The organism is Nonomuraea purpurea (assembly GCF_042650645.1).
Taxonomy (GTDB): Bacteria; Actinomycetota; Actinomycetes; order Streptosporangiales; family Streptosporangiaceae; genus Nonomuraea; species Nonomuraea purpurea.
The window spans coordinates 57,672-115,342 of the sequence record NZ_JBHSBI010000007.1; the positions used below are offsets into that span (position 1 = coordinate 57,672).

The 57,671-nt window shown below is 71.2% G+C and carries 46 protein-coding genes (2 of these 46 cut by a window edge); 20 read left to right on the forward strand and 26 right to left on the reverse strand.

Translation table 11 applies throughout. From position 1 onward, the window contains the following. The 8 genes from ACFOY2_RS15650 to murQ all read right to left on the reverse strand — a co-directional run. Positions 1 to 2,366, reverse strand: partial view of a non-ribosomal peptide synthetase gene (locus ACFOY2_RS15650; RefSeq protein WP_379528736.1) — the 5' portion only. Its footprint begins 1,282 nt before the window's first position; 2,366 of the gene's 3,648 nt are visible here — the first part of the coding sequence; it begins with the start codon at positions 2,364 to 2,366; its stop codon lies off the left edge, out of view. Next, positions 2,363 to 7,060, reverse strand: a complete 4,698-nt coding sequence (locus ACFOY2_RS15655) for an amino acid adenylation domain-containing protein (protein ID WP_379528737.1) — start codon at positions 7,058 to 7,060, stop codon at positions 2,363 to 2,365. The genes ACFOY2_RS15650 and ACFOY2_RS15655 overlap by 4 nt, the downstream gene beginning before the upstream one ends. Continuing rightward, positions 7,057 to 8,145: a MupA/Atu3671 family FMN-dependent luciferase-like monooxygenase gene (locus ACFOY2_RS15660; protein ID WP_379528738.1), complete on the reverse strand. Its 1,089-nt coding sequence runs from the start codon at positions 8,143 to 8,145 to the stop codon at positions 7,057 to 7,059. The genes ACFOY2_RS15655 and ACFOY2_RS15660 overlap by 4 nt, the downstream gene beginning before the upstream one ends. Positions 8,146 to 8,158: 13 nt before the next feature. Next, a complete protein-coding gene (locus ACFOY2_RS15665; protein ID WP_379528739.1) occupies positions 8,159 to 11,590 on the reverse strand; it encodes a condensation domain-containing protein in 3,432 nt (1,143 codons plus the stop codon). A 4-nt stretch (positions 11,591 to 11,594) separates the two neighbouring features. Further along, positions 11,595 to 11,798, reverse strand: a complete 204-nt coding sequence (locus ACFOY2_RS15670; RefSeq protein WP_379528740.1) for an MbtH family protein — start codon at positions 11,796 to 11,798, stop codon at positions 11,595 to 11,597. A 2-nt stretch (positions 11,799 to 11,800) separates the two neighbouring features. Then, positions 11,801 to 13,102: an MFS transporter gene (locus ACFOY2_RS15675; protein WP_379528741.1), complete on the reverse strand. Its 1,302-nt coding sequence runs from the start codon at positions 13,100 to 13,102 to the stop codon at positions 11,801 to 11,803. 184 nt (positions 13,103 to 13,286) lie between these two features. After that, positions 13,287 to 14,372 (reverse strand): serine hydrolase domain-containing protein, encoded by a 1,086-nt coding sequence (locus ACFOY2_RS15680; RefSeq protein WP_379528742.1) that lies wholly within the window; start codon positions 14,370 to 14,372, stop codon positions 13,287 to 13,289. A 14-nt stretch (positions 14,373 to 14,386) separates the two neighbouring features. Next, positions 14,387 to 15,286, reverse strand: a complete 900-nt coding sequence (murQ, locus tag ACFOY2_RS15685) for an N-acetylmuramic acid 6-phosphate etherase (RefSeq protein WP_379528743.1) — start codon at positions 15,284 to 15,286, stop codon at positions 14,387 to 14,389. 57 nt (positions 15,287 to 15,343) lie between these two features. Here murQ and ACFOY2_RS15690 point away from each other — a divergent pair, with 57 nt between their 5' ends. After that, the gene (locus tag ACFOY2_RS15690; protein ID WP_379528744.1) at positions 15,344 to 16,465 is read left to right on the forward strand and encodes an exo-beta-N-acetylmuramidase NamZ family protein; all 1,122 of its coding nucleotides are present in this window, start codon (positions 15,344 to 15,346) and stop codon (positions 16,463 to 16,465) included. Between the two features lie 35 nt (positions 16,466 to 16,500). Here ACFOY2_RS15690 and ACFOY2_RS15695 read toward each other — a convergent pair whose 3' ends face one another. The 8 genes from ACFOY2_RS15695 to ACFOY2_RS15730 form a co-directional block, all read right to left on the reverse strand. After that, the gene (locus ACFOY2_RS15695) at positions 16,501 to 17,352 is read right to left on the reverse strand and encodes a GNAT family N-acetyltransferase (RefSeq protein ID WP_379528745.1); all 852 of its coding nucleotides are present in this window, start codon (positions 17,350 to 17,352) and stop codon (positions 16,501 to 16,503) included. Continuing rightward, a complete protein-coding gene (locus tag ACFOY2_RS15700; RefSeq protein ID WP_379528746.1) occupies positions 17,352 to 18,362 on the reverse strand; it encodes an ABC transporter ATP-binding protein in 1,011 nt (336 codons plus the stop codon). Before ACFOY2_RS15700 ends, ACFOY2_RS15695 begins: the two co-directional genes overlap by 1 nt. After that, on the reverse strand, positions 18,359 to 19,357 hold the full coding sequence (locus ACFOY2_RS15705; RefSeq protein ID WP_379528747.1) for an ABC transporter ATP-binding protein: 999 nt from the start codon (positions 19,355 to 19,357) through the stop codon (positions 18,359 to 18,361). The genes ACFOY2_RS15700 and ACFOY2_RS15705 overlap by 4 nt, the downstream gene beginning before the upstream one ends. Positions 19,358 to 19,361: 4 nt before the next feature. Continuing rightward, positions 19,362 to 20,267, reverse strand: a complete 906-nt coding sequence (locus ACFOY2_RS15710) for an ABC transporter permease (RefSeq protein ID WP_379528748.1) — start codon at positions 20,265 to 20,267, stop codon at positions 19,362 to 19,364. Then, positions 20,264 to 21,271, reverse strand: coding sequence for an ABC transporter permease (locus tag ACFOY2_RS15715; protein WP_379528749.1), 1,008 nt, complete (start codon positions 21,269 to 21,271; stop codon positions 20,264 to 20,266). The genes ACFOY2_RS15710 and ACFOY2_RS15715 overlap by 4 nt, the downstream gene beginning before the upstream one ends. 3 nt (positions 21,272 to 21,274) lie before the next feature. Continuing rightward, on the reverse strand, positions 21,275 to 23,104 hold the full coding sequence (locus ACFOY2_RS15720) for an ABC transporter substrate-binding protein (protein ID WP_379528750.1): 1,830 nt from the start codon (positions 23,102 to 23,104) through the stop codon (positions 21,275 to 21,277). Between the two features lie 145 nt (positions 23,105 to 23,249). Continuing rightward, entirely contained in the window at positions 23,250 to 24,215 is a 966-nt protein-coding gene (locus ACFOY2_RS15725) for a zinc-dependent alcohol dehydrogenase family protein (RefSeq protein WP_379528751.1), read from the reverse strand. Position 24,216: 1 nt separating this feature from the next. Beyond that, on the reverse strand, positions 24,217 to 25,404 hold the full coding sequence (locus ACFOY2_RS15730) for a M20 metallopeptidase family protein (protein WP_379528752.1): 1,188 nt from the start codon (positions 25,402 to 25,404) through the stop codon (positions 24,217 to 24,219). A gap of 100 nt (positions 25,405 to 25,504) precedes the next feature. On the opposite strand from ACFOY2_RS15730, the gene ACFOY2_RS15735 reads away from it, so the two are divergent. From ACFOY2_RS15735 to ACFOY2_RS15745, 3 genes are all read left to right on the forward strand, one after another. Beyond that, positions 25,505 to 26,245, forward strand: a complete 741-nt coding sequence (locus ACFOY2_RS15735; RefSeq protein ID WP_379529011.1) for an HAD-IIA family hydrolase — start codon at positions 25,505 to 25,507, stop codon at positions 26,243 to 26,245. A 54-nt stretch (positions 26,246 to 26,299) separates the two neighbouring features. Continuing rightward, a complete protein-coding gene (locus tag ACFOY2_RS15740; RefSeq protein ID WP_379528753.1) occupies positions 26,300 to 26,923 on the forward strand; it encodes a hypothetical protein in 624 nt (207 codons plus the stop codon). 135 nt (positions 26,924 to 27,058) lie between these two features. After that, positions 27,059 to 27,424 carry a hypothetical protein gene (locus ACFOY2_RS15745; protein WP_379528754.1) on the forward strand — a complete coding sequence of 122 codons (366 nt, stop codon included), beginning with the start codon at positions 27,059 to 27,061 and terminating at the stop codon, positions 27,422 to 27,424. Between the two features lie 16 nt (positions 27,425 to 27,440). On the opposite strand, the gene ACFOY2_RS15750 is transcribed toward ACFOY2_RS15745, so the two are convergent. After that, positions 27,441 to 27,890, reverse strand: a complete 450-nt coding sequence (locus tag ACFOY2_RS15750; RefSeq protein WP_379528755.1) for an NUDIX domain-containing protein — start codon at positions 27,888 to 27,890, stop codon at positions 27,441 to 27,443. 77 nt (positions 27,891 to 27,967) lie between these two features. Here ACFOY2_RS15750 and ACFOY2_RS15755 point away from each other — a divergent pair, with 77 nt between their 5' ends. The 3 genes from ACFOY2_RS15755 (at position 27,968) to ACFOY2_RS15765 (ending at position 31,655) form a co-directional block, all read left to right on the forward strand. After that, positions 27,968 to 28,897 carry an acyl-ACP desaturase gene (locus ACFOY2_RS15755; protein WP_379528756.1) on the forward strand — a complete coding sequence of 310 codons (930 nt, stop codon included), beginning with the start codon at positions 27,968 to 27,970 and terminating at the stop codon, positions 28,895 to 28,897. Positions 28,898 to 29,036: 139 nt separating this feature from the next. Continuing rightward, the gene (locus ACFOY2_RS15760) at positions 29,037 to 30,986 is read left to right on the forward strand and encodes an ABC1 kinase family protein (protein WP_379528757.1); all 1,950 of its coding nucleotides are present in this window, start codon (positions 29,037 to 29,039) and stop codon (positions 30,984 to 30,986) included. 135 nt (positions 30,987 to 31,121) lie between these two features. Beyond that, positions 31,122 to 31,655 (forward strand): NADPH-dependent FMN reductase, encoded by a 534-nt coding sequence (locus tag ACFOY2_RS15765; RefSeq protein ID WP_379528758.1) that lies wholly within the window; start codon positions 31,122 to 31,124, stop codon positions 31,653 to 31,655. Between the two features lie 6 nt (positions 31,656 to 31,661). Here the strand turns inward: ACFOY2_RS15765 and arfB are convergent, their stop codons facing one another. Next, positions 31,662 to 32,069: an alternative ribosome rescue aminoacyl-tRNA hydrolase ArfB gene (arfB, locus tag ACFOY2_RS15770; RefSeq protein ID WP_379528759.1), complete on the reverse strand. Its 408-nt coding sequence runs from the start codon at positions 32,067 to 32,069 to the stop codon at positions 31,662 to 31,664. A 179-nt stretch (positions 32,070 to 32,248) separates the two neighbouring features. On the opposite strand from arfB, the gene ACFOY2_RS15775 reads away from it, so the two are divergent. From ACFOY2_RS15775 to ACFOY2_RS15795, 5 genes are all read left to right on the forward strand, one after another. After that, positions 32,249 to 33,067 (forward strand): hypothetical protein, encoded by an 819-nt coding sequence (locus ACFOY2_RS15775; protein WP_379528760.1) that lies wholly within the window; start codon positions 32,249 to 32,251, stop codon positions 33,065 to 33,067. After that, complete coding sequence (locus tag ACFOY2_RS15780) at positions 33,064 to 33,654, forward strand: HAD family hydrolase (RefSeq protein WP_379528761.1); 591 nt, start codon at positions 33,064 to 33,066, stop codon at positions 33,652 to 33,654. Before ACFOY2_RS15775 ends, ACFOY2_RS15780 begins: the two co-directional genes overlap by 4 nt. 41 nt (positions 33,655 to 33,695) lie before the next feature. Then, positions 33,696 to 35,477 (forward strand): HSP90 family protein, encoded by a 1,782-nt coding sequence (locus tag ACFOY2_RS15785; RefSeq protein WP_379528762.1) that lies wholly within the window; start codon positions 33,696 to 33,698, stop codon positions 35,475 to 35,477. A gap of 54 nt (positions 35,478 to 35,531) precedes the next feature. Next, a complete protein-coding gene (locus ACFOY2_RS15790) occupies positions 35,532 to 37,364 on the forward strand; it encodes a tetratricopeptide repeat protein (protein ID WP_379528763.1) in 1,833 nt (610 codons plus the stop codon). Positions 37,365 to 37,430: 66 nt separating this feature from the next. After that, positions 37,431 to 38,987 carry an alkaline phosphatase D family protein gene (locus ACFOY2_RS15795; protein ID WP_379528764.1) on the forward strand — a complete coding sequence of 519 codons (1,557 nt, stop codon included), beginning with the start codon at positions 37,431 to 37,433 and terminating at the stop codon, positions 38,985 to 38,987. An 86-nt stretch (positions 38,988 to 39,073) separates the two neighbouring features. Here ACFOY2_RS15795 and ACFOY2_RS15800 read toward each other — a convergent pair whose 3' ends face one another. After that, entirely contained in the window at positions 39,074 to 40,807 is a 1,734-nt protein-coding gene (locus ACFOY2_RS15800; RefSeq protein WP_379528765.1) for an efflux RND transporter periplasmic adaptor subunit, read from the reverse strand. A gap of 146 nt (positions 40,808 to 40,953) precedes the next feature. Here ACFOY2_RS15800 and ACFOY2_RS15805 point away from each other — a divergent pair, with 146 nt between their 5' ends. From ACFOY2_RS15805 to ACFOY2_RS15830, 6 genes are read left to right on the forward strand one after another with little or no spacing between them, the layout of a single operon-like run. Beyond that, positions 40,954 to 42,099, forward strand: coding sequence for an efflux RND transporter periplasmic adaptor subunit (locus ACFOY2_RS15805; RefSeq protein WP_379528766.1), 1,146 nt, complete (start codon positions 40,954 to 40,956; stop codon positions 42,097 to 42,099). Further along, the gene (locus ACFOY2_RS15810) at positions 42,096 to 42,839 is read left to right on the forward strand and encodes an ABC transporter ATP-binding protein (RefSeq protein WP_379528767.1); all 744 of its coding nucleotides are present in this window, start codon (positions 42,096 to 42,098) and stop codon (positions 42,837 to 42,839) included. The genes ACFOY2_RS15805 and ACFOY2_RS15810 overlap by 4 nt, the downstream gene beginning before the upstream one ends. After that, entirely contained in the window at positions 42,836 to 44,080 is a 1,245-nt protein-coding gene (locus ACFOY2_RS15815; protein WP_379528768.1) for an ABC transporter permease, read from the forward strand. The genes ACFOY2_RS15810 and ACFOY2_RS15815 overlap by 4 nt, the downstream gene beginning before the upstream one ends. 12 nt (positions 44,081 to 44,092) lie before the next feature. Next, complete coding sequence (locus ACFOY2_RS15820; RefSeq protein WP_379528769.1) at positions 44,093 to 44,632, forward strand: hypothetical protein; 540 nt, start codon at positions 44,093 to 44,095, stop codon at positions 44,630 to 44,632. Then, on the forward strand, positions 44,629 to 45,321 hold the full coding sequence (locus ACFOY2_RS15825) for a response regulator transcription factor (protein ID WP_357820184.1): 693 nt from the start codon (positions 44,629 to 44,631) through the stop codon (positions 45,319 to 45,321). The genes ACFOY2_RS15820 and ACFOY2_RS15825 overlap by 4 nt, the downstream gene beginning before the upstream one ends. After that, positions 45,318 to 46,787 carry a sensor histidine kinase gene (locus ACFOY2_RS15830; RefSeq protein WP_379528770.1) on the forward strand — a complete coding sequence of 490 codons (1,470 nt, stop codon included), beginning with the start codon at positions 45,318 to 45,320 and terminating at the stop codon, positions 46,785 to 46,787. Before ACFOY2_RS15825 ends, ACFOY2_RS15830 begins: the two co-directional genes overlap by 4 nt. A 54-nt stretch (positions 46,788 to 46,841) precedes the next feature. On the opposite strand, the gene ACFOY2_RS15835 is transcribed toward ACFOY2_RS15830, so the two are convergent. After that, a complete protein-coding gene (locus ACFOY2_RS15835) occupies positions 46,842 to 48,218 on the reverse strand; it encodes an FG-GAP and VCBS repeat-containing protein (RefSeq protein WP_379528771.1) in 1,377 nt (458 codons plus the stop codon). Between the two features lie 67 nt (positions 48,219 to 48,285). Between ACFOY2_RS15835 and ACFOY2_RS15840 the strand changes: the two genes are divergently transcribed. Beyond that, positions 48,286 to 49,515, forward strand: a complete 1,230-nt coding sequence (locus ACFOY2_RS15840) for a cytochrome P450 (protein ID WP_379528772.1) — start codon at positions 48,286 to 48,288, stop codon at positions 49,513 to 49,515. Here the strand turns inward: ACFOY2_RS15840 and ACFOY2_RS15845 are convergent, their stop codons facing one another. Next, complete coding sequence (locus ACFOY2_RS15845; RefSeq protein WP_379528773.1) at positions 49,516 to 50,925, reverse strand: MFS transporter; 1,410 nt, start codon at positions 50,923 to 50,925, stop codon at positions 49,516 to 49,518. Continuing rightward, complete coding sequence (locus ACFOY2_RS15850) at positions 50,922 to 51,527, reverse strand: TetR/AcrR family transcriptional regulator (protein ID WP_379528774.1); 606 nt, start codon at positions 51,525 to 51,527, stop codon at positions 50,922 to 50,924. Before ACFOY2_RS15850 ends, ACFOY2_RS15845 begins: the two co-directional genes overlap by 4 nt. Before the next feature lie 111 nt (positions 51,528 to 51,638). Here ACFOY2_RS15850 and ACFOY2_RS15855 point away from each other — a divergent pair, with 111 nt between their 5' ends. Further along, positions 51,639 to 52,775, forward strand: a complete 1,137-nt coding sequence (locus ACFOY2_RS15855; RefSeq protein ID WP_379528775.1) for a Fic family protein — start codon at positions 51,639 to 51,641, stop codon at positions 52,773 to 52,775. A gap of 6 nt (positions 52,776 to 52,781) precedes the next feature. Here the strand turns inward: ACFOY2_RS15855 and ACFOY2_RS15860 are convergent, their stop codons facing one another. The 4 genes from ACFOY2_RS15860 to ACFOY2_RS15875 all read right to left on the reverse strand — a co-directional run. After that, a complete protein-coding gene (locus ACFOY2_RS15860; protein WP_379528776.1) occupies positions 52,782 to 53,642 on the reverse strand; it encodes a helix-turn-helix transcriptional regulator in 861 nt (286 codons plus the stop codon). Between the two features lie 283 nt (positions 53,643 to 53,925). Then, a complete protein-coding gene (gene katG, locus ACFOY2_RS15865; RefSeq protein WP_379528777.1) occupies positions 53,926 to 56,154 on the reverse strand; it encodes a catalase/peroxidase HPI in 2,229 nt (742 codons plus the stop codon). 27 nt (positions 56,155 to 56,181) lie between these two features. Further along, positions 56,182 to 56,619 carry a Fur family transcriptional regulator gene (locus ACFOY2_RS15870; RefSeq protein ID WP_379528778.1) on the reverse strand — a complete coding sequence of 146 codons (438 nt, stop codon included), beginning with the start codon at positions 56,617 to 56,619 and terminating at the stop codon, positions 56,182 to 56,184. Between the two features lie 425 nt (positions 56,620 to 57,044). After that, on the reverse strand, positions 57,045 to 57,671 hold the 3' portion of the coding sequence (locus ACFOY2_RS15875; protein ID WP_379528779.1) for a biliverdin-producing heme oxygenase. Its footprint extends 15 nt past the window's final position; the window shows 627 of its 642 coding nt (coding positions 16-642); the start codon falls outside the window, past its right edge; its stop codon occupies positions 57,045 to 57,047.

Consider the following 57,671-nt stretch of genomic DNA (forward strand, 5'->3'; position numbering starts at 1 on the left):
TCCACCCGATGGCCCCTGATCTTCACCTGGCCGTCGACCCGCCCGGCGAACTCCAGCTCCCCGCCGAACGTCCACCGGGCCAGGTCCCCGGTTCTGTACATGCGCTCGCCCGCGGCGAACGGGTCCGCCACGAACCGCTCGGCCGTCATCCCGGCCCTGCCCAGATAGCCGCGGGCCAGCCCCGTGCCCGCCACATACAGCTCCCCGACCACGCCGACCGGGGCCGGGCGCAGACGGGCGTCCAGGACGTACACGCGCGTGTTGTCCAGCGGCCGGCCGATGGGCACCGGGCCGCCGGCGACGTCGCGGGGCAGGCGGTGGCTGGTCGCGAACGTGGTCGTCTCCGTCGGGCCGTACCCGTTGACGACCTGGACGCCGCGTACCCGGCGCACCGCCTCCGGCGCCAGCACGTCGCCGCCCGCCCAGATCTCGCCGGCCTCCGCCAGCGCGTCCGGGGCCAGGTCGGCCAGGGTGCGGAACAGCTCGGCCGTCAGCCACACCGCGTCCAGCCTGCCGCGCAGGATCGTCTCCGGCGTGAGCGGGCCAGGCGGGGCGATCACGACGGTGCCGCCGTTCAACAGGGGGATCCACATCTCGTACGTGGCCGCGTCGAAGGTGTGCGGGCTGTGCAGCAGGCCCCTGCGATGCCCGGCGAAGCGGCGGTCGGCGGCCAGCTCCACGACGTTGGCGTGGGTGACGACCACGCCCTTGGGGGTGCCGGTGGAGCCCGAGGTGTACATGACGTAGGCGGCCGAGCGCGGGTCGACCGGCCTGGGGTCGAACGGGGCGGCCGGACCGTCCAGGTCCGTCAGCGTGATCCTGGCGCCGCTGTCCTCCAGGAGCCACTTCAGCCGCGCCGCAGGCTGCGCCGGGTCCAGCGGGACGTAGCAGCCGCCCGCCTTCAGCACCGCGAGCTGCGCGACCACCAGATCGGGCGATCGCTCCATCAGCACCGCCACCGGCGTCTCCGGCTCCACCCCGAGCCGGGCGGCGACCTGGTCGGAGCGGGCGTCGAGCTCGGCGTAGGTGAGGGCGAGCCCGCCGTGTTCGACGGCCACCGCGTCCGGCGTCGCCCTCGCCTGCGCCGCGAACCGCTCGGGCACCGAGCAGGTCGGCTGAGGGCGCGCGGTGTCGTTCCACGAGGCCAGCAGCCGGTGCTCCGCCTGCGGCAGCACGTCCGGCGCCGCCACGCCCGCGGCCAGCTCCTCGAACGCCCTGGTCAGCCGGGCCGCGACCGCCTCGGCCTCGGCGCGGTCGAGCAGGTCGGGACGGTAGCCGAGACGCACCCACAACCGCTCGGACGCCACCACCGTGACCGTGAGCGGGTAGTGGGTGGCGTCGCGTACCTCGGCCAGCCGCAGGCCCGGCGTGTCCAGGCCGGAGCGCGGGAAGTTCTCGAAGGCCAGCAGCGTGTCGAACAACTCGCCGCCGCCGAGGTCGGTCAGGCGCACGTGGTGGTACTCCGACAGGCGAGACTGCTCGTCCTGCAGGCGGGCCACGGATTCGCCGGTCCTGACACGTACGGGCAGGGTGTTGATGAACAGGCCCACCATCGACTCCACGCCCGCCACTTCCGGCGGACGGCCCGACACCACCGCGCCGAACACCACGTCCTCGCGCCCGGTCAGCCGCCCGAGCACCAGCCCCCACGCGGCCTGGGCCAGCGTGTTGACGGTCACGCCCGTCTGCGTCGCCCGGCGGCGCAGGGCCGCGCTCAGCGCCGGGGTCAGCTCGAACTCCACCGTCTCCTGCCGGGGGCTCACGGCGGTGCGTCCCGGCCGGAGCAGCGTCGGCCCCGGCAGGCCGGCCAGCGCCTGTTGCCAGGCCCGTACCGCCTCCTCGTTGTCCTGGTAGGACAGCCAGGCCAGATAGGCCCGGTAGGGCGGCGCGGGCGGCAGCGTGGTGTCGCCCGCGTACAGCGCGGCCAGCTCCTGGGCCAGGATCGGCATCGACCAGCCGTCCACCAGGATGTGGTGCATCGTCAGCACCAGCTCCTTCCGGCCCAGCAGCGTGGCGCGGACCAGGGGCGGCCTGGTGACGTCGAACGGGCGCAGCCGGTCGGCCTCCAGCATGCGCTCCCGCTCGGCCTCCGACGGCGGGTCCGCCTCCGTCCACGGCAGGCGCACCCGGCGTGGCACCAGCTGCACCGGGCGCTCCAGGCCCTTGTGGCGGAAGCAGGCCCGCAGGTTCGGGTGCCGGTCGAGAAGCGCCTCCACCGCCGCCCGCAGCCGGGCCGGGTCCGCAGGGCGGTCGAGGACGAACCTGGCCTGGACGACGTACGCGTCGTGGTCGGCGTACAAGGCGTGGAAGAGCAGGCCCTGCTGCGCGGGCGAGAGCGGCAGGACGTCGGCCAGCTTCCCGCTCACCAGTCGCCGTCCAGGTCGGCTTCCAGCGCCTCGATCTGGCTCTGCGACAGCTCGACCAGCGGGAAGTCCGAGCTGGTCGCGCCGCCCTCGCCGGCGTGGCCCGCCAGCTCCGCCAGCGAGGCGAACCAGAGCTCCGCCAGCCGGGCCACCTGATCGCCGCCGATGGCGTCGGCGTCGTAGGACCAGCTCGCGACCAGGCGGGTGCCGTCCCGGCCCACCTGGGCGATCGCGTCCAGCTCGACGGCGTAGGCCATCGGCGCGTCCGGCATGCCTTCCAGCTCGCCCTCGAACCTGCCCAGGTAGTTGAAGCGCAGGTCGGCGGCAGGGAGGGCGGCCAGGATGGGGGCGGTGGCCGGGTTGAGGTAGCGGAGCAGCCCGTAGCCGAGGCCGCCTGCCGGGATGGCCCTGAGCTGCTCCTTGACCCGTTTGAGCGCTTCGGCGGGCCGGCCCGCGGCGTCGAGCCTGACCGGGTGCTGGGCGGTCAGCCAGCCGACCGTGCCCGACAGGTCGACGTCACCGGCCAGGCCCTCCTCGCGGCCGTGGGTCTCCAGGTCCAGCAGGACGGCCGTGCCGTGGCCGCGCCACCCGGCCACGGCGGTGGCCAGGGCGGTCAGCAGCACCTCGTTGGGGCCGCAGCGGAAGGCGGCGGGGAGATGGGTGATCGCCTGCTCGGTGAGGTCGGGCGGCAGGGTCCTGGTCAGGGTCGTCCGCGCGCCCGTGCCTCGCCGGTCCCGCCGCAGGAGGGTGGCGTCCGGGTCGGCCATGGCCGTCCAGACGGGCAGCTCGGCCGCCACCCGCTCCGGGCGGACGGCCTCGGCGGCCAGGAGGCGGGACCAGCGGGCGAACGACGTCCCCCGCACCGGCTCGGGCTCGCCGCCCTCCAGGAGCGCCGTCAGCTCCGGTGCGATGACGCGCCAGGAGACGCCGTCCACGGCCAGGTGATGCGCGGTGAGCAGCAGCCGGTCGGGGGCCGGGCGGGTAGCGGCGAGCATCCGGCCGCGCTCCGGATCCAGCGGCGGCGTCACCGGCCCGCCGAACGGGCCCTGCGCCGGGGCGTCGGCTGCGGCCTGCGGTGTTTCCTCCGGTACCTCCAGCTCCCAGTCGGTGTCCGAGTGGCGCAGCAGGCGCATGCGCAGCGCCCCGTGCCTGGCCGTCAACGTCCGCAGCGCCGCCCTGATCCGCTCGTCGGTGACGTCCTCGGGGACGGGCAGGAGCAGCGACTGGGTGAACGTCTCCAGCGCGCCGCCGTGCGCCCGCCACCAGTGCATGATCGGCGTGATCGGGAACCTGCCGACAGGGGAGTCCGTGACGGCCCTGGGCGCGTCCCCCGCCATGGCCGCCAGCGCGGCCGGGGTCCTGGCCGTGAACACCTCGCGCGGCGTGAACCCCAGCCCTTCCGCCCTGGCCCTGCTGACGAGCTGGATCGCCGCGATGCTGTCGCCGCCGAGCCGGAAGAAGTCGTCGTCGGCGCCGACGGGCACGCCGAGCAGTTCGGAGAAGAGCGCGCACAGCGCCGACTCGCGATCGGTGACCGGCGCCCGCGACGCCCGCGCGGCCGGCGCGGCGTCGGGCAGAGCGGCCCGGTCCAGCTTGCCCTGGGACGTGATCGGCAGCGCGTCCAGGACGACGAAGTCGGCGGGCACCATGTGCGCGGGCAGCGCCGCGACGGTGTGAGCCAGGACCTCCGCAACCTCGATCGGCCGCGCGCCGGGCACCAGGTAGGCGACCAGCCTGCCGCCGCGCAGGGCCACCGCCGCGCGGGCCACGGACGGGTGCCCGGCCAGCACGGCCTCGATCTCGGCCGGTTCGATCCGCAGGCCGCGCACCTTCACCTGGTCGTCCGCCCGGCCCAGGAAGTGCAACTGGCCGTCGGCCCGCCACTGGGCCAGGTCGCCGGTGCGGTACATGCGCTCGCCCGGCGGTCCGAACGGGTCGGCGACGAAGCGTTCGGCCGTCAACCCGGGATGGCCCAGGTAACCCCTGGCCACGCTCGGGCCGCCGACGTACAGCTCGCCAGGGACCCCGGCGGGCAGCGGGCGCAGGCGGGCGTCCAGGACGTACAGGCGGGTGCCGGTGAGCGGGCGGCCGATCGGCGGCAGCCCGCCGCCGGGGGCGAGCGGGTCGCTGACGCTGGCGGCCACCGTGGTCTCGGTCGGCCCGTACGCGTTCCAGAACCTTCTGCCCGCCCAGGCCGACACCAGTTCGGGCGGGCAGACGTCGGCGCCCGCCGCCAGGCCGCGCAGGTCCGGATAGTCCCCTGGCGGCACGGTCGCCAGCACGGGCGGCGGCACCAGCGCGAATGTCACCCGCCGCTCCCGCAGCAGCCGCCCCAGGTCGTCCCCGACCAGCGGCCGGTCGGGCGGGATCACCAGCGTGCCGCCCGATCCGAACGCCATGCAGAGCTCGGCCACCGAGATGTCGAACGACGGCGCGCCCAGCAGCGGCACCCGGCTGGTGGCGTCCAGGCCGAAGGTGGTCACCAGGGAGTGGGTCAGGGCGGCGACGCCGGTGTGGCTGACCACGACGCCCTTGGGGCGGCCGGTGGAGCCTGAGGTGTAGATCACGTAGGCGGCGCTCAGCGGGTCGGTGGGTTGAAATTCCACGCCAAAACACGAAATTTCGGGTGTTACGCGCGGCACCAGCACCCCCGGCACCGCCTCCTCCGCGATGAGCAACTCCGCTCCCGCGTCCGCCACCTGGAACGCCAGCCGGTCCGGCGGATGATCCAGGTCGAGCGGCAGGTACGCCCCGCCCGCCCGCTGCACCGCCAGCATCGCCACCACGCCGGCCACGGACCGCCCCAGCCCCAGCGCCACCACCGTCCCGGACCCCACGCCGTGCTCCACCAGCGCACCGGCCAGCCCGTCAACCCGCTCCAGCAGCTCGCGATAACTCAGCCGCCCGCCATCGGCCTCCACAGCCACCGCCCCAGGCGTCTCACCCGCCCGCCTGACAACCAACTCCGGCAAACTCACCCACGCCCCGGCAACCAACCCACCGGAGAGTTCACCCGCCCCGTCCACCCTGGCAAGGCCACCTGTCCCGGCGTTCGTTCTGGTGAGGTCGCTCGCCCCAGGGAGCAGCGGGGTGGCTACCAGGGGTGCCAGGGCGACGGGGGTGTCCGGCGTGGTTACCAGGTGGGTGAGGAGCAGGGTGAAGGAGTCGGCCCAGGCGCGGACGATCTCGGGCTCGTACAGGTCGGTGCGGATCTCCAGGCTCGCCTCGAACCCGTCGTCGGCATCGCGCACGATCCCGATCAGGTCGTGTTCCCCACCGGTGTGCACCCGTTCAGGCTCGGCGATCTCCCGCAGCTTGGCGACGCTCTCCTGGCGCGGCAAGTGCATGAACACCCAGCGGAACAGCGGCGACCGCCCCGCCACCCGTTCGGGGGCCACAGCCTGGACGATCCTGCCGACGGGCAGGTCCGCGTGCGCGAGCACCTGAGGGAACTCGGCGGTGAAGCCGGCCAGCAGCGCCCCGAACGTCGTGTCGGCATCGACGCGCCACCGGATCGGGATGGAGTTCATCACGTACCCGATGACCCGCTCCAGGCCCTTGGCCGACCGGTTCGCCAGGGGCGTGCCCGTGATCAGGTCGGACTCGCCCGACAGCCGGTGCGCGAACACCGCGAACGCCGTCATCAGCACCCCGTACACGGTGGCCCCGCGTTCGCGGGCGAGCGCCCGAACGGCGGCTTCGGTCTCGGCGTCGATGCGGAAGGCGATCTGCTCGACGCCGAAGTCCCGGCCCGGCGCGGACGAGCCGACGGTGAGCGGCCTGGGAGGGTTCGCCAGGTAGTCGCGCCACCAGTCGAGCTGGGCGTCGAACACCCCGGCCGCCTCCAGCTCCCGCTGCCAGCCGGCGAAGTCGGCGTACTGGATGGCGGGACGGCGCAGGCGCGGAACGGCATCGTCGTGTACGGCGTGGTCGTGTACGGCGTGGACGCGTACGGTGCGGTAGGCCTCGGTGAGCTCGCCGTGCAGCACGTCGAACGACCACCAGTCGGTCACGATGTGGTGCAGGGCCAGCACCAGTGTGGAGTGGGTGTCGTCCACGGTGATGAACTGGCCCCTGATCAGCCGCCCGCCGTCCAGGTCGAACGTGCGGCGGCTGAAGGCGTGCAGCGCCTCGCGCCGGCTCACGCCCGTGCCGCGCAGGTCGAGCCGCTCCAGCTTGAACGGCTCCGCCGCCGGATGCTCGACCCGCAGGTCGCCGACCTCGCCGGTGATCCGCGTTCGCAGGCCGTCATGGTGGCTCTGCACGATCGTCAGCGCCGCCTCCAGATCGGCGGGGTCCACGGGGGCGTCGAAATGGTAGGAACAGCACAGATTGAGGGCGGCCGTGTCGGGATAGAGCGACTCATACACCCACAAGTCCTCTTGGGCGGGGCTGAGCCGCACCGGCCCGGCGGGGTCGCGTGGCGGCACGACGTCCGGGATCGCATCCAGCTTGCCCGCCTGAACAAGACGGCGCAGCAGCTCCACTCGTCGTTCGCCGTCGAGCGCGGCGAACCTGTCGGCGGCGCTCACCCGCCGCTCCGCCACACCGCCGTACCCGGCATGTCTCTCGCCCACGTGCCCGACGGCCCGTTCGCTGCCGTGGCTGCCGGCCCGTTCGCTGTCGTGGCCGGTGGTCTGTTCGCCGTTGTGGCTGCTGGTCTGCTCGTTGCCGGGTCCGGCGCTTCGCTTGCTCAAAGTTCCTCCCGCAGCTCCGCCAGGCGCTCCAGCCCGGCCAGGACCTCGTCCGCGCCTAGGCCGAAGTCGATGAAGCAGGCCACCTCGTCGCATCCCAGGTCGGCCAGGTCCGCCAGGCTCTTGCGGCACGTCTGCGCCGAGCCGAGCAGGCTGCCCCAGCTCAGGTAGCGCTGGAAGGCGAAGTCGGCGAGCGTGTCGAGCTGAGCCTCGGTGAGCGCGCCCGCCCGGCCGTCCGCGCCGCCCTTGTTGGCGGCCGTCTGGGCGACGTACGACTTCAGGTACGCCTTCAGCGGCCCGCCCACGCTCCGCCTGGCCTGCTCGTCGTCCACGCCCACGTAGGTGTGTGCCATGAGCGTGACGGTTCCCCTGGGGGGTGTGCCCGGCTGCTCGGGAGCCTGCTCGTAGGCGTCCCGGTAGCGGCGGATTTTCTCGGCCAGTTCCTCGCGGGTCTGGCCGATGGTGGCGCCGAGGATGTTCGTGCGCATGCGTCCGGCGGCCTCCCATGTCTGCGGGCTGCCGGACGTGGTCGTCCAGAGTGGCAGGACGGGGGAGTGGGGGCGCGGCTGGGACGTGACCGCCACCCGCTCGCCCGTTCCGTCCGTGAACTCCACGGCCTCGCCCGCCCACAGGCGGCGCAGCAGCTCGACGTCGCGCCACGCCCGTTCGCGGCGGTCGGCGAAGGCGTCCGGCGCGAGTACGAAGTCCTTGGAGTGCCAGCCGGTCGCCACCGAGACGCCGATCCGGCCGCGTGAGAGGTTGTCCACCACGGCCCAGTCTTCGGCGACGCGCAGCGGGTGGTGGAGGGGGAGTACGAGGCTGCCTGCCCGTACGTGGATGCGCTCGGTGGCTACGGCGAGGGCGGCGCCGAGCAGGGCCGGGTTGGGGAAGACCTGGCCGACCTGCTGGAAGTGGCGCTCCGGCGTCCAGACGGCGGTGAATCCGAGCCGGTCGGCGGCCTTCGTGATCGCCATGATGTCGTCATATTTCGCGGTATGACCGGCGACGCTTGCGCCGTCGGCATTTTTGGTGGGACGTCCGGCGGCGCTCGCGTCGTCGGCGCCGAAGAACATCACGCTGAGGTCCATGGGGGTGTGCTCCTCACCGGGGGGTTCTGGGGAGGCGGGCGATGGCGGGCGCGGGCCGTTCCCCGGCCTGGGCCAGGGCGGTGGCCAGCTCGGCGACGGTCGGGGCGGAGAACAGGTGCCCGGCGGTGGCGGGCAGTCCCTGGCCCGCGAGCCGGGCCGCCACGCGTACGGCGCTCAGCGAGTTCCCGCCGAGGGCGAAGAACCCGTCGTCGAGCCCGACCCGGGCGACGCCGAGCACGTCCGCCCAGACGGCCGCGATCCGCCGCTCAAGGTCGGCACGCGGCTCGCGATGGCCCCCAGGGGAGCCTGGCCTATCGACCGTTCGATCTACTGAAATGTTGGGTAAGTCGGGTAAGGCGATTGCCGACACCCGCGTCCCAGGCTCGGCCGCCATCCCCTCCAGTGCCCGCACCAGGGCGTCGGCCAGCCACTCCATGACGAGCTCGTCGAACGCCTCCGCGCGGTACTCGACGGTCACCGTGATACCGGCAGGGCTTCCGTCCGGACCGTAGTCGTTGGTCACGTCCACCAGCAGCTCGAAGCGGGCCGCCCCGGTCCTGACCACCTCGACCCCGGCCTCCACGCCGGGCAGCGACAGCTCGGCCCGCGCGTTGTTCTGCAGGGCCAGCACCACGTCCGCGAGCGGATGCCACCCCGGCCGCCGTACCGGGTCGAGCGCCTGCACGACCCGCTCGAACGGCGCGTCCTGGTGCGAGAACGCCTCCAGGTCAGTCTCCCGCACCCGCGCGAGAAGCTCGTCGGCGCACGGATCGCCCGACAGGTCGGTACGCAGCACGAGCAGGTTCACGAAGAACCCGACGAGGTCCTCGACGGAGCCGGTGGAGCGCCCGGCGACCGGCGCCCCGATGGGCAGGTCGTCGCCCGCGCCCGCGCGCCGCAGCACGATCGCCAGGCCCGCCTGCAAAACCATGAACAGCGTCGCCCCGCGCCGCCTGCCCAGCTCCACCAGCCGGGCGTGCAGGTCGGCGCCGACGTGCCTGACCACCGTGCGCGCCGCGTCGGATGCGCCCTCCACACGTCCGGGCCGGCGCGGCAGCGGCAGCCGCTCGGGCATGCCCTTCAGCGTCTCGCGCCAGTAGGCCAGCTCCGTGGCCGCCCGCGCCTCGGCGCGCTCCCGCTGGCGGACGGCGTAGTCCGCGTACCGGATCGGCAGGGGCGGGAACGCGGCCGGTGCGTTGTCGAGCCTGGCCCGGTAGGCGTGCGACAGGTCGCGCATGAACGGCGGCAGCGACCACCCGTCGGTGGCGATGTGGTGCATGACCAGCAGCAGCGCGTGCTCCTCCGGCCCCGTCCCGAACAGCACGGAGTGGATCGGCAGCTCGCGCGCCAGGTCGAAGCGGTACCTGGCGGCCTCGGCGACCCGGCGCTCCAGCTCGTCCGGCGCGACCTCGACGACCTCGAACCCGGCCGGTCCCGGCGGCAGCACCCGCTGTGCCGGTTCGCCGTCGCGCATGGTGAAGACCGTGCGCAGCGGCTCGTGCCTGGCCACCACGTCGTCCAGCGCGCCCCGCAGGGCTGCCACGTCCAAAGGGCCACGTAAGTGGACGAGCATGGGTATGTTGTAGGCGACGCCCGCGTTCACCTGGTCGAGAAACCACAGGCGACGCTGAGCGAACGACAACGGCAGCGCATCCGCCTCAGCGACGGGCTCCGGCCCCTCCAAGAAGGCGACGGACTCCAACCGGTCCGCCACCGTGGTTGGTTCCGGCCTCTCCTTGATGGTGTGCTCGCCGACGTGCGCCACTATCCCGGCCACCGTGGGCGACTCGAACAGCGTCCTGACGCCGACCTCCGCGCCCAGTTCGGCGTGGACCCTGCTGAGTAGCCTGGCCACCGTCAGCGAGTCGCCGCCCAGCGCGAAGAAGTCGTCGTGGACGCCGACCGAGGGCACCTTCAGCACCTCGGCGAACAGCTCACACAGCCGCTTCTCGGTGGCGCCGACCGGCTGCGAGGAGCCGCGCGTGGAGCCGGTGTGGTCTGGATGCGAGGAGCTGTCCTGGTTCGGGTGCCCGGGGTGGTTGCCCGGGTGCCCGGTCCCGTACAGCGGCGTGGGCAGCGCCGCCCGGTTCAGCTTGCCCGTCGGGGTCAGCGGCAGCGCGTCCAGCACCATGAATGCCGACGGCACCATGAAGTCCGGTAACGAGGCGGCCACATGGTCCCGCAGCACCCGGTCCACGGGGGGCGCGCCGCGCGGCACGACGTAGCCGACGAGTCTGCCGTCGCGCAGCGCCACGGCGGACCTGGCGACGGATTCGTGGCGCGCCAGCACCTCCGTCACCTCGCCGGGTTCGACCCGGAACCCCCGGACCTTGACCTGCTCGTCCGCCCGCCCGACGTACTCCAGAGAGCCGTCGGCCCGCTGCCGGACCAGGTCGCCGGTCCGGTACATGCGTTCGCCGGGAGCGCCGTAGGGGTCGGCCACGAAGCGTTCGGCCGTCAGCGCCGGCCGCCCGAGATAGCCTGCGGCGAGCCCGTCGCCTGCCGCGTACAGCTCCCCGACCTCCCCGGCCGCGACAGGCCGCAGCCGGGCGTCCAGCACGTGCGCCCGCTTGCCGCGCAGCGGCGTGCCGATGGGAACGGGTCCGTCCACCGAGGTCACCGGGTGGGTGGTGACGAAGATCATGCTCTCGACCGGCCCGTACCCGTTGCTGATCGTCAGCCCGGGATGCCGTTCCAGGGCCCGCCGCACGTGCGCGGGCGAGAGCGCCTCGCCGCCGACGATCAGGTGGCGCACGCCGGCGAGCGCGCCGGGGCACTCGTCCACGATCACGTTGAAGAGACTGCTGGACAGGTACATGCTCGTCACCTGGTGCTCGGCGACCAGCCGTGCCATCACCAGCGGGTCGGGCCGCTGCCCTGGATGCAGCACGCAGGTCCCACCGGACAGCAGCGGCCCCCACAGCTCCAGCGCGAAGGCGTCCCATGACACCGGCGAGCACTGCAGCCACACCGCGTCGAACGGCACGTAGTCCTGCCCGGTGACCGTGGCCGTGATCGCCCGGTGTGGCGCGGCGACGCCCTTGGGCGTGCCGGTGGAGCCGGAGGTGTACATGACGCAGGCGACCCCGTCGTGCCGGGCCGCGTCCGGCAACCGCACGAGCCCGTCGGCGGACAGGACCGCGCAGGCGCGGGCGCCGGCGGTCATGGCGTGCAGCCGCTCCTGCGGGAAGTCCGGGTCGAGCACCAGATAGCCGGCCCCGGATTTGAGCACGGCCAGGAGCGAGACGACCAGGTCGATCCCGCGTTCCATGCGGACCCCGACCACGCCCCCCGGCGGCACGCCGAGCTCGCGAAGCTCGCGCGAGCGCTCCGAGGCTCGCGCGTCCAGCTCCGCGTAGCTCAGCCGCTCCGCGCCGCAGATCAATGCCGTCCTGCTGGGCGTGCGCGCCGCTTGCAGGGAGAACAGTTCGTGAACCCCGTCCATCGCTTCAGTCCCGTACGAGGCTCGCGGGCCGCATGTCCGTCCAGTGCGTCTCGATGTAGGCCAGGCAGGAGGCCCGGGGGGCGGCCTGGAGGGCCACCTGCCAGCCCGCGGGCACGTCGATGCCGGCCGGCCAGAGCGAATGCTGGCCGTCGTCGTTCACCAGGACCTGGTAGGAGCCGTTCTCGTCCTCGAAGGGGTTGGTGTCCATGGTCAGCCTCCCGCGGGTTGCTTCTCGAGGTCGGGCGTCAGCACGTCGATGTGCCGGATGGCGCGGCGGGCCAGCCCCCACAGGGCCGCTCCCGTGCCCAGCAGGCCGGCGATCAGCAGCATCGCCGCCATGCCGCTGCCGGGGCCGGTGCCGACCAGGGGGCGCAGCAGGCCGGACAGCCCGGTGCCCGCGGCGGCCTGGGGTTCGAAGACATGGTCGGCCAGGGGCCCGGAAAAGGCCATGGCGATCGGTGAGGAGATCTGCGAGACGAACATGACGGCCCCGAACACCCGTCCCTGCCGCTCCTTCGGCACCTTCGTCTGGATCACCGACTGCAGCGAGCTGTTGACGATCGGCATGAGCAGCGCTCCCATGAGCATGGCCGCCGTCCACGCCACCACCCCGTTCACCATGGACATGACGATCTGCGCGCTCGCGCACATGCCGATGACGCCGAGCATCATGCCGCGCACCCGGTTCTTCGGCCCGCCCCAAGCGGCCAGCAGCAGCCCGCCCGTGATGCCGCCGACGCCGATGCCGGCGTTCATACTGGCCAGCGCGGAGACGTCGCTGCCCGTCCTGGCCAGGATCATGGGCTGCACGATGGTGAAGCCGAACATCATCACCAGGTTGACGGTGAAGAAGACCAGGGTGAGGCCGCGCAGGCTGGGGTCGGCGAACAGGTACCGCAGCCCTTCCAGGGAGTCGGCGCCGAGTCGCTTGCGTTCGCTCGTCGCGCTCACGGTGTCGGCGTCCATGCGCACCAGCCGTATGGTCAGCAGCGCCAGGGCGAAGCTGATCAGGTCGATCCAGAGCACCACGCCGAGCCCGCCGGTCACCACGAGCAGCCCGGCGAGTGCGGGCCCGCCCACGTCGGCGACGCTCTTGGCGGTGGCGAGCAGGCCGTTGGCCCGCTGGAGTTGCTCCTTGCCGACCAGCAGCGGTACGGCCGACGACAGTGCGGGGAACTGGAAGGCGGCCGCCGCCCCGAGCAGCGCCACCGTGAGGTAGACCTGCCACAGGTGCATGTCGCCGAGGAAGTACACGGCCGCCAGACCGGCGACCGCCACGAGCCCGCCCAGGTCGGCCAGTTGCAGGGCGGTGCGTTTGCGGCAGCGGTCCACGATGGCCCCGGCGGTGGGGCTCAGCAGCATCTGGGGGAGCAGCGCGCACAGTGACAGCGCCACGACCTGGGTGACCTGATGGTCGACCGTCCAGGCCTGAATGACGAGGGAGAAGCGGAGGACGGAATTGCCGACGAGGGTGACGACCTGCCCCGACCAAACAATTCCGAATCTACCCATTCCAGCGAATCGCTGGCTTAATCCTTTTTGCTGTAACGGCTCATGAGACGAGGGATGGTCACCCATACGCCAAGGCCCTTCTGGTGAAAGGAACCCGAGGGGCGGCCCCCGATTTCCCGGCCGCCTCACAGGTATCTTCACCCACAGTTTTGGACTGAGCAATAAACTGTTTGTGGTCTTGTAATTACTCGCCGTTATTGAGGTGTGTCAAAGCTTCCCCGGCGACCGCGCAGCGCAGGTCACGGATGCCGTCGCGGCCCCGTACGGGGTGCACGGCGTTGGTCAGCAGCACCACGGTCAGTCTCCGGACCGGATCGACCACGAGCGAGGTCCCCGTGAACCCCGAATGGCCGAACGCGCCCTCCAGCGGCCCCACGATGCCCGGGTCGCCGATCCGCACGCCGAGCCCGTGGCGGAAGGCGGCGCCCTCCACGCCCTGGTCGCGTACCATCTCCGCCACGCTCGACGGGTGCAGCACGGGCCCGCCGCCCGTGCGCAGCGCCTCGCCGAAGGCCAGCAGGTCCCCGGCCGTCGCGAACACCCCCGCGTGCCCCGCCACGCCGCCCAGCGCGTACGCCGTCTCGTCGTGCACCTCGCCCCGCACGCAGCCCGGCCCAGCGCGCTCCGGCTTCCACTCCGTGGCGGCGACCCTGGGCAGCGCCTCCGGCCGGTAGCCGGTGTCGGCCAGCCCCAGCCGGTCCGTCACCCGGGAGCGCACCAGGACCTCGAGCGGCGCGCCGCCGGCCACCTCGGCCAGCCGGCCCGCCATGACCATGCCGACGTCGCTGTAGAGATAGGGCCCGCCGACAGGGTGGACGATCGGCGTGTCCAGCATCTCGGCCATGCGCTCGGCCGGTCCCGCGTCCGGCAGCTCCAGGTCGATGCGGCGGGTCGCAGGCAGGCCCGCCGTGTGGGTGAGCAGGTGGCGCGGCGTCAGGCGCGGGTCGCGTCCGGGGATCCAGGAGGCCACCGGCTCGTCCAGGCCGAGCCGACCCTCCTCGGCCAGCGACAGCAGCACCGCCGTGGTGAACAGCTTGCTGATCGAGGCCAGGTCGAAGATCGAGTCGCGGTCCGCGGGCGGGCGGTCCTCGGCCAGGGTCCCCTCGGCGTCGGCGTAGCGGACGAGCTCGCCCGCCGCGGCGGAGGCGACGACGGAGCCGTCCACGGCGATCAGCGCGACCGCGGCCGGGCACACCCGCGGCACCGCGGCCCGCAGCAGCGCCTCCAGACGCCCGGCCATCCCGGCACCCGCGTCCGTCTCCGAGCTCATCCCGGCGGCCCCGCTCAGCCGCTCAGCGCGTCGCTGAGGCGCTCGCCGTGCGATTCCAGCAGCGCTCGCGCCCCGTCGGCGTCGAGCCCGTGCTGGATCATCAGGACGGCGACCTTCGCCTGGCCGTCGGCCGCGTTCAGCGCCGCCCCCGCGGTCTCCCGGTCGGCGCCGGTGATGTCGCTGACCATGCGCACCGCCCGCCCGGCGAGCTTGCTGTTCATCGCCGACATCTCGATCATCTTGTTGCCGTACGTGCGGCCCAGCTTGACCATGGAGATGGTCGAGATCATGTTGAGAACGAGCTTCTGCGCGGTGCCCGCCTTCAACCTGGTCGAGCCGGTCACGACCTCGGGCCCCACGACCACCTCGATCGCGTGCTCGGCCGCCGCCGACAGCGGCGCGTCGTCGTTGCACGACAGGCCGACGGTGAGCGCGCCGCGGCCGGTCGCCTCGCTCAGGGCGCCCAGCACGAAAGGCGCCCGGCCGCTGGCGGAGACGCCCACCACCGAGTCGAGCGCTCCCACCTCCAGGTCCTTCATGGCGGCGGCCCCGGCCTCGGGATCGTCCTCGGCTCCCTCGACGGAGCGGGTCAGCGCGTCGGGGCCACCGGCGATGACGCCCTGCACCAGCGAGGGATCGGTGCCGAACGTGGGCGGGCACTCGCTGGCGTCGAGCACGGCCAGACGGCCCGAGGTGCCGGCGCCGACGTACAGCAGTCGGCCGCCCTGGGTCATCCTGGCGGCGATCGCGTCGATGGCCTCCGAGATCGCCGGGATGACCACCGCCACGGCGGCGGGCACGGCGGCGTCGGCCTGGTTCATCAAGCGGGCGATCTGCGCGGTCGGCAGCCGGTCGATCTGGCTGTAACGGGGATCGCTCTGCTCGGTGGACAGCTCTGGTAGTGGCTCGATCATGACGCTAATTTCCACCCTATCCTTCACTCTTGTAAATATCTTTCAGACAATGGGTTCATGTCACACGTGCGAACTGGCGCAGAACGGCTGGCCGCCGACCCCACCCTCGCGGGAGGCGTCCGGCTCGGCCTGATCACGAACCCGACCGGAGTCCTGCCTGATCTCACCCCCACTCCCGACGCGTTGATCGCGGCGGGCGTGCCGCTGACCGCGCTGTTCGGTCCCGAGCACGGCCTGCGCGGCACCGCGCAGGCGAGCTTCGGCGAAAACGACGCCGTGGACGCCAGGACGGGCCTGCCGGTGCACGACACCTACAAGCACTCCGGCCAGGCGCTCGACCGGCTGATCGAGGCGTCCGGCGTGGACACCCTCCTGTTCGACATCGCCGACGTGGGCACCCGGTTCTACACCTACGTCTGGACGATGTACGACCTGCTGGAGTCGGCCGCCCGGCTCGGCGTGCGGTTCGTGGTGCTCGACCGGCCCAACCCGCTCGGCGGGACCGTCCAGGAGGGACCCGTGCTCGACCCGGCCTACGCCAGCTTCGTGGGCCGCTTCCCGCTGCCGATCAGGCACGGCAGGACGGTGGGCGAGCTGGCCACGCTGTTCGGGTTCGACGTGGAATTGCGCGTGGTCGAGATGGAGGGCTGGCGGCGCGGCATGTCGTTCGCCGAGACCGGCCTTGCGTGGGTGATGCCGTCGGTCAACATGCCGACCCCGGACACCGCGCTGGTCTATCCGGGGACCGGCTTGTTCGAGGGCACGAACTTCTCCGAGGGACGAGGCACGACCCGGCCGTTCGAGCTGGTCGGCGCCCCCTACGTGGACGAGCGCTTCGCGCCCGCGCTGACCGCGCTCGACCTGCCGGGCGTGCGCTTCAGGGAGACCTGGTTCACGCCGACCTTCCACAAGCATGCGGGCCTCCCCGTACGCGGGGTCCAGCTCCACGTGCACGACCGTGAGGCGTTCAGACCGGTCATGACCGGCCTGTCGATGCTGCACGTGGCCCGCGTCCTCTACCCGGACGACCTGCGCTGGGCGGGCCCGGAGCTGTTCATGGACCACCTGTGGGGCTCCGGGACGCTCACCCGGTGCCTGGAGGCCGGCGGGGACCCCCGCGACCTGTGCCCGCCCCCGGGACGCCCGGAAGGACGGCTGCTCTACGGCGACCGCCCTTAGCGGTACGTCGAGGCGAGCGAAGTCGGCGCGTGACATCACGCCAGTTCGCGCCGGTAGAGCCAGAAGACGCGTTCCACTCGCGCGCCGACCGCGCGCGAGTAGAACCGCAGCGGCCCCACCCAGCCGATCTCGGCGTCGTCCTGTCCTGAGGCGCGCAGATCGGCCAGGCACCTGCGCAGCAGCACGCGGCCCACACCGAGGCCGCGGGCCTGCGGCGCGGTGCCCGTGGGCCCGAACCAGCCGGGCCGCGCCCCCCAGGCGGCGAAACCGAGGATCTGACCGTCGCGCTCGGCGTAGTGCAGCCCGGAGGCGTTGGCCGCCTCCCACGCCCAGTTGTCGTTCCAGTGCTCGCGGACGAAGGCGGCGACCGGCTCGCGCTCCGCGCCGGCCGCGACCACGCGCACGCCGGCCTGCTCCAGGCGGGCCAGGTCGGCGGTCACGGACAGGTCCGCGCCCAGGTCGGCCGTCATGTTCCAGGCGACCTGGTAGCGCTCGTAGCCGAGGTTCTCCGCCAGGCACGCGGCGGCGGTGTAGCGCACGTCGATGCCGGGCCAGGCGTAGCACGGCGGGTTGCCGGCGAAGCGCGCCTGCCGGGCGCCCTGCGCGCGCAGCCACTCCTCGGCCGCGCGCACCAGCGAGCGTCCCTGCCCCCGGCCCTGCGCCGACGGGTGCACGGCCAGCAGATCGACGTGCCCGGTGTCGCCCTGGCCCATCGAGGCCAGCACCACACCGTCGTCGGTGGCCAGCGCCGTCCAGCGCCGCTCGGCGGGCGGCCGCGACAGGTACCCGACCAGCGCGGCGGCCTGCGGGGCGTCCAGCGTCAGCGCCGCGGCGGCGACTTCTCGCGCCTGGGTGAGATCGGCGGCTCGCACGGGGGGCTGGGACATCACACCTCGCTCATGGGGCGGGCGATCACGCTGCGCCGCTCGGGGTAGAAGCAGGCGTGCTCCTGCGGCACACCCTCGGTGATCTGCAGCAGCGGCCGCTCGCTCGCGCACCGCTCGCCCCGGAACGGGCAGCGGCGGGCGAACAGGCAGCCCTCGTCGGCGTGGCTCTCGTCCAGCGACTCCAGCGGCGTCACCGGCTCCTCGCCCGGCTGCTCCAGTCCGTGCAGCACGGGGATGGCCGACAACAACGACTGCGTGTAGGGGTGCACGGGATCGGCGATGACGGTGTCGACCGGGCCGCGTTCGACGACCTGGCCCCGGTAGATGACGTACAGGTCGCCGTCGTCGCCGATGTAGCGGGCGGTGGCCACGTCGTGCGTGATGAACAGCACGCTCACGCCCAGGCGCTCGCGCAGGTCCTTCAGCAGCGCCAGGATGCCCAGCCGCAGCGACACGTCGATCATGGAGACGGCCTCGTCGGCGACGAGCATCTCCGGGTCCACGGTCAGCGCGCGGGCGATGACGACCCGCTGGCGCATGCCGCCGGAGAGCTGGTGCGGGTAACGCGACAGCACCGTGCCCGGGTCCAGCCCGACCAGCGCCAGCACCTCCGCCGCCCGCTCCTCGATCCACGCCTTGGACCGCCCGGTCTGCCCGGCCCGCAGGCTCAGCGGGGCGAACAGCGTCTGGTGGATGGTCCTGGTCGGGTTCAGGGCCGAGTACGGGTCCTGGTGGATCATCTGGATCTTGCGGAAGTGCGGCTGGCGCCGCTTGGGCTTGAGCGAGGACATGGGCACCTCGTCGATGACGATCTCGCCCTCGTCGTAGGTCTCCAGCCCCGCGATGATCCGCCCCAGCGTGGTCTTGCCGCAGCCGGACTCGCCGATGAACGAGGCCGCGCCCCCCTTGGGGATGGAGAAGTCCACGCCGCGCAGCGCCCGCACCTCCCTGCCGGCGAGCATCTTGCCCCGCTGCTTGAACGTCTTGACGACGCCGGTTCCGGTGATCATGCGTGCTCCTTCACGGTCACGGCGTGGCAGGCCACGATCCTGGACCCGTCGGCGCCCTGATCGACATGGGCCTCCGGGTCCACGGTGTCGCACACGTCCATGCGCAGCGCGCAGCGTTCACGGAACACGCAGCCCTCCTTCGGCACGGTCACCAGCGTCGGCGGCCGGCCCGGCAGCGCCTGGGCCTCGTCGATGTCGCCGGTGAGCCGGGGGATCGCCCTGATCAGGCCCTTGGTGTAGGGGTGGCGGGGCGCGCCGAGCACCTGCCTGGTCGGGCCCTGCTCGACCAGGCGGCCGCCGTACATGACGGCCAGGCGGTCGGCGACCTCGGCGACCACGCCGATGTCGTGGGTGATGACCAGGGTGGTCAGCCCGCGTTCGGCGTGGACCTCGCGGATGATCTTCAGGATGTTCGACTGGGTGATCATGTCGAGCGCGGTCGTGGGCTCGTCCAGCACCACCAGGTGGGCGTTGAGCACCAGCGCCAGCATGATGCCGACCCGCTGGCGCATGCCGCCGGACAGCTCGTGCTGGTGCGAGTCGAGCACCCTGGCCCCGTCCAGGCCCATCCGGCCCAGCAGCTCCTTGGCCTCGCGCACCAAGCCGCGCAGGTCCTCCACGCCGTGCGAGCGGCCCAGGTCGAGCAATTGCTTGCCGACCGTCTTGAGCGGGTTGAGGGAGTTCTGGGCGGCCTGGAAGACGTACCCGACGTGCTTGCCGCGGGCCTTGCGCAGGTGCTCGCCCTTCAGCGCCACCACGTCGCCGAGCCCGTCGATGTCGACGCTGCCCGCCGCGATCCTGCCCGGCGGCTGGACGGCGTTCAGCAGCGACAGCGCCAGCGTGGACTTGCCGGAGCCGGACTCGCCGACGATGCCGGTGATGGAGCCGGGCTCCAGCGTCAGCCTGACGTCGCGGACGGCCGGCAGCTCGCCCGCGGGGGTCTTGTAGACGACCGTCAGGCCGTCGATGCGCACTCCCGGCGCCTGTTGAGCCACTTGCCTACTCCTCGCGCAGCCGGGGGTTGAAGATCTCGTCCATGGCGTCCACCACGAGCACGATGCCGAGCGTCAGCAGCAGGATCGCCAGCAGCGGCGCCAGCAGGTAGCCGAGCGCGGTCGGCGTGATCATCGCGCCCGCCTGGAACACCGCCAGGTTGAGCATGACGCCCCAGTTGTCCGACTCGTACGGCAGCACGCCCAGGAAGAACAGGCCGACCTGCGAGTAGACGGCCCCGGTGACCGCGATGAGCATGTTCATCGCGATGTAGGGCGCCATGCTCGGCAGCAGTTCCTTGCCGATGATGTGCGTCGTCGACAGGCCCAGCCCGCGCGCCGCCTCGATGAAGCCGCGCTCGCGCAGCGACAGCGTCTGCGAGCGCACGGCCCGCGCCACGCCGCCCCAGCCGAGCAGGCCCAGCACCAGCCCCATCTGCAGCGGGCTGCCGAACTTCCACACCGTGGCCAGCACCAGCAGCAGCGGCAGGCCGGGGATGGTCAGCTTCATGTCGGTGAGCCGCATGAGCACGGTGTCCCAGCGGCCCCGCCTGAAGCCGGAGAACAGGCCGATGGAGGTGCCGACGACGACCGTGATGATCGCGGTCACCGTGGCGGTGAGCAGCACGTAGCGCGAGCCGGTGACGACCAGCGCCAGCACGTCCCTGCCCTGCGGATCGGTGCCGAACCAGTGCTCCCAGCTCGGCGGCTGGATGATGGCGGCCGGGTTGTCGGGCAGCGGGTCGGGGTAGAACAGCGACCCGAACAGGCCCATGAAGGCGAAGCCGACGATGATGACCACCCCGGCCATCCGGCTCGGCTTGCGCCGCATGACCCGCCACACGCCGCGCCAGAAGTTGCGCCGCATGGTCGCGGACGCCGAGCCCGTCTCGGGTACGAGCGTGGCGCTCATCCGGCCTCCTCTCCGGCGCGCACCCGTGGGTCGATGACCGTGTAGAACAGGTCGGCCACGATGTTCGCGACGATGGTCCCCGCGGTGATCAACAGGAAGGCGCCGTTCATCAGCGCGTAGTCGCGGTCCTGGACGCTGCTGATGAGCAGCCAGCCGAGACCGGGGTAGTTGAAGATCTTCTCGATGAAGACCGCGCCGCCGAGCAGCAGGCCTAGCGACAGGGCCAGCATCGTGAACAGCGGCAGGATCGCGTTGCGCGCGATGTAGCGGAAGACGATCGAGCGCTTCATGCCGCGCAGTTCGGCGGCCAGGATGAAGTCGTCGCCCAGCACGGTCACCACGCTCGACTTCATCGCCAGGATCCAGCCGCCGTAGGCCGACAGCGCGTACGTGGCGACCGGCAGGATGGCGTGCTGGACGAGCGAGCCGATGTAGCCGGCGTTGAAGCCCGGTTCGAACAGGATGTCCACCGATCCGGCCGGGGGCAGGATCGGGATGAGCGTCGCGAAGATCACCACGAGCAGCATCGCCAGCACGTACTGCGGGATGCCGTGCAGCAGCGAGCCGGAGATGGCCAGGGCGTCACCGAGCTTGCCGGTGCGCTTGATCGCCGCGTACACGCCGAGGATGATCCCGACGAGGAAGCTGAGCAACGTGCCGGCCAGCACCGGTAGAACGGTCCACTTGGCGGCGTCGGTCAGCACGTCGAGCACCGGGGTGCCGGGCCTGGTGACCGAGACGCCGAGGTCGAAGTGGAGCAGTCCGCCGATGAAGTCGGTGTACTGCTGCCAGAGCGAGCCGTCCGGCTGGAAGCCGTAGAGCACCTTCACGGCCTGTTTGGCCGCCTCCGGCGCCATGCCTCCCTCGATCAGCTTCTCGTACCTGGCGGCCATGGGGTCGCCGGGGATGTTGTTGACGATGAAGAAGCTGATCGTCGCGACTACGAGGATCATGACGAAACCGCGGGCCAGGTGGCCCGCGAGTCGTCGAGCGATGAGCGTCATAGGCTACTGCTTCGCCTTGATCAGACCTTGCTGGATCCACACGCCGGAGGGGAGCACACCGGTGCCCATACGGAGAATCTCGTCATCGTGTGGCCAGCCGGTGAATCGGCTGTTGTTGACGAACTGGGCGTTGACGTAATCCCAGAGCTGGATGACCGGAAGGTCCTGGTTGGCGGCCTTGGCGAGCTGAGCCATGATCGGCTTGGCCTGCTCCTCGTCGGCCGAGTTCAGCTTGCCGGTGAGCTCACCGGGGTTGATCTTGGCGCCGTCGACCTCGATCTCCTCGGGGCCGCCCATCCAGTTGCCGCTCTTGCCGGGCGCGGCGTGGGTCACCTTGCCGGCGACGTTGCTCCAGCCGTTGGAGGCGCCGTAGAGGCGCTGGAAGATGTCGTACGGCGCGGGGCCGAGCGCCGTCAGCCAGAAGCCGACGTCGTACTTGCCGGCCGCCAGCTCCGTCAGGTAGAGCGGGTAGTCGGCGGTCGTGACGACCTCGGCGTCCACACCGGCCTTGCCGAGCTGGCTCTTGATGTTCTCCTGGGCTGACAGCCAGTCGGAGAAGCCGGACGGCGCGTGCATGGACACCTTCCACGGCGTCCCGTCGGCCAGCGTCCACTTGCCGTCCTTCTTGGTCAGGCCGGCCTGCTTGAACTCCGCCTCGGCCTTGGCCGGGTCGGCCTGGTACGGCTCCAGCTTGGGCAGCGTGTCCGGGATCCAGGCCTGCGCGGCCTTCTGGTGGATGCCGCTGGTGGTGACGGCGGGAGTGCCGCCCTCGGGCGAGGCGACCTTGGTGACCTGGGCGCGGTCGATCAGGTAGGCCAGGCCCCTGCGCACGTGGACGTTGTCGTAGGGCTTCTTGGACTGGTTGAAGGCCATGCTCACGGCCACCGGCGAGTAGCCCTTGATGACCTCGTTGCCCGCGGTCGCCTTGATCCGGTTCATCACGTCCGTCGGAGCGGCGGTGAAGCCGGCGTGGTCGAGCTTGCCCTGGGTCAGGTAGTTCCAGATCTGCTCGTTGCCGGTGTAGTTGAGGAACTTCACCTGCGCCGGCGCGACGTTGCCGGCGTTGTAGAAGTACTTGTTCTTGACCAGCAGCGCTTCGGAGGGGTTGACCCGCTCCAGCACGAACGGGCCGGCGGAGGTGTCCTTGGGCGGCGCGAAGGCGATGACCTTCTCGCCCAGCCCCGTGATCTCCTCGCGGGCCTTGTCGGCCTCGGCGCCCTCGCCTCGGGCGGCCTTGAGCTTGTCCCAGAAGTCGGCGGGCAGCACGCTGCTCCACACGTGGGAGGGCAGGACGGTGGTGTCCAGCACTCCGCGGGCGAACTTCGGACTGGGGTTGGCCATGTCCTGGGTGATCTTGACGGTCTGCGGGTCGACGACCGTGACCTCGGCGGCCGCGCCTGCCGCGCCGGGCGTCACGGAAAAGGCCGTGCTGCCCTGCGTGTAGGCGATGCCGATGGACATCTTGACGTCGTCGGCGGTGACAGGCTTGCCGTCGGACCACTTGGCGTTCGGCTGCAGTTTCAGCGTGATGGCCGAGTTGTCAGGGGCGATCTCCCAGCTTGCCGCGATGCCGGGGAGAGCCTGGTTCGGGTCGGTGAGGTGGTTCTTGACCCAGCCGAGCTTCATCGAGGTGTACCCAGGGAACGAATTGCCCTTGGGGTTGTACGGGTTGGCCGGCGCCGATGCCTCGAGGCCGGGCCTGTTGACGTCGATCGTGGTGAAGAGCCCGCCGCCACCGCCGCCCGAGCCGGACTTGTTGGTGGAACCACCGCTGCACGCCGCAGTCGCGGTGGCAAGGCCCAGCAACGCCACTACCGCTGCCAGTCGCTTCATTTGCCGCTCCGGGGGATGTCTCTAGGGATTGACCGGACATTACGATCAGGCCAGACGGGCGTCAATAATCTCCAGTGGTTGTGAGGCTAATGTAACTTTCCTTCATGAGTGTATGGAGTGGTGCTAAGCGCCATCAAGTGTCCGGTCAGGTCTTTACCAGGACCGCGGCCCCGTTGACCTGGTCTTCCGCAAGATCGGCGAGCGCGCGGCCCGCTTCCTCGAAGGGGTAGAGCGTCGTTCGCACGCGCGGCGGGTGCGCCAGCGCCAGTTCCAGATACGCCTGCCCGTCCGCCCTTGTGTTGGCGGTTACGCTGCGTAGCGTGCGCTCCTGGAACAAATACCGCTCGTAGTCGAGCGCCGGAATATCCGTCAGATGGATCCCGGCGATTGCCAGCGTACCTCCCCTGTCGAGTGCTTCGAGCGCGGGTGGCACCAGATCGCCCACGGGCGCGAACAGAATCGCCGCCTCCAGCGGCTCAGGCGGCCTGTCGCCTGCCGAGGCCGCCCCCAGCTCCAGCGCCAGCCGCCTGGAGGCGGCGGACCTGGTGACCGCGTGCACGACCGCGCCCTGGGCGATGGCGGCCTGCGCGGTCAGATGGGCCGAGGCGCCGAACCCGTAGATCCCCAGCCGGCCACCCTGCGGCAGATCACAGCGGCTCAGCGCGCGGAACCCGATGATCCCCGCGCACAGCAGCGGCGCCAGCCGCTCGGCCGGGACGTCGTCGGGCAGCGGATAGACGTAGTCGGCGCGGGCGGTGAGATAGTCGGCGAACCCGCCGTCGGCGTCCCAGCCGGTGTAGGTCGAGTCGGGGCAGAGGTTCTCCGCGCCCCGAACGCAGTACGCGCACCTGCCGCAGGTGGAGCGGAGCCAGGCCACGCCCACCCGCTCGCCGGTGCCCTCGACACGCCCCACCACCTGGTGACCCGGCGTGGTGCGGGGCCTGCGCGGCGGCAGGTCGCCCTCCGCCAGGTGCAGGTCGGTCCTGCACACGCCGCACGCCTCCACGCGCACCAGCACCTCGCCGGGGCCGGGCTCCGGCACGTCCCGCTCGACCAGCGCCAGCGGCCTGGACGCCATCGGCCCCGGCCGCTCCACCACCCACGCCTTCATGTCAGGACAGCCTTGCGTGGGCCAGCGAGGCGTACAGCGCCGCCCCGTCGGGCAGAACGGAGTCGTCGAAGACGGCCTCGGGCGAGTGGTTGTAGGGCGCCGTGGCCGGGTCGCGCCCGGGCGGGCAGGCCCCCAGGAAGACGAACGCGCCCGGCACCTCCTCCAGCACGTACGAGAAGTCCTCCGAGCCCATGATCGGCTGCGGTGAGACGAAGTAGCGGCCGGGCCCGAACAGCTCGTCGGCCGTCCTGCCCACGAACGCCGCCTCGCCGTCGTCGTTGACGGTCACCGGATAGCCCATGCCGAACGAGGCGTCGACCTCCAGCCCGTGGGCGGCCGCGACGCCCCGCACCACCTCCACCAGTCGCCGCTTGACCAGCGTCCTGTTGTCCTTGCTGAAGGTGCGCACCGTGGCCTCGAAGCGCGCCTCGTCCGGGATCACGTTGTCGGCCGATCCGCCGTGGAAGCTGCCGACCGTCACCACGACCGGGTCGAACACGTCGAACGTCCTGGTCACCATCGTCTGCAACGCCGTCACCATCTCGCAGCCCGCCTGGATCGGGTCCAGCGCCCTGTGCGGGCTCGAACCGTGCCCGCCGCGCCCCTTCACCGTCACGCAGAACACGTCCGCCGCCGCCATGATCGGCCCCGGCCGGGACGCGAACAGGCCCGGCGGCAACATCGAGGAGACCACGTGCATCCCGTAGGCCGCCACGGGCCGCGAGCCCGCCGCCTCGAGCACGCCCTCGGCGATCATGTGCTTGGCGCCGTCATGCCCCTCCTCTCCCGGCTGGAACATGAACACCACATCGCCCGCCAGCTCCTCGCGCCGCGCGCTCAGCAGCCGCGCCGCCCCCACCAGCATCGTGGTGTGCAGATCGTGCCCGCACGCGTGCATCTGGCCGGGAAGCTGCGACACGTACGGCAGGTCGTTCTTCTCCGTCACCGGTAGCGCGTCCATGTCCCCGCGCAGCAGCACGGCCGGGCCCGGCCTGCCGCCCCGCAGCACCGCCGTGACGGAGCTGAGCGCCGCGCCCGTCTTGATCTCCAGCGGCAGCCCGTCGAGCGCCGCGAGCACCTTCTCCTGGGTGCGCGGCAGGTGAAGGCCCAGCTCTGGGGTGGTATGCAACGAATGTCGGAGCTGAAGGAGTTCGTCTCGCATGTCCTGCGCGGATTCAGTGAACGACATGAAGAACATTGTTCACGTAGCAGGAAGGATGTCGACAAGGCGCGCTCGCTAGGATGGCCAGGTGACACAGCGCAGGCAGATCGACTCCTGGTTGTCCGACATGGACGGCGTCCTCGTCCACGAGGGCCGTCCGGTCCCGGGGGCCGACGAGTTCATCAAGCGCCTCAGCGAGTCGGGCAAGAAGTTCAGGGTCCTGACCAACAACTCCATCTACACCCCGCGCGACCTGTCGGTGCGCCTGGCGGGCGCGGGCCTCGACGTGCCCCCCGCCTCCATCTGGACCTCCGCCCTGGCCACCGCCCAGTTCCTCGACGACCAGCGGCCGGGCGGCTCGGCGTACGTGATCGGCGAGGCCGGCCTGACGACGGCGCTGCACGAGGTCGGCTACGTCCTGACCGACCTCGACCCCGACTACGTCGTGCTCGGCGAGACCCGCACCTACAGCTTCACCCAGATCACCCGCGCCATCCGCCTCATCGAGGGCGGGGCCCGCTTCATCGCCACCAATCCCGACCCCATCGGGCCCTCCACCGAAGGTTCCCTTCCGGCCTGCGGCGCCGTCGCCGCCCTCATCACCAAGGCCACCGGCGTGGAGCCGTACTTCGTCGGCAAGCCCAACCCCCGCATGATGCGCAGCGCGCTGAACGAGATCGAGGGGCACAGCGAGACCACCGCGATGATCGGCGACCGCATGGACACCGATGTGGTCTCGGGGATGGAGGCCGGGCTGTTCACGATCCTCGTCCTCACCGGTGTCACCCAGCGCGACCAGGTCGACCGCTTCCCCTACCGCCCCTCCCTGGTCGTCGACTCGGTCGCCGACCTCATCGACATGATCTGACCCCTGAGGCAACCTGACGGGTTCTGACAGGTACCACTGGCAGGGTTGCGTGTCATGACCCGCATTTACCTGGAGACCGGCCAGAAGAAGGTGTTCGCCTGCTCGATCGAGTGGCCCGGCTGGTGCCGGATCGCGCGGACCGAGGAGGAGGCCGTGGACCGGCTCATGGAGTACACGACCCGCTACCGGGTGGTCGCCTCCCGGGCCGGGCTGGAGTTCGAGCCGGGAGAGCCGGTGGTGGTGGCGCGGGTCCCCGGCAGTGACGTGACCGACTTCGGCGTCCCGTACGCCGTGCCGGACCTGGACCAGGAGCCCCTGACGTCGCAGGAGGCCGAACGGGGCGTGGCCCTGCTGCGGGCCGCCTGGGCCCTGTTCGACGAGGTCGCCGCCGCCTCGCCGGAAGACCTCCGCAAGGGGCCGCGCGGCGGCGGGCGGGACCTGAGCAGGATCGTCGACCACGTGGTGGAGGCCGAGCGCGCCTTCGCCAGGAAGGTGGACGTCCGGCACAGGCCGTACAAGTCCGAAGAGGACCGGGACGCGATGCGGGCCGAGCTCGCCGAGGTCCTCGCCCGCCCCTGGGAGCCGCCGCAGACCACCGGCTGGCCGCCCCGCTACGCGCTGCGGCGCATCGCCTGGCACGTCATCGACCACCTGTGGGAGATCGAGGACCGGCGCTGAGAAACTCTTGCGGCCGATCCGCACGTTCGCCTCACTCAGCGCGACCGGGTGATGACAGAATCGAATGCGGCTGTTTACCCCTTCCAACCAGCGCAAAGGCGGTCATGCGTGGACGTGCGGGCGGAGATTCTCGACTTGAAGCTCCGTGTAGAAGGTCTGGAGGCGCGTCTGCGGACCGATCGGCAGGCCGATCTCCTGCGCGAGATCGACGATCGGACCAGGCGCCTGGAATCGGCGCTGACCACGTTGGAGGCCGGGTTCGCGACCGCCCGGGCCGAGATGAACGAGCAGTTCGACGCCGTCGAGGTCGAGGTCGCCGGTGTTCGCAGGGCGGTGAGCGCCCCGCCCTCCGAGGAGGAGGCCGTGGACGTCCAGGCGGAGACGGCCGAGGGGGTCGCCGCCATCCGGTCCGAGCTGGCCGACGGGTTCGGCTGCTTCCGGTCCGAACTGCTGGACCTCGGCATCAAGCTCGACCGGCTGATGAAGGCGGTCGAGGCGTGAAACGTAAGGATGGGTGTCAGCGGGGTGGCGTGATGAGGCTGGGGAGGGCCGCGATGTTGGCCGACAGGTACTCCGCCACCGCCTCGGGGAGCAGTCGCCTGGAGGTGATCTCCGTCTCTTCCAGCGACACCCGCTCCACCTCGTACACCCCGCGCGACGGGTCCTCGAACTCCGGCCCGTACCGCAGCTCCGGATCCATCGACACCAGGCGGCAACCGTACACGTGCTGTGTCTTGACCCCGCCCTCAAGCGGATACGACACGACGGTCAGCGGCGTCACGGCGAAGACGGTCGCGCCCAGCTCCTCGAGCAACTCGCGGTGCAGGGTCTGCTCCAGGGACGTATCCTGCGGCTCGACGTGCCCGCCGGGCACCGACCAGTAGACGTCGCGTCCAGGCACCGTGCGCCTGAACAGCACCAGCCGTTCGTCGTGATCGAGCAGGACGCCGCGGACGCTGGGTCGCATATGGCCACCCTATTTGACCAGTATGTCCTTCGGGTAGCCTAACCTACGGTACCGTAACCTGAAGGAGAAGATCTTTTATGGCGATGACTCAGACGGAGCTGCTGCACGAGCTCGAGCCTGTCGTGGCCGTGGAGCTCGACCGCCACGAGAAGGTGGCCAAAGAGTGGTTCCCGCACGAGTACATCCCGTGGAGCGAGGGCCGCGACTTCGACGGCATCTACGGGGGTCAGGCCTGGCAGGAGGGCGACTCGAAGATCCCCGAGGCCGCCCGCGTCTCGCTCATCGTGAATCTCCTGACCGAGGACAACCTGCCCAGCTACCACCACGAGATCGCCAGCACGTTCGGCCGCGACGGCGCCTGGGGCACCTGGGTGCACCGCTGGACGGCCGAGGAGGACCGGCACGGCACGGCGCTGCGCGACTACCTGACCGTCACCCGCGCCGTCGACCCGGTCGCCCTGGAGCGCGCCCGGATGAGCCACATGGAGCACGGCTTCGCCACCGAGTACGGCACCATGCTCCAGCAGCTCGCCTACGTCTCCTTCCAGGAACTGGCCACCCGCATCGCGCACCGCAACACCGGCAGGGCCTCCGGCGACGAGGGCTGCGAGCGGCTGCTCGCCAGGATCGCCGCCGACGAGAACCTGCACATGCTCTTCTACCGCAACCTGCTCAAGGCGGCCTTCGAGCTCGACCCCAGCCAGACCATGCGCTCGGTCACCGATGTGGTCACGACCTTCCAGATGCCGGGGCAGGGCATGCAGGGCTTCGCCCGCAAGGCCATGATCATCGCCAACGAGGGCATCTACGACCTGCGGCTCCACCTGGACGACGTGCTGATGCCGGTGCTGCGGCAGTGGGCGGTGTTCGACAAGACGGGGCTGGACGCCGAAGGGGAGAAGGCGCGGGAAGAGCTTGGCCAGTTCCTGGCCAAGGCGGAGGTCACGGCCGCTCGGTTCGTGGAGCGCAGGGACGAGCGCCGCGCCCGCGCCGCCGCCCGCCGGTAACCCACCGGCCGTCGTAAAGCCGCAAAAGGGGCCTGGTGGGATAGCGAGTTGTCTTTGAGGTGAGCGGCAGACGGCGATGAGCTGTCCGCTCACCCGAGCGCGGTCAGGGGCGGCCGTCACCGTGGAATGATGCTGCCCCATGGATCTCCCCACCCTGCTGCTCGTCGCCTTCGCCACCCTGGTGATGATCATCCTGCTGGCCGTGGTGGCGCAGCGCCTGCTGGACGTCAGGTTCGGCCCGCTGCGCACGTTCCTGGCCGTGGTGCTGGCATGGGGGATGGCGCAGCCGATGCTGGAGCCGATCCTGGGCTCGCTGGGCCTGCTGAACGGCGCGGAGCCGCCCCTCGGGGCCGCGCTGGGGGTGCTGCTCCTGGTCGTCATGTGCATGGTGCTCATCCCCATGGTCCTCCTGGTGCTGGCGGAGGCGCTGGTGCCGCCGGGTTCGGTGCCGGGCCCCCTGGAGCTCCTGCGGTCCGTACGCGGCCGCGTCTCCCGTGCCAGGCGCTACTCGCAGATCACCAGGATCGCCATCAAGCACGGCCTCGGCCCCTACCTGCGCGGCCGGGGCGAGCGCCTGGAGGACCGCTCCGGCCAGGTGCGCCTGGCCCGGTCGCTGCGCGCGGCGCTGGACGACGGCGGGGTCACGTTCGTCAAGCTCGGCCAGGTCCTGTCGACCCGGCGCGACCTGCTGCCCGCCGAGTTCGTCGAGGAGCTCGGACGCCTGCAGGACCAGGTCGCCCCCGCCCCGTGGGAGCAGATCGAGCCGGTGCTGACGCGGGAGCTGGGCGGTCCGGTGGAGGACGTCTTCGCCGAGTTCGGCAGGACGCCCCTGGCCGCCGCCTCCATCGGGCAGGTCCACCTCGCCCGCCTGCACACCGGTGAGAGCGTCGTGGTCAAGGTCCAGCGGCCCGGCATCGCGGTGGTCGTGGCCAAGGACCTCGACATCGTTCGGCGGCTGGCGGCCACGCTGGAGGCCAGGACCCGGTGGGGGCGCTCGCTCGGGCTGCGCGACCTGGCGGAGGGGTTCGCGGCGGCGATCCGCGAGGAGCTCGACTTCCGCGTCGAGGCCGCCAACATGGCCGCCGTCGCCGCCTTCGACGGGGCCTGCGTCACCTATCCCGTCCCGTTCGGCGCCCTGTGCACCGAACGCGTCCTGGTCATGCAGCGCCTGCGGGGCAAGCCCGTCACCGCGGCCACCCGGGAGCAGGGCCCGCAACTGGCCCGCGACCTGCTCGACTGCCTGCTGCGGCAGATCCTCGTCGAAGGCGTCTTCCACGCCGACCCCCACCCCGGCAACCTCATGCTGCTCGACGACGGCACGCTCGGCCTGCTCGACTTCGGCTCCGTCGGACGGCTCGACGCCTCCATCCGCTCGGCGCTGCAGCGTTTCCTGCTCGCCATGAACAGGCAGGACCCGCTGGGCGTCACCGACGCGCTGCTCGAAGTGGTGCCCAGGCCCGAGGACATCGACGAGGCCGCCCTGGAGCGGGCGCTCGGGCAGTTCATGGCCAAGCACCTGGCGCCGGGCATGGACAGCGTCCAGCTCTTCACCGACCTGTTCAAGATCGTGTCTGTGTACGGGCTGTCGATCCCGCCCGAGGTGGCGGCCGTGTTCCGGGCGCTGGCCACGCTGGAGGGCACGCTGGTGCGCCTGTCGCCCGGCTTCAACCTGATCGGCGAGGCCCGCGCGTTCGCCGGCCGCTACCTGGCCGAACAGGTGGGCCCCGCCACGGTCAAGGAGAGCGTCACCCACGAGCTGGCCGCGCTGCTGCCGATGCTGCGCCGCCTGCCCCGCCGCGTCGAGCGCATCGCCAGCGCGGCGGAACACGGACGGTTCGCCATGAACGTGCGGCTGCTGGCCGACGACCGCGACCGCCGCTTCGTGACGGGCCTGCTCCACCAGGTGCTGCTCACGGTGCTGGGCGCCACGGCGGGGGTGATGGCGGTCATGTTGCTCGGCACGGAGGGCGGCCCCCTGGTGCTGGGGTCCACGTCGCTGTTCCAGCTCATCGGCTACAACCTGCTGGTGATCGCCTCGATCCTGGTGCTGCGCGTGCTCGCCCTCATCTTCCGCCGCACCCGGGATTAGCGCTCCGCCCTCGGATGGGACGGATCACCATATATCCCGGCAAAGCCCAGTGTGCCTCTTGACCGGGAGCTGGTCTTGGACATCCGCGGCATCGGGCAGGTTCTGGTTATTACCGGAACCCCTTGGGAGCAGAGGGTGAAAATCATCGGGATTGCCGCAAGCCTCCACAAGGGGTCCTTCATCAACAGGCTGCTGGAAGCAGCGGGCGGCGAATTGCCCGATGGTGTTGGCTTCGAGGTGTGGCCGGGGCTGCGCGACATCCCGCCCTACGTTCCCGGGTCCGTCCCCGCGTCGGCACGCGAGCTGATCGGGCTCGTCGCGGGCGGCGACGCGGTGCTGCTGACGGCGCCGGAGCACAGCCTGCTGCCGGCGGAGCTGTCGTACGCGCTGGACTGGATGGCGGCGCGCGACGGGCTGTCGGGCAAGCACGTCGCGGTGATGAGCGCGAGCGCGCGGGCCTGCGGCGCCATGTGGGCCCAGGCGGAGCTGTACAAACAACTCCTCGGGGCCGGGGCCGTGGTGATGGGGGCGGAACTGGTGATCTCGCCCGCCTGCCCGCATTTCGACGAGGACGGCCACCTGACGGCCCCCGACCTGCGCGCCCAGGTACGCGCGGTGATCGCCCAGCTCTGCACGGCCAAGGTGATGGAGCCCGCCCTGTCTCTGTGACCTGCCCTAAGGGTCGCGGCGCAGACGCTTGACGTCCGAGCGGTGCTTCTTGGCCGCGATCCGGCGCTCGACCGAGCCCCGGCTGGGCTTGGTCGGGCGGCGGCGCTTCGGCGGCGGGGCGATGGCCTCGCGCAGCTTCTGGGCGAGGCGGTGCTCGGCGGCCTCCCGGTTACGCAGTTGGGAGCGGTACTCCGAGGCGGCGATCGTGATCACGGCGGCGCCCAGCCGGTCGATGGCCCTGGCCTTGAGCGCGGGCGGCAGCGCCGTGGTCGCGCTCACGTCGAAGGTCAGCTCCACACGGCTGTCGGTGGTGTTGACGCCCTGGCCCCCAGGACCTGAGGAACGTGAGAAACGCCAGACGAGCTCGACGTCGGGAATGACGACCGAGTTGTTGACGATCAGCGGGCCGGGCATGCTCAGGGCTCCTGTTCAAAGCGTCATCGTAGGTAACTGTCACCGTATATGGACCTGGTATGCGGGGAGCAACGGCATTTTTCCATCCCGGGGGAGACCTCCGTTCATCGTGATTTGACGGCCGCTTGCAAGGGGCGTATGCCACTATCGCGCGAAAAATCAGGGATGGGGGAGGCCAGGTGGCGGTCATCGTCGGCGTGCACGGGATCGGCAAGTACAACTATTACCTCGAAGCGGGCCACTCCGAGGTCGGTGCGGCGGAGGTCATGCGGCTCAAGTGGGACCGCTACCTGCACACCGCGCTCGGAGGCGAGACCAGGGCGTACTTCAGCGAGGTCGCCTATTTCTCCCACCTCCTGCACGAGGGCGAGCCGGGCGATGCCAGGCCCGCCCGCGCCGCCATGGAGGCCCCGGCGCAGCAGGTCCTCGCCGACTGGGCCAGGAACCTGGGTGTGGGCGAGCACGTGACGGGGGCGCTGAAGTCGTTCACCGGCTGGCTGCTCGACAAACTGGACGGCAGGTCGGCGGCGTTCGCCAAGCTGTTCGCGCCCGAGGTGGCGGCCTACCTCACCGACCAGGCCAAACGCGAGAGATGCCGGCAGGTCGTGGCCGAGGTCATCCGGCGCAACCGCCCCAAAGTGCTGATCGCGCACTCGCTCGGCAGCGTGGTGGCGTACGAGACGCTGTGGGCCAACCCCGACCTCCACGTCGACCTCCTGGTCACCCTCGGCAGCCCCCTGGGCATGCGCAACGTCGTCTTCGAGCGCCTCCTGCCCGCCCCCATCAACGGCCGGGGCGAACGCCCCAAGGGTGTCGCGCGCTGGGTGAACATCGCCGACAAGGACGACATCGCCGCCATCCCGCCCGACCTGCGCGGCAGCTTCACCGGCGTGGACGTCGAGGAGCTGGTCAATCTCGACTGGATCGACTTCCACACCGTGGAGAAGTACCTGGGCTGCCCGCAACTCGACCCGCATCTGAGACCATTTCTCGCATGACGTGGATTGTTTTCGACTACGGCGGTGTCCTGTCCCTGCCTCAGTCCGAGTCCGACGCCGACGCCATGGCGCTGGCCGTGGACGCCGACCGTGAGGCGTTCAAGCGCATCTACTGGGAGCGTCGCCTCGACTTCGACCGGGGCGACCTGACCCCGCTCGCGTACTGGTCGGAGGTGACAGGCAGGCCCGTCACGCCGACGGAGCTCGCCCGCCTGGTCGCCATGGACGTCGCGAGCTGGGCCAACCCCGACGAGGGCACGGTCGCCCTCCTCTGCGAGCTGATCGAGGACGGCCGTGACGTGGCGCTGCTGTCGAACGCACCCGTGTGCATCGGCGACGGCATCGACGAGCTGCCGTGGATCGCCGCCATCGGCCACCGCTTCTACAGCGCCAGGATGGGCCTGGTCAAACCCGACAGGAAGATCTACGACGAGATGGCCAGGGCGCTCGACGCCGACCCCGCGCAGATCGTCTTCATCGACGACCGCCAGGAGAACGTCGAGGGCGCGCAGCGCGCGGGAATGACCGGCGTGCGCTTCACCGGCGCCGCCGCCCTGCGCGCGGCGTTGTCCGACATAGCGGGATAATACTCGGCGAAATGTCAGTCCCGTGATCTAAGGTGTCGCGGGTGGAAAACGCCTTTCAAGTCGACCTGCGCGGCGTGGTCGACCTGCTCAGCCGCCATCTGTACGCCAGCCCTCGGGTCTACGTCCGCGAGCTGCTGCAGAACGCGACCGACGCGATCACGGCGCGCCGGGCGGCCGACCCGCACGCGCCCGCCACGGTGGCCGTGGACATCACCGACGGCCTGATCAGCGTGCGCGACACCGGCATCGGGCTGACCGAGGACGAGGTCCACGTGCTGCTGGCCACCATCGGCCGCTCGTCCAAGCGCGACGAGCTGGGCCTGTCGCGCCACGAGTTCCTCGGCCAGTTCGGCATCGGGCTGCTGTCGGGTTTCCTGGTCGCCGACGAGATCAGCGTCGAGACCAGGTCCGCGCTCGGCGGCCACACGGTGCTCTGGACCGGCCGATCCGACGGCCGCTACCAGGTCGAGCGGGCCGAGCGGGAGCGGGCCGAGCCCGGCACCACCGTCACGCTGCGGGCCCGTCGCGACGCCGCCGAGTGGGTGACCGAGCGCACCGTGGAGGAGCTGGCCACGCTGTACGGCGCGCTGCTGCCGTTCCAGGTGAGCGTGAACGGCCGCCGTACGACGCTCGACGCCCCGCCCTGGCAGGCGGAGCACCCCTCACCGGCCGCGCGGCGCGAGGCCCTGCGGAGCTACGGCGAGGAGCTGTTCGGGTTCACCCCGCTCGACGTCATCGACCTGCGCGTCCCCGAGGCCGGGCTCACCGGCGTGGCGTACGTGCTGCCCACCCCGGCCAACCCGGCCGTCCGCGGCGGCCACCGCGTCTACCTCAAGCGCATGTTGCTCACCGAGTCGGCCGACGGGCTGCTGCCCGATTGGGCGTTCTTCGTGCGCTGCGTCGTCGACGCCGCCGAACTGCGCCCCACCGCCAGCCGCGAGGCCCTCTACGAGGACGACCTGCTGGAGCACACCCGCGACGAGCTCGGCCGGGCGCTGCGCGCCTGGCTCGTCCGGCTCGCCGAGACCGACCCCGACGGGCTGCGTGCCTTCCTGACCCTGCACCAGCTCGGCGTCAAGGCCCTGGCCCTGCACGACGACGACATGCTCAGGCTCGTCGACCGCTGGCTCGAATACGAGACCAGCGCGGGGCCGATGACGCTGGCCCAGTTCAGGGCCACCTTCCCACGTGGGCGCTACGCCGGCTCGGTCGACGAGTTCCGCCAGCTCGCCGCTGTCTCCGGCGCGCAGGGCGTCGGCCTGGTCAACGGCGGCTACGTCTACGACGGCGAGATCCTTTCCAGGCTGAACAGGATCGACCCCGACGCGCGCCTGGCCCGGCTCGACCCGGCGGAGCTGGCCACCCACCTCGGCCCCGCCGAACCCGACGCCGAGCTCAGGGCGCGCCCGTTCCTCGCCGCCGCGGCCAAGGCGCTCGACCCGCTCGGCTGCCAGGTGGTGCTGCGCGACTTCGACCCCGCCTCGCTGCCCGCCCTCTACCTGACCAGCCGCGCCGCCGAACACCACGCCGACCTGCGCGAGGCGCGTGAGGCCGGCGACGAGTTGTGGGCCGACGTGCTCGGCGCCCTGGAGCGCACGGTCGCCGCCGACCGGCCGCGCCTGGTGCTCAACCACCGCAACCCGCTCGTCCGGCGCGTCCTGGGGCTGTCCGACATGACCCTGGCCGCCACCGCCGTGGAGTCCCTGTACGGGATGGCGCTGCTGCACGGCCACCACCCGCTGCGCCCGGCCGACACCGCGGCGCTCAACCGCTCGTTCCTGGGCCTGCTCGACTGGGCCGTCCAGGGAGGCGACCATGACTGAGCTTGTCGAGGTCATCAATAAGCAGGGAAACATGGGCCCGACGAAGGAGGGTTCATGACTGACGACGCCCAGGCGCTGCTCGGCCAGGCCGGCGGCCTGCCCTACGGCGAGGCCAAGAGCGTGCTCGTCGAGCGGGCGCTGCGCATCGCGGAGACGCGGCACGACCACGAGCTGATCGTCGACGCCCGGCTGGAGCTCATCACCTGCTACAACTTCGGCGGCGAGCCGGTGAAGTCGTTCGCCACGTTCTCGCGCGCCCTGGCCGACTACGACGCCGAGCCGGGCCGCTGGGAGGAATGGCAGGTCCACCGGCTGCTCTGGCAGTTCAAGTGGATCATGGGCGCCATCCAGCGGTTTCCCGAGATCCCGCTCACGCGCGCGCTCGACGCGCTGGACGACATGGAGCGCCGCTACCGGCAGGCGGGCGACCTCATGCACGCCGTCTACTCCGCGCGCTGCAGCATGGCCTGGCACCTCGGCGACGAGGCCGGCCTGGCCGAATGGTTCCACCGCTGGCGCACCGCGCCGCGCGACCGGCTGTCCAACTGCCAGGCCTGCGACATCAGCCACCAGGCCCACAAGCTGGGTGCGCTCGGGCGCGACGAGGAGGCGGTCGCCCTGGCCGGGCCCGTCGTATCCGGCCAGTTCACCTGCTTCTCCCAGCCGCAGAGCATCCTGTGCACGCTGCTGCCCATCTACCTGCGCACCGGGCGCCTGGACGCGGCCGCCGACGCGCACCGCCGGGCGTACCGGCTGGTTCAAGGGCGGGTCGGCGACATCGACGACATCGGCGCCCACATGAGCTTCTGCGCGCGGACCGGCAACGAGGCGCGTGGCCTGGAGATCCTGGAGCGGGAACTGCCGCTGCTGGAGCGTGCGCCGTCGCCCGACGACGCCGCCGACTTCATGGTGGGCGCCGCAATCGTGCTGCGCCGCCTGGAGGAGGGCGGCCACGCCGGCCTGACCGTACGCCGGTCCGGCGCGGACGTCCCGGTGCCCGAGCTGCGGGCCGAGATGGAGACGGTCGCCCGCGCGATCGCCGCCAGGTTCGACGCCCGCAACGGCAACGACGCGTACTCCCGCCGCCTGGAGACCCGCCTGGCCGCCACGCCCGTGACCGATCGCCTGCCGCTGACACCCCACGCCCGCCGCGCGGTCACCGGCTCGCCGGAGGAACGCTGGCGCAGCGGGGCGGCCCGGTCCGACGTGGGCGAACTGGAGGAGGCGGTGGCCGGGTTCACCCAGGCAGGCGACGGCGCACACGCGGCGCTCGCCCGGGTGGACCTGGCGCGGGCGTACCTGAAGGCCGACCGTCCGATGGACGCCGCCGAGGTGGCGGAGGAGGCCCTGCCCCTGCTGGAGGGCGAGCAGGACACGGCTGAGACGCGCCGCCTCCTGAGTAGAGCGCTGGCCAGGCTCGGGGAAGCCGCCAGGGCCGTGGAGGAACTGCGCGCGGTCGGCGACGCCGATGCCTTCTTCGAGATCGCCGACCTGCTCAGCGGCAGGGACGACGACCGGGAGGCCGCGGCGGCGTACGCGGAGGCGGCCGAACTCTACCGACGCGACGGCAACCTCCTGCGGGCCGCCGTCGCGATCCGCCTGCACGCCCTGAACACCTACTACGGTTATGACGACGCCTCTATGATCACCTACGCATACGAGCGCGCCAGACAGACGCTCGACGCCGCGGCCTCCCATCCCGGCGTCGCGGCCGAACGGGCCAGGCTCGCCTGGGAAGAGGCCTCGGCGCTGAACTGGCTCGGCCTGCACGAGGCCGCCGTCGCCCGCTGTACGGAGGCGCTCGAAGCCTTCCGCGACTTGGACGATGAGGCCGGTATCGAGATGGCCACCGCTCTCATGGAAGCACTTCGCGAACAGGACGACTGATGCTGTTCACCCGCGCTTGACTCCCATGTCACGGCTCAGTCAGCACGGGCGGACATACCTGGAAACGTGGACCGCAGAGCCTTCCTGACAGCGGCGACAGCCGGCCTCCTCCTTCCCCAGAGCCTCACCCCGGCGGCCTCGGCCGCCTCGGTGCGGACCCTCAAGTCGGACCCGTTCACGCTGGGCGTGGCCTCCGGCGACCCCTCCGCCGACGGCTTCGTCCTGTGGACCAGGCTGGCCGTCGATCCGATGGGCGGCGACGGCCGGGGCGGCATGCCCTCCCGCGACGTGGACGTGGACTGGCAGGTCTCGACCGACGAACGCTTCAGCAAGATCGTCAAGTCGGGCACGGCCACCGCCAGGGCGCGCGACGCCCACAGCGTCCACGTCGAGCTCAACGGGCTGGAACCGGGGCGCGACTACTTCTACCGGTTCAGGAGCGCCGGCAGGCTCTCGTCGGCCGGCCGCACCAGGACGACGCCCACGGGGGAGACGCCCCTCACGTTCGCGGTGGCGGCGTGCGCCCACTACGAGCACGGCTACTACACCGCCTACCGCCGCCTGGCCGAGCAGGAGCCCGACCTGGTCGTCTTCCTCGGCGACTACATGTACGAGTACGGCCCCAGCGGCTACACCGCGCTGGCCGGCCGCGTACGCACCCACACGCCCGGCAAGTGCCAGACCCTGGCCGACTACCGGCTGCGCCACGCCCAGTACAAGAGCGACCGCGACCTGCAGCGGGCGCACGCGGCGGCGCCGTGGCTGGTGGCCTTCGACGACCACGAGGTGGAGAACAACTGGGCCGGTTCCGTCTCCAGCACCGGCGCGCCGGGGTTCGCCAGGCGCAGGGCGCAGGCGTTCAAGGCGTACTACGAGAACATGCCGCTGCGCAGGGTCAGCCTCCAGGGGGCGGTGCTGCGCGTGAACCGGCGCATCTCCTGGGGCACGCTGGCCCGCTTCCACCTGCTCGACACCCGGCAGTTCCGCGACGACCAGGCCTGCATGGATGGGGTGCGCGCCGGCTGCGACGACCGCCTGGCCAGTAAGCGCACCCTGCTCGGAACCGACCAGTGGCGCTGGCTGGAGAGCGGGCTGCACGACTCCGACACCCGCTGGAACCTGCTCGGCCAGCAGATCATGATGGCCCAGCGCGACTACAAGATCGGGCCGGGGCGTGAGGTGAACCTGGACTCCTGGGACGGCTATGCGGCCGAACGGACCCGGCTGCTGGGATCGCTGTCGCGCACCTCCAACCCGGTCGTGCTGACCGGCGACGCGCACATGCACCATCTGGCCGAGCTCAAGACCGACTTCGACGACCCCGACTCGCCGGTGATCGCCAGGGAGCTGGTGGCGTCGTCGATCGCCAGCGACGGTGACGGCTACCGGGACCGTACGTGGATCGCCGAAGCCGTCCAGGAGAACCCGCACATCTCCTACATCGACCAGCGCCGGGGGTACCTGATGGCGCGGCTGACCAGGGACGAGCTGTCGGTGGACTTCCGGACGCTGGACTACATCTCACGGCGGGGCGCCCGCGCCAAGACCGCCCACCAGCTCACCATCCCGGCCGAGTCCCCGGCTTCGGCGGCAGGAAAGGCGGGGGCGCTCGGCGCCGGCTGAACGTTTCCTGAAAGCCCGCTGAGGATCCGCTCAACCCGCCGACGACGCCGATCGGCCCAGGCCCACCACGCCTGGGCCGATCGGCGTCAGGCGTCCGGCCAGCTTCCCTCGGGGAACTCGCCGGCGGTGCCGTTGGAGATCACCACCTGGTCGCTCTCGCTCAGCCCCTCCTTCACCTCCACGTACTGGTCGCCGCGGACCCCCGTCCGCACCACCTTCGCCGAGTCCCGGCCGCCCGAGCGGACCGTGACCACCTGGGTGCCGTCGGCGCGGCTGCGGATCGCCGCCGCGGGCACGTAGACGGCGTCGCGCGCCTCGTCGGTGGTGACCGTCACCGAGGCGGTCTGGCCGAGCATGAGGTCCGACGGGGGCTCGGCGAAGGCGAGGGTGACCCCGTAGCGGACGAGCCGGCCGTCCACGGTCGCGGTCGGCGCGATGGCGGTCACCGTGCCCTCGTGGCGTTCGCCGTTGCGGGTGGCCAGGGTGATCTGGGACTTCTGGCCAAGTTTGAGATGGTTCACGTCGGACTCGGTGACCATGGCCTGGACCTGGAGTTCATTCAGGTTGCCGAGGCCGACGAACGTGGCGGTTCCGGCCGTGTCGCCGACGCGGCCCGCCACCGACAGGATCGTGCCCGCCCTCGGAGCCACGATGCGGGTGGCCCGTACGGCGTCGGCCGCCTGTTCGAGGGCGGCCTGCGCGCGGTCCACGTTCGCGGCGGCCTGCTCCTCACTGAGCCCGCCCCTGGGCGGGGCGCCGTTGCCGGTCACGGCCCTGGTTCCGTCGCCGGTCACGTTGCCGCTTGGGGTGCAGGGGTTCTGGGACGGGCGGGAGTCGCCATCCTTCCCCGAGCTCGGCCGGGTGGAGGGCTTCGCGGTCGCCGTGGGCTTTCCCGTGGCGGAGGGCTTGGCGGAGGGACCGGACGGGTCGTCCAAGGAGGGCCGGTGATCCCCGGCGCCCTTTCCGCCGCTGGTCGGGGTGGCGGTGACGGTCGTGGTGACGGTGGCCGTCACGGTGACCGTCGCCGTGGGCTGAGGCCAGGAGTCGGTCGGTCCTGGGGTCGGGGTGGACGTGGGTGTGGGCCCAGGGTGCGATGTGGACGTCGGCTCGGGGGAGGGGGTCGAGACGGGGCGCACCGCGGGGGACGCGGCAAGAGCCGCGACAGGGGACGCGGTCCTGGGCGACGCGGGGCCGATCGCGGCCTCACCGTTCGCCGCGCTGCCGCCCCGACCAGCGAGCCTGTCGTCGCCGATCGTCGTGCCGTCCGTGACCGTGGCGTTGGCGTCCGGTGTCCCGCCGCTGGTCGGGCGGGTGGTCGGTGTGCCCGTGGTCGCGGCAGGGCGGGTGCCGGTCGGGGTGGGCCGGGTGGTTCCCTGGGGTGTGCCGCCCTTGGACGGGACGCAGGCCGAGGGCGTGCGTCCGGCTCTGGCGGGCGTCCCCGCAGACGGAGCCGGCGACGGGGCCGAGGACGCCTCCTCCAGCGCCTCCTCGGCGGCGGCCACGTCGGCCTTGGCCGCCTCGTACGCCTCCCGCGCCCCCCGGCCGTCGATCCTGGCCAGCACCTGGCCCTTCTTCACCCTGGTCCCGACCTTGACATGCACCTTGGTCACCGTCCCGGAGGACCCGAACGCCAGGTCCCGCCGCGAGCCGTCCACGGTGCTGCCCGCCGCGCTGACCAAGGCCGTGACCTGCCCGCGCTGGGCGGAGGCGAGCCGTGCCTGGACGGTGGGCGGGGCGTCGTCGCGCAGCGCCAGCGCCAGGCCGGACCCGGCGACGAGCACCGCCAGGGCGAGGCCGCCCAGCACGAAAGTCGGTCTCATGGCGGCCCATCATGCCGGAGCAGGTTCGCGCCAGGCTGCGAGCATCCTCAGAGTTCCCTGTGGATGTGGCGGGCTTTCGACTTTGTCAGCGAACGTTCAGCTTGCTCGCGGCTGCACCGCAGCCTGGTGTGCAAGGGTCACCGGCTGTGAAGGTGTCGACAAGGCGCAGGGCGCTGATGACCAACGGAGCACTGGCGGTGCTTCTGCTGGGGGGTGGCGTGCTCGTCTACGCCCAGCTCGGCACGGGACGGGCCGAGAGCGAGACGACCGTGCGGACGGTCACCGCGGGCCGAGGTTCCGTGACCGCCTCGGTGTCCGCGTCGGGCGCGGTCGAGAGCTCCAAGTCCCGGGCGCTCTCATTCGGTACGACCGGCACGGTCGAGAAGATCTACATCAAGGCCGGGGACAAGGTCGCCAAGGGCGACATCCTGGCCAGGCTGGACGACTCGGCCGTCCAGGAGAGCCTGACGGCGGCCAAGGCCGACTACCAGAGCGCCGTCGACGACGGCACCGACACGGCGCAGCTCTACGCCGCCTTCGTCAAGGCCCGCAACGCCTACAGGGAGGCTCAGCGCACGGCCGACGCCACCGTGCTGAGGGCCCCGTACAAGGGCACGATCATCGCGGTGAACGGCTCCGTCGGCGGCACGAGCGCCGGCTCGGGCGGCTCAGGTGGAACGACCTCCGGCCAGGACGGTCAGGGCGGTCAGGGCGGTCAGGGTGGCCAGAGCGGTCAGGGCGCCGGCTCCTCCGACTCCGGCAGCGGGTTCGTCGAGATCGCCGACACCGGCGCGCTGCGACTCGTGGGCGCCTTCACCGAGTCCGATGTCGGCAAGCTCAAGCAGGGCCAGGAGGCCACGGTCACCTTCGACGCGCTGCCGGGCGTGAGCGCCCAGGGCAAGGTCACGCAGATCGATCCCGTCGCCTCCACCAGCAACAACGTCGTGCAGTACCCGGTCACGGTGACGTTCACGAAGGTCCCGAGCCAGGTGCGGCTCGGGCAGACCGCCACGGTCGAGGTCGTGGTCGGCCAGGCAGACGACGTCGTCACCGTCCCCTCCACGGCGGTCTCCACCAGCGGCGGCCAGACCACGGTCACCCTGTTCGAGAACGGCAGGCAGACCAGGACCCCGGTCGAGGTCGGCGTGCGCGGCGCCACGCTGACGGAGATCAAGTCGGGGGTGTCCGAGGGCGACAGGATCGTGCCCCCCGCGACCACGACAGGCGGCGGCAACCAGCGCATGTTCGGCGGCGGAGGCTTCCCCGGCGGCGGGCCGGGAGGCGGGCGATGACGGCCCCCGAGCCGCGGAAGGCCCCGGTCCTGCGGGTGCGGGACCTGGTCAAGGAGTACGGCGAGGGCGACGCCAAGGTCCGCGCCCTGCGCGGCGTCAACCTGGACGTCGAACGCGGCGACTACGTCGCCATCATGGGCGCCTCGGGCTCCGGCAAGTCCACGCTCATGAACATCCTGGGCTGCCTCGACATCCCCACCTCCGGCACGTACCTGATCGACGGCGCCGACGTGGGCCGCCTGAACGAGCACCAGCTCGCCATCCTGCGCAACCGCAGGGTCGGGTTCGTCTTCCAGTCCTTCAACCTGATCCCGCGCATGAGCGCGCTGGCCAACGTGGAGCTGCCGCTCGTGTACGGCGGCATCGGCCAGGCCGAACGCCGCGAACGCGCCATGGCCGCGCTGGAGCAGGTCGGCCTGACCGACCGCGTGCACCACGAGCCGAACCAGCTCTCCGGCGGCCAGCAGCAGCGGGTCGCCCTGGCCAGGGCCCTGGCCCACCAGCCCGCCCTGCTGCTGGCCGACGAGCCGACGGGCAACCTCGACACCGCCTCCACCGGCGACGTCCTGCAGATCCTCGACCGGCTCAGCGAGTCGGGCCGCACCATCGTGCTCATCACTCACGAGGACGACGTGTCCGCGCACGCCAAACGGGTGATCAGGCTGGTGGACGGCGAGATCGTGGAGGACCGCCGCCAGGCGCCCGTGGACGGCGCCCCTCCGAGGATGGCGCTGACGTGAACCAGGTCGAGATCCTCCGCTTCGCGCTGCGCGGCCTGCTGGCCAACAAGATGCGCAGCGCGCTGACCACGCTCGGCATCCTCATCGGCGTGGCCGCGGTCATCATGCTCGTCGCCGTCGGCGAGGGCGCCTCGCGCAGCATCGCGGGCAACATCCAGCGCCTGGGCGCCAACACCCTGACGATCTCCCCGTCGTTCTCCGGAGGACCAGGCGGCGGCATGCGGGGCCCGGTCGCGGTGGACGCCGGCCCGCGCACCCAGGCCAGGCAGCTCAGTCTCGCCGACGCCAAGGCGCTGACCGACAGGACGCTGGCGCCGTCGGTCAAGAGCGTCTCGCCGGTCGTGAACGCCGCATCCTCGACCGCCGCGTACGGACCCGCCAGCCATGAGATCGCGCAGTTCGTCGGCACCTACCCCAGCTACTTCGAGGCTATGAACAAGCCCGTGGCCAAGGGCACCTACTTCTTCAACGACGACGTGCTGGCCGCCAGGAAGGTGGTGGTGCTCGGCAAGACCGTCGTGGAGCAGCTGTTCGGGACCGTCGATCCGATCGGCAAGCAGGTCAGCGTGTCGGGCGTGCCGTTCACCGTGGTCGGCGTGCTGAAGGAGGCCGGGTCCGCCGGCATGCAGGACGCCGACGACGTGGCCATCGCGCCGCTGCCGGCCGTGCAGCAGAGCCTGAGCGGCTTCGGCCAGCTCAACTCCATCGTCGTGCAGGCGACGGGAGCCGAGACCACCACGACGGCGCAGGCGGAGGTCACGGCCGTCCTCAACCAGCGGCACGGCATCACGGACGACAACCCCGACTACCGCATTCTCAACCAGGCCACGCTGCAGGAGACCATCAGCGCCGCGACCGGCACCTTCACCGTGCTGCTCGGCGCGGTCGCGGCGATCTCGCTGCTGGTGGGCGGCATCGGCATCACCAACATCATGCTGGTGACCGTCACCGAGCGCACGCGCGAGATCGGCATCCGCAAGGCCATCGGGGCGCCCAGGAGCGCGATCCTGGGCCAGTTCCTGATGGAGGCCACACTGCTGAGTCTGGTGGGAGGATTGTCCGGGGTTCTGGTGGCGTTCCTGGGGACCAGGTTCTCCGTGGCCGGCATCGAGCCGGTCCTGGTGCCGTCGTCGGTCGCGCTGGCGCTGGGCGTGTCGGTGGGCATCGGGTTGTTCTTCGGCAGTTATCCCGCCAACCGGGCGGCCAAGCTCAGGCCGATCCAGGCCTTGCGCCACGAGTAAGGAGAATGCGACATGGCCCAGCTTGACTCCTCCCCGTACCCGGACGACCTGCGGGAAGAGCTCGCCGTCCAGCCCCGGCAGGGCGCCTCGAAGCTGACGCTGACCCTGGCCGCGGGCGTGGTGCTGGTCGCCGGCATCATCATCGGCATCCAGGCGGCGAACCTGTCCGCCCCGCCCGCGGCGGCCGGGCCCATGGGCGGCGGGTTCGCCCAGCGGCAAGGCGGTCAGGGGCAGCCCCAGGGGCAGTCTCCCGGGCAGCCTTTCGGGCAGCGTGGCGCCGGTCAGCGCATGGGCGGCGGCACCGTCGGCACGGTCGAGAAGGTCGAGGACGGCAAGGTCTACCTCAAGACCATGAACGGCGAGACCGTCACGGTGACCACCGACGACAAGACCACCGTCCAGGTCTCCAAGCCCGGCAAGGTCTCCGACCTCAAGAGCGGCACCACCGTCGTGGTCCGGGGCCGGCCGGGCGACGACGGCTCGGTTACGGCGGCCTCCATCACCCAGGGAGCCCAAGGAGGCATGGGAGGCCAGGGAGGAACACCGCGATGAGCGAGCCCGAGGCCAGGCTGCTGGTGGTCGACGACGAACCCAACATCAGGGAGCTGTTCTCGGCCAGTCTGCGCATGGCCGGGTTCGAGGTGCTGACCGCCGCCGATGGCAAGGAGGCGCTGCGGGTGGCCGAGGAGAGCACGCCCGATCTGGTGATGCTCGACGTGATGCTGCCCGACCTGGACGGCCTGGCGGTCGCGGGAAGGCTGCGGTCCCGCGGCCGCCGGGTCCCGGTGCTGTTCGTGACCGCCAAGGACACGCCGGAGGACAGGATCGCCGGGCTCGGTCTCGGCGAGGACTACGTGACCAAGCCGTTCAGCCTGGAGGAGGTCATCGCCAGGATCAGGGCCGTGCTGCGCAGGACCCGCCGCGGCGCCCCGCCGCCGAACCGGCTGAGCGTGGCCGACCTGGAACTGGACGAGGAGAGCCACGAGGTCTGGCGCGACGGCGTCCCGATACGGTTGTCGCCCACCGAGTTCAGGCTGCTGCGCTACTTCATGCTCAACGTGGGCCGGGTGCTGTCCAAGACGCAGATCCTCGACCACGTCTGGAACGGCGACTGGCGCACCGACGTAGGCCTCGTCGAGTCGTACGTCTCCTACCTGCGCCGCAAGGTCGACACCGGCGAGCGAAAATACCTGCACACCCTGCGCGGGGTCGGCTACATCCTGCGCCCGCCCCGCATATGAGGAAATATCTCGCCCGCACCCCGCTCTGGCTCCGCCTGGTGTCGGCGACCCTGCTGCTGGTCACCCTCGCAATCACGCTGACCGGCCTGTTCGCCGTGCGGCTGCTGCGCGGCTACCTCGTCGAGCGCGTCGACCTGCAGTTGCGCGCCGCCAGCGGCCCGCCCCGCGAGCCGCCGCCCGAACCCAGGACGGGCGTGCGCCCGCAACGCTTCTTCGGCCTGTTCCACGCGATGGTCCTGGACTCGAACGGCGCCCCGATGCGTACGCTCAGCGAATCGACCGAGCTGCACACCCCCGCCCTGCCCCGGCTGACCAGCGGCGACGTGCAGGCGCGGCACGGCCGCCCCTTCACCGTGGAGTCGCTCGCCGCCGCAGGGCCGCACTGGCGGGTCGTCGCCGTGCCCGGCCGCGCCGGCGAGACCCGGGTGATCGCGATCAGCCTGGGCGACGTGGACGCCACGGTCTCCCAGCTCGGCCTGATCGTGGCCGTCGGCGGCGGCGGCACGCTGGTCGTGCTCGGGTTCGGCTGCTACTGGCTGGTCCGCAGAAGCCTGCGCCCGCTCGGCGAGATCGCGCGTACGGCCAAGGCCATCGCCGGAGGCGACCTGTCGCGGCGCGTGCCGCTGTGGGCCAATACCACCGAGGTCGGCAAGCTGGGCCGCTCGCTCAACACCATGCTCGCCCAGATCGAGTCGTCCGCACGCGAACGGGAGGCCGCCGCCCAGTCGGCCCGCGCGTCCGCCACGGCCGCCAGGCGCTCTGAGGAGCTGATGCGCAGGTTCATGGCCGACGCCTCCCACGAGCTGCGCACGCCGCTGACGTCGATCAGGGGGTTCGCGGAGCTTTACCGGCTGGGCGAGGAAAAGGACCTGGCCGAGGCCGTTCGGCTGCTGCGCCGCATCGAGGGGCAGGCGGCGCGGATGGGCCTGCTGGTGGAGGACATGCTGCTGCTGGCCAGGCTCGACCAGCGGCGCGAGCTGGCCATGCGGCCCGTCGACCTGCTCAGCCTGGCCGCCACCACCGTCATCGATGCCCAGACGCTGGCGCCGGAGCGGCGGATCGAGCTCGTGCGCCTGTTCGAGGGCGAGGACGACGTGACCGTGACCGGCGACGAGTCGCGGCTCGGCCAGGTGCTCAACAACCTGGTCACCAACGCGCTCACCCACACCCCGCCCGGCACGCCCTTCCAGGTGCGGGTCGGCATCGACGGCGACAAAGCCGTGGTGGAGGTGGCCGACGAGGGGCCGGGGTTCTCGGAGGAGGTGGCCGAGCGGGTGTTCGAGCGGTTCTACCGGGCCGATCCCGCGCGCAGCGCCGGCGGGTCGGGGCTGGGGCTGTCGATCGCGGCCACGCTGGTGGAGGCGCACGGCGGCGTCGTCATGGCGGAGAGCGAACCGGGCAAGGGCGCCCTGTTCAGGGTGATCCTGCCAGTTGATCAGCCTGATCGGCCTCGACCTTCAGGGTGATCGTTCCGGTCGGGCGGGCCTCGGCGTGCCGGTTGATCGTGACAGCCGGGGGCCTCAGCCGAAGGTGTAGCCGTACAGGCCGGTGCCCTTGCTGAGCTGGCGCACCTTGCCGAGCCGCAGGCCGGGCTTGCGCGAGCCCGGCGCGTACATGACCAGCCCCTGGTCGGGGGCGGCCACGACGAGCCCGAACAGCGGCTTCTTCTTGGACAGCGGCTGGTAGCGCTCGCCGAGGGGCAGCGCCGCCAGGGCCGCGCCGAAGTCGCGTCCCTTGCCCTTGATCAGCAGGTTCCCCACCCGCGTCAGGCCGCCGGACGAGCGGCCCATCAGCACCTGCACCGCCTTCTCGCCCGGCACGCCGACGGCCAGCTCGTCGTTGCCGTCGCCGTTGAAGTCCCCGGCCGTCAGCGCCGCCCCGAACCGGTCGTAGTAGCGGGGCACGCCCTTGAGGGTGTTCTGCGACCAGGCCTCGCTCTTGTACGTGGTCAGCCCGCCGCGCGAGCCGTACAGGACGTCCACCGTTCCGTCGCCGTAGTCCATGGCCCGCTGGTTCGCGCTCAGGCCCTCGCCCGGCACCCCGATGGCCAGGTCGTCCTTGCCGTCGCCGTTGAAGTCGCCGCTTGCCAGGGCCGCCCCGAAGTTGTCCCACTTCTCCGAGGCGCCCTTGATGCCCGGCGTGCTCTGCGTGTACTGCCGGGCCCGCTCGCGCCGCACGTCGATCACCGTGACCGAGCCCTGCCCGTCCAGCGTGACGCTGTCGGCGGGCGCGCCGACGACCAGATCGTCGCGGCCGTCGCCGTCGAAGTCGCCGGTGGTCAGCGCCGCCCCCCACTGGTCGGTGACGTTGGCCGACTGCCGCACCCACGGCGTCTTCTGCGTGATCTGGAAGGGCTTACGGCCCTTCATCCAGTAAACGGTCACCGCCCCGCCCGAGCGGTGGCTGGGCGCGCCCACGACCAGCTCGTCCTTGCCGTCCCCATCGAGGTCGCCGGCCGCCAGCGCCGCCCCGAACCGGTCGCTCGACGGCTTGGCCAGCGACAGTTCCTCACCGGCGACGAGCCCGTCGGCCGAGCCCTTGTAGATCTGCACGACCCCGTTGCCGTCGCCTCCGGGCACCCGCTCGCCGATGAACTCCTCCGACACCCCGACGGCCAGGTCGGCGCACCCGTCGCCGTCGAAGTCGCCGACGGCCAGCGCGGAGCCGAACGAGTCGCCCGGCTCAGCGCCCTCCTGGGTGAGCTTGACCCGCTTGCCGGAGCCGTACATCACGGTCACCGAACCGGCCCTGGAGTTGTCGTAGGGGGCGGCCACGGCCAGGTCCGGACGGCCGTCGCCGTCGAAGTCGAGAGGGTGCCCGCCGCACGAGGGGGCGGCGGCGGCGCTCGGGCCGGAGGCGAGCGGAAGGACCAGGCAGGCGGCGAGCAGCGCGTTCATACTTCGAGGTATGTCCGGCCAGCTCGAACCGCGTCTTAACTCCGTCGGAACGTGCCAGGATAGATGAGTGCACATCGATCTCGCGGATCTGGATTTCTGGCGCAAACCCCTCAAAGAGCGGAATGAGGCGTTCGCCCGGCTCCGGCAACTGGAGCATCCGGTGTTCTTCCCGGAGAAGAAGGTGCCCTTCCTGCGGTCGGGCAAAGGCTTCTACGCCCTCGTCCGCCACGCCGACGTGGTCGAGGCCGGCCGCAACGCCAAACTCTTCTCCAGCGAGCCCGCCGTGACCAACCCCGAGCCGCCCGGCTGGGTGAAACAGGTCTTCGGCGAGTCGATGGTCAACATGGACGACCCCCGCCACGCCCGCCTGCGCAGGATCGTCACCCGCTCGTTCAGCCCGCGCATGCTGGCGGGCCTGCAGAACGACATCGAGGCCGCCTGCGCCCGCATCGTCGACGACGTCGTCAAGGACGGGCCGAAGGACTTCGTCTCCCAGGTGGCCGCCAAGCTGCCCATCCACGTCATCTGCGACATGCTCGACATTCCGCCGGAGCTGCGGGCCAAGGTCCACCAGCACGTCGACGTCTCCACCGCCTACACCGGCGTGCGCCCCAGCCTGGCCCGCAGCGTCCAGCTCGCCGGGCAGAACATGCTGGCCCTGCTGGCGCTGCAGCGCATGGTCATCAAGCTCGGCCACGAACGCGCCGCCGAACCCAAGGGCGACCTGGTCTCCCTGCTGGTCAACGCCAACCCCGACGGGGAGAAACTCACCGACAAGGAGCTGGGCTCCTTCTTCGCGCTGCTGCTGGTCGCCGGCAACGAGACGGCCCGCAACACGATGGCCCACGGCATCAGGCTCCTCACCGAGAACCCCGCGCAGCGCGAGCTGCTCATGAGCGACTTCGACGCCCACGTGGGCGGGGCCGTCGAGGAGATGGTCCGCTACGTCTCGCCCATCATGCAGTTTCGGCGCACGGTCACCGAAGACTGCGAGCTGCGCGGCCTGGAACTGAAGAAGGGCGACAAGGTCGTGCTCTTCTACGGCTCGGCCAACCGCGACGAATCGGTCTTCCCCGACGCCGACACCTTCGACATCACCCGCGACACCAAGCCCCACGTCGGCTTCGGCGGCCCCGGCCCCCACTTCTGCCTAGGCGCCAACCTGGCCAGGCAGGAACTGCGCACGATGTTCCGCGAGCTGCTGACCAGGCTGCCGGGCATCCGCTCGGCCGGGGAGCCCGAACTGCTGCTGTCCAACTTCGACAACAGCGTCCGCAGCCAGGCGTTCACGTTCTGACTAGCCGTCGTCCTCGTCCGCCAGCACGTTCGTCCTGATCGTCAGGGACGTGATCAGCGCCGCCACCACCATCATCCCCGCGCTGATCAGCATCGCCCGCCTGAACCCCGCGTCGAACACCGGCGGGTTCCTGAACGCCTCGCCCACCAGCCCGACCAGCGGCGGCACTGCGGCCACCGCCAGCAGGCTCCCGGTGCGGGCGACGGCGTTGTTGATGCCGCTGGCCGTGCCCGCGTGCCGGTCGTCGGCCGTGGCCAGCACCGTCGCCGTCAGCGGCGCCACCGTCGCCGACAGGCCCAGCCCGAACACCGACACCGCGGGCAGCACCTGCAGCGGATAGGAGGCGCCCTGACCGATCGTGCTCATCCACACGAACCCGACGCCCGCCACCAGGATCCCGATCGTCATCGGCCAGCGGGGACCGAACCGCTTGGCCACCTCTCCTGCCCTGGCCGACAACAACATCATCAGGATCGTCGTCGGCAACATCGACAACCCGGCCTCGATGGGGCCGAAGCCCGAGACCACCTGGAGCTGGACCACCAGCAGGAAGAACACCACGCCCATGGCGGCGTACATGATGAGCGTCACCACGTTCACCGCCGTGAACACCCGATCACGGAACAGCTCCACCGGCACCAGCGCGTCAGGCGACCTGCGGATCTCCGTCACCACGAACGCGGCCGCCGCCGCGAGCCCCACGACCAGCGGCACCGGCGCGCCCTCCTGGATGAGCCCGTAGGTGATCCCGGCCAGCGCCAGCGCCGCCAGCGCCGCGCCCAGCACGTCGAACCGCCCCGCCGCCTGCTCGTCCCTGCTCTCCGGAACGTGGCGCAGGGTGACGAACACGATCAGCGCCGCGAACGGCAGATTGATCAGGAACGCCCACCGCCACCCGGCCGTCTGCACCAGCGCCCCGCCCAGCAGCGGCCCGATGGCGCTGGCCACCCCGCCGAGCCCCGACCACGCCCCCACCGCCCTGGGCCGGTCGTGCCGCACGAACGACGCCTGGATGATCGCCAGCGCCCCCGGCGTCAGCAGCGCGCCCCCGATGCCCTGCAACGCGCGGGCTCCGATCAGGAACTCGATGTTCGGCGACAGCCCGCACAGCGCCGAGGCCACCGCGAACCAGACCGTGCCGATGAGAAAGACCTTCCGCCTGCCGAAGCGGTCGCCGAGCGAGCCGCCCAGCAGGATCAGCCCGGCCAGGGTCAGCGTGTAGGCGTTCACCGTCCACTGAAGGCCCTCCATCTGCGCACGGAGGTCGGCGCCGAGGAACGGCAGCGCGACGTTCACCACCGTGCTGTCGAGCAGCGCGATCCCGGAGCCGAGCACGGTCGCGAACAGGATCCAGCGGCCACGGGCCGACTTGAGCTCGACGTGCCCGTCCGCGCGGACACCATCGGTCACGGGGTGGCTCCGCTGCCGAGGGCTCGTAGCACGAACTCCGACACCAGCTCCGCGGCCGTCTCCACCGTCACCTCGCCGCTGATCAGCGGCACCCGCTCGGCGCCGATCACCGCGAGCACCATCCGGGCCGTCGCCGCCGCGTCGAGCACCCGGAAGTCACCCGACTCGACCCCGCTGTCCAAGATCTCCACCAGCACCCGCTGCATGGGCGCGACGTGCTCGGCCAACTGCTGGTAGGCGTCGGGCCCGAGCGCCGCGCTGAGATCGGCGGCCCCCGGATGAGGATGCGCCAGCAGCCCGGCCAACTGCAGCCGCACGAACGCCCGCAGCCGATCGGCCGGTGAGGCCCCCTCGGGCAACTCTTGCTCGTAGCTGTCGATGAAGTACTGGGTCACCCGCTCGGTGAACGCCAGCAGCAGCGCGGCCTTGTCCGGGAAATAGTTGTACAGGACGGTCCTGGTGATCCCGGCCTCGCCGGCCACGTCGGTCATGGAGATGGCGTCGATGCCCTGCACCTTGGACAGGCGCGAAACGGCCTGCAGAATCCGGTCGCGCGTCTGGGCGCGGTGCTCGCCGATGGTGGCGGCGGAGATGCGGGGCATGGACCCATGGTAGGCCGGTCTGGACTTCTCATGGCAGAATGAACGCACCGCATATATGGACAAATCATCAACTCATTTGAGTAGATGATTAAGTCATGCTTGCATGACTCCATGCTGTACTCCACACCCGCGCTCCAGGCCTTCGACAAGGCGGTGCTCGCCGAGATCGAGGACATGCGGCAGGAGTTGAAGTACCGTCTGGCCGAGCCGCACCGCTGGGACGGTCGACTCCGAAGGCAGCTTCAGGCCCGGGCGATCCAGGGGTCGAACGCCATCGAGGGCTACCGGGTGGGCGTCGAGGACATCCAATCGATCATGGCGGGTGAGGAGCCTCTCGAAGTGAGCTCCTTGGTGGCCAGGGAAATCGCCGGCTACCAGCAGGCGCTCACCTACATCGGACTGCTGTCGCGGGCCCCGGACTTTCGCTATGACGCGGGGGTGCTCAACGCGCTCAACTTCATGATGATCGGCCACCATCGCAACAAGACGCCCGGTGTGGTCCGGCCTGGCGCCATCTATATTCGCGATTCGGTGTCCCGTGAAGTGGTCTATGAAGGGCCGGACGCCGAACTGGTTCCCGGGCTCATGGACGAGCTGGTCGCATGGCTCAACGAGGGCGATCTGGACGCGCCGAGCCCAGTGCGGGCCGCGATGGCCCATTTCAACCTGGTGAACATCCACCCCTGGCGTGACGGGAACGGTCGGATGTCACGCGCCCTGCAGACGCTGGTGCTCGGCCGTGACCTGATCATGACGCCCGAGTTCTCCTCGATCGAGGAGTGGCTGGGCCAGCATCGCGCCACCATCGAGTACTACGACGTGCTCGGCGCGGTCGGCCGCCGCCGTTGGAGCCCGCACGGCGACACCCTCGACTGGGTGCGGTTCTGCCTCAGGGCACACCACATGCAGGCCCAGCGGGTGGCCGCCCGCCTGTCCCAGGCTGGGGAGATCTGGACGCTGCTGGAGGAGCAGGTGGACGCCGACGGCCTCAACACCCGCTGCGTCTCCGCCCTCTATGAGGCGTTCGCGAGCAGGCGGCTGCGCCGCAGCAGGTACCAGGCCGACGAGGAGCTCAGCCAGGGTCAGGCCGCCCGCGACCTGCGCGACCTCACCGCCAAGGGTTGGCTCCAGCCCTACGGCGAGACGAAGGGCCGCTACTACGAGGCGGGCCCGAGGATGGTCCGGCTCAAGGACGAATTCGCCGAACGGGTCACGCCGTTGCGCGATCCGTACCGGTCACGTCCGTGACAACCTTCACTCGGGTGAGGCGGCCGGGGCGCGGATGGCGGTGACGCGGAGGAAGTCCAGTTTGTCGGCTTCGGGGGAGTGGGCGGCGGCGGTGTAGACGACGACCTTGAGATCGGTGCCCGCCACCGTGAGGACGTCGCAGTCCAGCGTGAGATCGCCGACGACGCGGTGGGTGATGGTCTTGCGGTCGCCGTCATGCGTTCCGACCGCCCCGCTCGCCCACAGGCCGGCGAAGCGGGGGCTGGCGGCGCGGCACTCGGCGATCAGGCGGCGCAGGCCCGGATCGTCCGGGTAGGTGGCCTGGGCGGCGCGCAGGTCGGCCACGAGTGCCGCTTCGACGGCGTCCTCGCCGCGTTCCGACCTCACCTGCCACTGACGGTCCGCCGGGGCGAGGAACGTGGCACGGACGAAGTTGCGCTCGGCGGCGGGGGCCTCCAGCGGGTCGCCGATGAGCGTGGCCCACAGAGGGGTCCAGGTGAGCAGCGTCCAGTCCGCGGTGAAGACGGCGAGCGGCAGGTCGCCGAGCCGGGTGATGAGCCGTTGCACGCCGGGCGTCAGATGCGAGGAGACGCGGCCGGGCGCGGGCGGCAGGAGGCCGGCCAGGCGGTAGAGGTGGTCGCGTTCTGCGACGTCGAGGTGGAGCGCGCGGGCGAGCGCGGCGATGACCTGCTCGGAAGGGTTTGTGGCCCGTCCCTGTTCGAGGCGTACGACGTAGTCGACGGACAGCCCGGCCAGCGCCGCGAGCTCCTCCCTGCGCAGTCCCGTGGCCCGGCGTCCCGAGCCGGAGGGCAGGCCGGCCTCGTCGGGGGAGAGGCGGTCACGCCACACGCGCAGAGTGCTGCCCAGGGCGTTCTGCGCATCGGTCACGCACGACATTCTCGCCCGAACCGCCCCGGTTGAGCCTGGTACTGCCAGTCCTCCCCCGTGGCAGGGGACGCGGATCGGTTCAGGGGGCCGCCGCCCTGAGTGGGGCCGTCGCCCTTTGCGGGGCTGCCGGCTTGCGGGCTCGTCGGCTCGTGGGGCCGTTGGCTTGTGGGGCTGTTGGCTTGTGGGGTCGTCGCACGGTTCGGCCGGTGTGCGCTTGATGGTGCGGGCCGAGGACGTCCAGGCCGGCCGGCGCGGAGGCCGGCCTGGACGCCAGGATCGACGATCAGACGAGGTCGAACCGGTCCAGGTTCATGACCTTGTCCCACGCCGCGACGAAGTCGTTCACGAACTTCTCCTTCGCGTCGTCGCTCGCGTAGACCTCCGCGAGCGCCCGCAGCTCGGAGTTCGACCCGAAGACCAGGTCGGCCCGGCTGCCGGTCCACTTGACCGCGCCCGTGGCGTCACGGCCCTCGAAGGTGTTCGCGTCCTCGGACGTCGCCGTCCACGTCGTGCCCAGGTCGAGCAGGTTGACGAAGAAGTCGTTCGTCAGGACCTCGGGGGTCGCGGTGAAGACGCCGAGCGGCGACTGCTGGGTGTTCGCGCCCAGGACCCGCAGACCGCCGACGAGGACGGTCATCTCGGGGGCGCTCAGGGTCAGCAGGTTGGCCCGGTCGAGCAGCAGGTACTCGGCCGGCAGCCGGTTGCCCTTGCCCAGGTGGTTGCGGAACCCGTCGGCGGTCGGCTCGAGCGCGGCGAACGACTCCACGTCCGTCTGCTCCTGCGCGGCGTCCACGCGGCCCGGCGTGAAGGGGACCTTCACGTCGTACCCGGCGTCCTTGGCGGCCTTCTCGACGCCCGCGCCGCCGGCGAGCACGATCAGGTCGGCGATCGAGACCTGCTTGCCGCCGCTCTGGGCGGCGTTGAAGGCCTGCTGGATGCCCTCAAGGGCGCGCAGCACCACCGCGAGCTGGTCGGGGTCGTTGGCCTCCCAGCCGCTCTGCGGCTCCAGGCAGACGCGGGCGCCGTTGGCGCCGCCGCGCTTGTCGCTGCCGCGGAAGGACGAGGCCGACGCCCACGCGGCGGACACGAGCTGCGACACCGTCAGCCCCGAGGCCAGCACCTGGGCCTTGAGCGCGGCGACGTCGCCGGCGTCGATGAGCTGGTGCGTCACCGAGGGCAGGGGGTCCTGCCACAGCAGCGTCTCGGCGGGAACCTCCGAGCCGAGGTAGCGCACGATCGGGCCCATGTCGCGGTGGGTCAGCTTGAACCACGCGCGGGCGAAGGCGTCGGCGAACTCGTCGGGGTTGTCGCGGAAGCGCCGCGAGATCTCGTCGTAGATCGGGTCGACGCGGAGCGAGAGGTCGGTCGTCAGCATCGTCGGGGCGTGGCTCTTCGACGAGTCGTGGGCGTCGGGCACGGTGCCCGCCCCTGCGCCGCCCTTCGGCCGCCACTGGTTGGCGCCCGCGGGGCTCTTGAACAGCTCCCACTCGTAGCCGTACAGGATCTCGAAGAAGCTGTTGTCCCAGGTCACCGGGGTGTTCGTCCAGATGCCCTCAAGGCCGCTGGTGATCGCGTCGCCGCCCTTGCCGGTGCCGAAGCTGCTCTTCCAGCCCAGGCCCTGCGCCTCGATCGGGGCGGCCTCGGGGTCGGGGCCGACGTGATCCGCCGGGCCCGCGCCGTGGGTCTTGCCGAACGTGTGACCGCCCGCGATCAGCGCGACCGTCTCCTCGTCGTTCATCGCCATCCGGCGGAACGTCTCACGAATGTCACGGGCCGCGGCGAGCGGGTCGGGGGTGCCGTTCGGGCCCTCCGGGTTGACGTAGATGAGGCCCATCTGGACGGCGCCCAGCGGGTTCTCCAGCTCGCGGTCGCCGGTGTAGCGCTGGTCGCCGAGCCAGGTGGTCTCGGGGCCCCAGTAGACGTCCTCGTCGGGCTCCCACACGTCCGCACGGCCACCGGCGAAGCCGAAGGTCTTGAAGCCCATCGACTCCAGGGCGACGTTGCCCGCCAGGATCATGAGGTCGGCCCACGAGAGCTTGCGGCCGTACTTCTTCTTGACCGGCCACAGCAGGCGGCGGGCCTTGTCGAGGTTCCCGTTGTCCGGCCAGCTGTTGAGCGGCGCGAAGCGCTGCTGCCCGGCCCCGGCGCCGCCGCGGCCGTCGCTGATGCGGTAGGTGCCCGCGCTGTGCCACGCCATCCGGATGATGAACGGGCCATAGTGGCCGAAGTCGGCCGGCCACCAGTCCTGCGAGGTCGTCAGCACCTCGGCGATGTCCCGCTTCACGGCCGGCAGGTCAAGGCTCTTGAACGCCTCGGCGTAGTCGAACTCCCCGCCGAGCGGGTTGGCCACGGCCGGGTTCTTGGCGAGGATCTTCAGGTTGAGCTGCTCCGGCCACCACTGGCGGTTTCCGCCGCCCTGAGTCGGGTGCGGGGCGCGCGTGTGCGCGACCGGGCAGCCACCTCCACCCTCGGTCTTCGCGTCTGTGACGATTGCGTCGTTGTTCTCAGACATGGGAATCCTTCCGGACTATCACGGTGCTCAGGAACTGCTGGCGGTGGAACAGGCGGGGCACAGGCCCCAATAGATGACCTCGGCCTCGTCGATCACGAAACCGTGGCTGTCGGACGCGGTCAGGCAGGGAACCTCGCCGACCGCGCAGTCGACGTCGGCGACGACACCACACGACCGGCACACGACGTGGTGGTGGTTGTCGCCGATGCGCCCCTCGAACCTGGCCGGGCTGCCGGCCGGTTCGATACGGCGCAGGAGCCCCGCCGCGGTGAGCGCGTGGAGGGCCTCGTACACGGCTTGAAGCGAGATGTGGCCCACGCGATCGCGCACCCCGGAGGCGATCTCCTCGACGTCGAGGTGGTCGCCGTCCCGGACGATCTCCAGGAGCGCGACGCGGGCGGCCGTGACCCGCAGGCCGGCCGCGCGCAGTTCCTCGGCGGTGGTCGGAGTCTGGGATGCGGTCATGACGCCATACCTGACTTCATAAACACGAACTATACAAGACAACGAACGATCCAAGTCTAGGGCCGCGCCCCAGAACGTTCATCGCATTCCGGTTCTGGTACGAGACTTGACCTGGCGTTGACCTGCCCTCGGCTGGTGTGGGCCCGGCGTGGCGCGAGAGGTGATGGCATGGTTCGCGGCGATCGCCGAGGCGACGCTCGCGCAGCCGTGACGGCCAGGCGCAACTGGCCGGCCAAGGGTGAAGAAGCCGCAGAAGTCAGCGCGGCCAGGTGACGGCAGGGGGCCTGCCCCGAGGGTGCGGCGGAAACCGGCAAGACCGAGGGGACCAGGCCGGCCATGATCCCGAGGGCGTGGCGGAAACCAGCAGGACCGAGAGGGCCAGGCCGGTCATGGTGGCAGGAGCGGCCATGGTGGCCGGGGATGGGTCAGGCGGCGGCGACCACGTGTTGGAGCTCGGCCAGGACCTCGGTGTTCAGTTGGTAGGCCAGCCGCACCTCCCCGATGATCCGCTGCTGTTCGCGCTCGTCCAGCTCCAGTTCGTCCAGCCGGGCCCGGTACTCGTTCTTGAAACGCGGCAGGCTTCCCAGCTCGTCGAAGATGTAGAAGTCGACGCCCCCGCCCTTCTGGTAGCCGTAGATCTTCTGGAGCTCCATCCGGATGAACTGCCCGCCGGACAGGTCGCCCAGGTAGCGGGTGTAGTGGTGGGCGATGTAGCCGCCCGGCCAGTCGGCGACCTGGTGGATGCGTGCGACGAGCGTGCGGGTGGCCTTGGAGGGGGCGATCCTGGTGCGCCAGCTCGGGCCGTAAACGGTGGTGAGGTCCCGTTCCAGGGCTGACTCTCGGTACAGCTCGGGGAAGACGAAGCGGCCGGCCACCGGGTGCTCGGCGAGCTGCCGCGACACCCCGTCAAGGGCGACGTAGGCGAAGTAGTGTTGGGCTACCATTTCGCCGTATTCGTGCTCGCTCAATCTGCCGTTCATCAGCTCGGTGAGGTAGCCCTCGGACTCGGCTGACTGGTGGTCGCCCCAGGTGGCATTCCTCAAGGTCTCAGA

Bases quoted from the DNA above. Each gene is read 5' to 3' on its own strand.
- ACFOY2_RS15660 (WP_379528738.1), bottom strand. From the start codon at position 8,145: ATGGACCTCAGCGTGATGTTCTTCGGCGCCGACGACGCGAGCGCCGCC.
- ACFOY2_RS15665 (WP_379528739.1), bottom strand. From the start codon at position 11,590: ATGGACGGGGTTCACGAACTGTTCTCCCTGCAAGCGGCGCGCACGCCC.
- ACFOY2_RS15670 (WP_379528740.1), bottom strand. From the start codon at position 11,798: ATGGACACCAACCCCTTCGAGGACGAGAACGGCTCCTACCAGGTCCTG.
- ACFOY2_RS15675 (WP_379528741.1), bottom strand. From the start codon at position 13,102: ATGGGTAGATTCGGAATTGTTTGGTCGGGGCAGGTCGTCACCCTCGTC.
- ACFOY2_RS15680 (WP_379528742.1), bottom strand. From the start codon at position 14,372: ATGAGCTCGGAGACGGACGCGGGTGCCGGGATGGCCGGGCGTCTGGAG.
- murQ (WP_379528743.1), bottom strand. From the start codon at position 15,286: ATGATCGAGCCACTACCAGAGCTGTCCACCGAGCAGAGCGATCCCCGT.
- ACFOY2_RS15690 (WP_379528744.1), top strand. From the start codon at position 15,344: ATGTCACACGTGCGAACTGGCGCAGAACGGCTGGCCGCCGACCCCACC.
- ACFOY2_RS15695 (WP_379528745.1), bottom strand. From the start codon at position 17,352: ATGTCCCAGCCCCCCGTGCGAGCCGCCGATCTCACCCAGGCGCGAGAA.
- ACFOY2_RS15700 (WP_379528746.1), bottom strand. From the start codon at position 18,362: ATGATCACCGGAACCGGCGTCGTCAAGACGTTCAAGCAGCGGGGCAAG.
- ACFOY2_RS15710 (WP_379528748.1), bottom strand. From the start codon at position 20,267: ATGAGCGCCACGCTCGTACCCGAGACGGGCTCGGCGTCCGCGACCATG.
- ACFOY2_RS15715 (WP_379528749.1), bottom strand. From the start codon at position 21,271: ATGACGCTCATCGCTCGACGACTCGCGGGCCACCTGGCCCGCGGTTTC.
- ACFOY2_RS15720 (WP_379528750.1), bottom strand. From the start codon at position 23,104: ATGAAGCGACTGGCAGCGGTAGTGGCGTTGCTGGGCCTTGCCACCGCG.
- ACFOY2_RS15725 (WP_379528751.1), bottom strand. From the start codon at position 24,215: ATGAAGGCGTGGGTGGTGGAGCGGCCGGGGCCGATGGCGTCCAGGCCG.
- ACFOY2_RS15730 (WP_379528752.1), bottom strand. From the start codon at position 25,404: ATGTCGTTCACTGAATCCGCGCAGGACATGCGAGACGAACTCCTTCAG.
- ACFOY2_RS15735 (WP_379529011.1), top strand. From the start codon at position 25,505: ATGGACGGCGTCCTCGTCCACGAGGGCCGTCCGGTCCCGGGGGCCGAC.
- ACFOY2_RS15740 (WP_379528753.1), top strand. From the start codon at position 26,300: ATGACCCGCATTTACCTGGAGACCGGCCAGAAGAAGGTGTTCGCCTGC.
- ACFOY2_RS15750 (WP_379528755.1), bottom strand. From the start codon at position 27,890: ATGCGACCCAGCGTCCGCGGCGTCCTGCTCGATCACGACGAACGGCTG.
- ACFOY2_RS15755 (WP_379528756.1), top strand. From the start codon at position 27,968: ATGGCGATGACTCAGACGGAGCTGCTGCACGAGCTCGAGCCTGTCGTG.
- ACFOY2_RS15760 (WP_379528757.1), top strand. From the start codon at position 29,037: ATGGATCTCCCCACCCTGCTGCTCGTCGCCTTCGCCACCCTGGTGATG.
- arfB (WP_379528759.1), bottom strand. From the start codon at position 32,069: ATGCCCGGCCCGCTGATCGTCAACAACTCGGTCGTCATTCCCGACGTC.
- ACFOY2_RS15780 (WP_379528761.1), top strand. From the start codon at position 33,064: ATGACGTGGATTGTTTTCGACTACGGCGGTGTCCTGTCCCTGCCTCAG.
- ACFOY2_RS15790 (WP_379528763.1), top strand. From the start codon at position 35,532: ATGACTGACGACGCCCAGGCGCTGCTCGGCCAGGCCGGCGGCCTGCCC.
- ACFOY2_RS15800 (WP_379528765.1), bottom strand. From the start codon at position 40,807: ATGAGACCGACTTTCGTGCTGGGCGGCCTCGCCCTGGCGGTGCTCGTC.
- ACFOY2_RS15810 (WP_379528767.1), top strand. From the start codon at position 42,096: ATGACGGCCCCCGAGCCGCGGAAGGCCCCGGTCCTGCGGGTGCGGGAC.
- ACFOY2_RS15820 (WP_379528769.1), top strand. From the start codon at position 44,093: ATGGCCCAGCTTGACTCCTCCCCGTACCCGGACGACCTGCGGGAAGAG.
- ACFOY2_RS15825 (WP_357820184.1), top strand. From the start codon at position 44,629: ATGAGCGAGCCCGAGGCCAGGCTGCTGGTGGTCGACGACGAACCCAAC.
- ACFOY2_RS15830 (WP_379528770.1), top strand. From the start codon at position 45,318: ATGAGGAAATATCTCGCCCGCACCCCGCTCTGGCTCCGCCTGGTGTCG.
- ACFOY2_RS15835 (WP_379528771.1), bottom strand. From the start codon at position 48,218: ATGAACGCGCTGCTCGCCGCCTGCCTGGTCCTTCCGCTCGCCTCCGGC.
- ACFOY2_RS15850 (WP_379528774.1), bottom strand. From the start codon at position 51,527: ATGCCCCGCATCTCCGCCGCCACCATCGGCGAGCACCGCGCCCAGACG.
- ACFOY2_RS15855 (WP_379528775.1), top strand. From the start codon at position 51,639: ATGCTGTACTCCACACCCGCGCTCCAGGCCTTCGACAAGGCGGTGCTC.
- katG (WP_379528777.1), bottom strand. From the start codon at position 56,154: ATGTCTGAGAACAACGACGCAATCGTCACAGACGCGAAGACCGAGGGT.
- ACFOY2_RS15870 (WP_379528778.1), bottom strand. From the start codon at position 56,619: ATGACCGCATCCCAGACTCCGACCACCGCCGAGGAACTGCGCGCGGCC.